35 protein-coding genes are annotated in these 47,095 nt (G+C 49.4%); 20 read left to right on the forward strand and 15 right to left on the reverse strand.

The genetic code is table 11. The annotated features are described in order from the left end of the window. Both WC184_11770 and WC184_11775 read left to right on the forward strand, forming a co-directional pair. Positions 1-438 (forward strand): hypothetical protein (locus tag WC184_11770; protein MFA7478543.1); only part of this gene is annotated, 438 nt, incomplete at its 5' end. Between the two features lie 151 nt (positions 439-589). Then, complete coding sequence (locus tag WC184_11775; GenBank protein ID MFA7478544.1) at positions 590-2,212, forward strand: hypothetical protein; 1,623 nt, start codon at positions 590-592, stop codon at positions 2,210-2,212. A 404-nt stretch (positions 2,213-2,616) separates the two neighbouring features. Here WC184_11775 and WC184_11780 read toward each other — a convergent pair whose 3' ends face one another. Continuing rightward, entirely contained in the window at positions 2,617-2,958 is a 342-nt protein-coding gene (locus WC184_11780; GenBank protein ID MFA7478545.1) for a hypothetical protein, read from the reverse strand. Positions 2,959-3,004: 46 nt separating this feature from the next. Here WC184_11780 and WC184_11785 point away from each other — a divergent pair, with 46 nt between their 5' ends. From WC184_11785 to WC184_11815, 7 genes are all read left to right on the forward strand, one after another. Continuing rightward, entirely contained in the window at positions 3,005-3,361 is a 357-nt protein-coding gene (locus tag WC184_11785) for a hypothetical protein (protein ID MFA7478546.1), read from the forward strand. 635 nt (positions 3,362-3,996) lie between these two features. Continuing rightward, on the forward strand, positions 3,997-7,434 hold the full coding sequence (locus tag WC184_11790) for an adenosylcobalamin-dependent ribonucleoside-diphosphate reductase (protein ID MFA7478547.1): 3,438 nt from the start codon (positions 3,997-3,999) through the stop codon (positions 7,432-7,434). A 622-nt stretch (positions 7,435-8,056) separates the two neighbouring features. Beyond that, a complete protein-coding gene (locus WC184_11795; protein MFA7478548.1) occupies positions 8,057-10,189 on the forward strand; it encodes a class I SAM-dependent DNA methyltransferase in 2,133 nt (710 codons plus the stop codon). 5 nt (positions 10,190-10,194) lie between these two features. Further along, positions 10,195-11,436, forward strand: coding sequence for a restriction endonuclease subunit S (locus tag WC184_11800; protein MFA7478549.1), 1,242 nt, complete (start codon positions 10,195-10,197; stop codon positions 11,434-11,436). Then, the gene (locus WC184_11805) at positions 11,433-14,441 is read left to right on the forward strand and encodes a type I restriction endonuclease (GenBank protein MFA7478550.1); all 3,009 of its coding nucleotides are present in this window, start codon (positions 11,433-11,435) and stop codon (positions 14,439-14,441) included. The genes WC184_11800 and WC184_11805 overlap by 4 nt, the downstream gene beginning before the upstream one ends. 378 nt (positions 14,442-14,819) lie before the next feature. Further along, positions 14,820-15,848 (forward strand): recombinase RecA, encoded by a 1,029-nt coding sequence (recA, locus tag WC184_11810; protein MFA7478551.1) that lies wholly within the window; start codon positions 14,820-14,822, stop codon positions 15,846-15,848. 179 nt (positions 15,849-16,027) lie between these two features. After that, entirely contained in the window at positions 16,028-17,737 is a 1,710-nt protein-coding gene (locus WC184_11815; protein ID MFA7478552.1) for a hypothetical protein, read from the forward strand. Positions 17,738-17,911: 174 nt separating this feature from the next. Here WC184_11815 and WC184_11820 read toward each other — a convergent pair whose 3' ends face one another. Together WC184_11820 and WC184_11825 are read right to left on the reverse strand one after the other, a co-directional pair. Next, positions 17,912-18,874: a 5'-3' exonuclease H3TH domain-containing protein gene (locus WC184_11820; GenBank protein ID MFA7478553.1), complete on the reverse strand. Its 963-nt coding sequence runs from the start codon at positions 18,872-18,874 to the stop codon at positions 17,912-17,914. A gap of 204 nt (positions 18,875-19,078) precedes the next feature. Beyond that, positions 19,079-19,396 carry a hypothetical protein gene (locus WC184_11825; GenBank protein MFA7478554.1) on the reverse strand — a complete coding sequence of 106 codons (318 nt, stop codon included), beginning with the start codon at positions 19,394-19,396 and terminating at the stop codon, positions 19,079-19,081. A 261-nt stretch (positions 19,397-19,657) separates the two neighbouring features. Between WC184_11825 and WC184_11830 the strand changes: the two genes are divergently transcribed. Together WC184_11830 and WC184_11835 are read left to right on the forward strand one after the other, a co-directional pair. Then, positions 19,658-21,694 (forward strand): DNA topoisomerase IV subunit B, encoded by a 2,037-nt coding sequence (locus WC184_11830; protein MFA7478555.1) that lies wholly within the window; start codon positions 19,658-19,660, stop codon positions 21,692-21,694. A gap of 346 nt (positions 21,695-22,040) precedes the next feature. Next, positions 22,041-23,135: a DUF4214 domain-containing protein gene (locus WC184_11835; protein MFA7478556.1), complete on the forward strand. Its 1,095-nt coding sequence runs from the start codon at positions 22,041-22,043 to the stop codon at positions 23,133-23,135. A gap of 91 nt (positions 23,136-23,226) precedes the next feature. Here WC184_11835 and WC184_11840 read toward each other — a convergent pair whose 3' ends face one another. Continuing rightward, a complete protein-coding gene (locus tag WC184_11840; GenBank protein MFA7478557.1) occupies positions 23,227-23,949 on the reverse strand; it encodes a DNA adenine methylase in 723 nt (240 codons plus the stop codon). 250 nt (positions 23,950-24,199) lie between these two features. Between WC184_11840 and WC184_11845 the strand changes: the two genes are divergently transcribed. After that, a complete protein-coding gene (locus WC184_11845; protein ID MFA7478558.1) occupies positions 24,200-26,593 on the forward strand; it encodes a DEAD/DEAH box helicase in 2,394 nt (797 codons plus the stop codon). Between the two features lie 74 nt (positions 26,594-26,667). Beyond that, positions 26,668-27,312 carry a hypothetical protein gene (locus WC184_11850; GenBank protein ID MFA7478559.1) on the forward strand — a complete coding sequence of 215 codons (645 nt, stop codon included), beginning with the start codon at positions 26,668-26,670 and terminating at the stop codon, positions 27,310-27,312. A 28-nt stretch (positions 27,313-27,340) separates the two neighbouring features. On the opposite strand, the gene WC184_11855 is transcribed toward WC184_11850, so the two are convergent. The 3 genes from WC184_11855 to WC184_11865 all read right to left on the reverse strand — a co-directional run bounded on the left by WC184_11855 (position 27,341) and on the right by WC184_11865 (position 29,463). Then, complete coding sequence (locus tag WC184_11855) at positions 27,341-27,769, reverse strand: hypothetical protein (protein ID MFA7478560.1); 429 nt, start codon at positions 27,767-27,769, stop codon at positions 27,341-27,343. Between the two features lie 116 nt (positions 27,770-27,885). Next, positions 27,886-28,734: a hypothetical protein gene (locus tag WC184_11860; protein MFA7478561.1), complete on the reverse strand. Its 849-nt coding sequence runs from the start codon at positions 28,732-28,734 to the stop codon at positions 27,886-27,888. A 192-nt stretch (positions 28,735-28,926) separates the two neighbouring features. Beyond that, positions 28,927-29,463 (reverse strand): hypothetical protein, encoded by a 537-nt coding sequence (locus WC184_11865; GenBank protein MFA7478562.1) that lies wholly within the window; start codon positions 29,461-29,463, stop codon positions 28,927-28,929. A 148-nt stretch (positions 29,464-29,611) separates the two neighbouring features. Here WC184_11865 and WC184_11870 point away from each other — a divergent pair, with 148 nt between their 5' ends. After that, positions 29,612-31,579 (forward strand): hypothetical protein, encoded by a 1,968-nt coding sequence (locus WC184_11870; GenBank protein MFA7478563.1) that lies wholly within the window; start codon positions 29,612-29,614, stop codon positions 31,577-31,579. Positions 31,580-31,834: 255 nt separating this feature from the next. Here the strand turns inward: WC184_11870 and WC184_11875 are convergent, their stop codons facing one another. The 3 genes from WC184_11875 to WC184_11885 all read right to left on the reverse strand — a co-directional run bounded on the left by WC184_11875 (position 31,835) and on the right by WC184_11885 (position 34,529). Continuing rightward, a complete protein-coding gene (locus WC184_11875) occupies positions 31,835-32,515 on the reverse strand; it encodes a TIGR00266 family protein (GenBank protein ID MFA7478564.1) in 681 nt (226 codons plus the stop codon). A gap of 536 nt (positions 32,516-33,051) precedes the next feature. Next, complete coding sequence (locus WC184_11880) at positions 33,052-33,759, reverse strand: hypothetical protein (protein MFA7478565.1); 708 nt, start codon at positions 33,757-33,759, stop codon at positions 33,052-33,054. Between the two features lie 305 nt (positions 33,760-34,064). Further along, positions 34,065-34,529: a hypothetical protein gene (locus tag WC184_11885; GenBank protein MFA7478566.1), complete on the reverse strand. Its 465-nt coding sequence runs from the start codon at positions 34,527-34,529 to the stop codon at positions 34,065-34,067. A 296-nt stretch (positions 34,530-34,825) separates the two neighbouring features. Between WC184_11885 and WC184_11890 the strand changes: the two genes are divergently transcribed. Beyond that, positions 34,826-35,770, forward strand: coding sequence for a hypothetical protein (locus WC184_11890; GenBank protein ID MFA7478567.1), 945 nt, complete (start codon positions 34,826-34,828; stop codon positions 35,768-35,770). A 62-nt stretch (positions 35,771-35,832) separates the two neighbouring features. Next, entirely contained in the window at positions 35,833-36,753 is a 921-nt protein-coding gene (locus tag WC184_11895) for a hypothetical protein (GenBank protein MFA7478568.1), read from the forward strand. Positions 36,754-36,815: 62 nt separating this feature from the next. On the opposite strand, the gene WC184_11900 is transcribed toward WC184_11895, so the two are convergent. Next, positions 36,816-37,433, reverse strand: coding sequence for a hypothetical protein (locus tag WC184_11900; protein MFA7478569.1), 618 nt, complete (start codon positions 37,431-37,433; stop codon positions 36,816-36,818). A 143-nt stretch (positions 37,434-37,576) separates the two neighbouring features. Here WC184_11900 and WC184_11905 point away from each other — a divergent pair, with 143 nt between their 5' ends. Continuing rightward, positions 37,577-37,876 (forward strand): hypothetical protein, encoded by a 300-nt coding sequence (locus WC184_11905; protein MFA7478570.1) that lies wholly within the window; start codon positions 37,577-37,579, stop codon positions 37,874-37,876. 164 nt (positions 37,877-38,040) lie between these two features. Then, positions 38,041-38,556 (forward strand): hypothetical protein, encoded by a 516-nt coding sequence (locus WC184_11910; GenBank protein MFA7478571.1) that lies wholly within the window; start codon positions 38,041-38,043, stop codon positions 38,554-38,556. A gap of 176 nt (positions 38,557-38,732) precedes the next feature. Here the strand turns inward: WC184_11910 and dnaB are convergent, their stop codons facing one another. The 3 genes from dnaB to WC184_11925 all read right to left on the reverse strand — a co-directional run bounded on the left by dnaB (position 38,733) and on the right by WC184_11925 (position 42,476). Beyond that, the gene (gene dnaB, locus WC184_11915; GenBank protein ID MFA7478572.1) at positions 38,733-40,112 is read right to left on the reverse strand and encodes a replicative DNA helicase; all 1,380 of its coding nucleotides are present in this window, start codon (positions 40,110-40,112) and stop codon (positions 38,733-38,735) included. Next, entirely contained in the window at positions 40,112-41,443 is a 1,332-nt protein-coding gene (locus tag WC184_11920) for a hypothetical protein (GenBank protein MFA7478573.1), read from the reverse strand. The genes dnaB and WC184_11920 overlap by 1 nt, the downstream gene beginning before the upstream one ends. A gap of 154 nt (positions 41,444-41,597) precedes the next feature. Beyond that, on the reverse strand, positions 41,598-42,476 hold the full coding sequence (locus tag WC184_11925) for a hypothetical protein (GenBank protein ID MFA7478574.1): 879 nt from the start codon (positions 42,474-42,476) through the stop codon (positions 41,598-41,600). Between the two features lie 250 nt (positions 42,477-42,726). On the opposite strand from WC184_11925, the gene WC184_11930 reads away from it, so the two are divergent. Beyond that, positions 42,727-43,956, forward strand: a complete 1,230-nt coding sequence (locus tag WC184_11930) for an RIP metalloprotease (protein ID MFA7478575.1) — start codon at positions 42,727-42,729, stop codon at positions 43,954-43,956. A 127-nt stretch (positions 43,957-44,083) separates the two neighbouring features. On the opposite strand, the gene WC184_11935 is transcribed toward WC184_11930, so the two are convergent. Continuing rightward, positions 44,084-45,007: a sigma-70 family RNA polymerase sigma factor gene (locus WC184_11935; protein MFA7478576.1), complete on the reverse strand. Its 924-nt coding sequence runs from the start codon at positions 45,005-45,007 to the stop codon at positions 44,084-44,086. Positions 45,008-45,801: 794 nt separating this feature from the next. Between WC184_11935 and WC184_11940 the strand changes: the two genes are divergently transcribed. Then, positions 45,802-47,095, forward strand: a 1,294-nt coding sequence (locus tag WC184_11940) for a hypothetical protein (GenBank protein ID MFA7478577.1), incomplete at its 3' end; no start/stop codon positions are given.

Below are 47,095 nucleotides of genomic sequence, written 5' to 3' on the forward strand. Positions count from 1 at the left end.
ACGTTACGGTTTATTGGTGAAAGTATCATAATATCCACCAGGCTTTTAGCAACACCATACCCGAATGTGGAAACAATCCTTACAGCAGAGTTCCCACTAAAGGTAGACATTCCAGTCACCCAAACCCGTGAAGCGTTAGGTCGTTTAGCGTCTATCGCTGCAGAACGGGCAGTAGTTTTAAACGTTGAAGGTAACCGTCTGAGCGTTTCAGCAACTTCCCCTGATCACGGGTCCGGGTCGGAACATATTGAACTTTCACAACCTTACAACGATTTGATGGTGGCGTTAGCACCTAAACGACTGAACGAAGCACTTGTTGCGCATCAAAGCGACACTGTAACCCTAGGGTATGTGGGCCAACTCCAGCCGGTAGCGTTTTCGTCAAACAACCGGTTCCCGATTTTGACAGTAGTGTCCCCCGTACAAACCACAACCTAAAACACACCAGTAGTTGTTGTTAGTTAAACCGGGGGCCTTTTTAGGGTTTAACAGCACCTTTCTTTAGGTTATTGAAAGCAGGGGTACCTGTCAGGGTTGGCGGGGGGTTGTGGTGTGCAGATTTTGTGGGATGCTAAACAATCTGTGATCCATGGGTGGTTTGTCAGTAGTTGATGTGCTAGTAGATATCCCTAAAACGTTTCGATCGTTGTCCTATTTCGCGGGAGACGATCCGTTACATGTTGGGGATGAGGTAGTTGTTCCTTATGGGTCCCGAGAAGCCCGTGGTTTAGTTGTTGGGGAAGGATCTCTAGACAAAGCAACCCGTCATGTTGCACAGAAACTAGGTAACAGGTTCAACGGTTTCGACGTTACAGCTTTAGCGGACATAGCCCACCAACACATGGTTGATCCCCTGTTGTTGTGGAGACGTGTAGGGCCCACCAACCGGCCCCTCACACCCACAGTATTGTCACCCACCCCACCCAAGTCGGTACGGCTACCCCAACCAGATAACGTTACCAACCCCACCGGGGGGAAACTCGGACGGTACCTGATCTGCCCACCTAACTTAGAGTTGCTCACCGAAACAGTTTTGTGGGTAGTTTCTCGTTTAGCGACCGGAGCGCCTGTCGCTGGGTGCCAGACCAGGCCCGGTTCCGTTCTTGTTTTGTGCCCAACCAAAACCTGGGTAGAAGCGTTAGTTGGTGCTAGTGGTGGGGTTATAGCGAACCATACCACCCCAGGGGTGTGGGAACATTTCACTAACGGGACCTTGCCTATAGTTGCTGGTACGAGAGCGGCAGGGTGGTGGTCACCCCCAATGTTAGCTGGCATCGTTCTTGTTGATGACAGCCATGTTGGTCACCGAGAACAACGAAACCCGTTGACACACAGCCGTCAAATAGCCGCGGCTCGCACCAAAACCAACAAGGCAACTATGGTCACGGTGACCTCTAATGTTACCGCAGCCGGAATGTTGCCAGGGTTAAAAGTAGTTCGTGTCGCTCCACGTTCTCGATGGCCACACACCAAAATTGTTGATCGGAACAATGAACCCCCCGAAACAAAAACAGTCCCTACCGTTGTACAATCACTAGTCGCAACAGCGCTCACTAAAGGTGACCGTCCTGTTGTAGTAACCCCCCACCATCAAACAGTGTTGCGCTGTACCCACTGTTACACCCCAGCTGTAGAACCCAACAAACAGTGTGCAACCTGTGGCCAGAAAAACCAGAAAAGGTTTGGAATCACCCCCGAAACGATATCGAAATGTTTCCCTGCTAAAACACGGGTTATAGACCGGGCAGGGCTGGGCCGTCTCCGAAACCCTGCCAGCTTAACAGTTCTCCTAGACATTGACCCTTACCTGTATCGCGCCACACTAACACCAGCCACAGATTTAGCAGGGCTATACAATCTAGCAGCCCAAAAAACCCAACCTGGTGGGACACTAGTGTTTGTCACAACACAACCCGAACATAACCTGTTGCAACACTTTATCGCCAGAGACCCTTTAGCAGCAGCGAAAACAATCTGGGAAGAAGCCAAAACCGCTGGGTTACCACCCTTCAAACAAAAAACAGTGCTCCATTTTCAACGCAAAACCCGCCCCAACCTTTCCGAACTCTGCGGTACCGTGTACGGCCCTAAACAAACCGGTCCGAACAGCTGGGAAGCAACTATTTTGCACGACAAAACAGATATCCTACAGACACAACCCGCCTTAGGAAACCTTATAAAACGAGGTAACGTATACCTCCAGATCGATTAACCCAGCCACCCGAAACAGGTGTTGGGCGATCAGTGTTTGTTACACATCCCACAACAGGAACGTTTAGAAAACCCAACCATAGCTAGGGTGCTTGAGTGTTGAACACAGCGGCTGTTCATAACAGACCAAGGTTGTTTACAAACAAGGCTTTAGAAAGCCTCCCAAGGTTGGGGTTTGGGGTTGTACCACTGGCGTTAACAGTAACTCTCACCTAGGTAAAAAATACTCTTACCAACTTCGGTAAGAGCATAAAACAAACGAGAGCCCCTCATACGAGGGAAAGGAGAGACTGCTATGCGCAAAGTAGTCAGCAGTTTTTTTGTAGTTGCAACAGCCATCTTATTGATGGTTGTTACCCCGCAGGTTGCGGGGGCAGCGGTGGGGGGGCCTGACGCCCCAACACCTCAGCTCCCAACCACACCAACCACACCAACCACACCAACGGCACCCCCGGCCACGGTTCCACCAACGGTACCGCCCACTACGGTGCCACCCACTACGGTGCCGCCTGCCCCGGAGCCCCCAGCGGCTCCTGTGGTGCCGGAAAATCCGGCGGGTGTTGGTGGGCCTGAAAATTCGGGGCCGTCACCGGCCCCCGCCCCGGAAGGCAGCTCAACCCCGAGCTCAACCGGGGAAGCTGCTACTACTAACAATAGTAGTAGCAGCAGTACAGGGGTTTCGGAGGGGATACCGGTAGCTGCGGGCGTGGAAGACGCCGCAGCAGATCCGGCCCCTGCGACCACCACTGCAGAGACGGGTGTTGCTCAAACGGGCAGCTCCACAAACTCTGTGGTGGGAGAAACCCCTGCAGCAGCTACACCGGCTGCGGAAACAGCTGCGCCTGTGACTTCACAGGCAGCGGTTGAAACCCCTGCAGCCACACCCGCAGCTGCAGCACCTGCTGCAGGTGGTGCGGCGATGCCGTCGTTAGCGGCATCGTTGCCCTTTGTGGGTGGTTTGATCGCAGCGCTAGCTGCTTTCAAGACCCGCAAGGGTAACAAAACCGCAGCAGCAGCGGCCACCCCTATTGGTGCTTTACCAGTAGGGGATCGCAGTACCATTGTTTTGGTGGAACAGATCCACCAAAACGTGATCGACGCTAAAAGCGTCGAGAAGAAAACTTCTGTGAAAGCAAAAGTTTTCAAATAGTGTTAACAGGCCAGCAACGTTTGTTGTTGGCCTGTTTCTTTGTGTTTACGTGGTTGTGTTCGTCACCTAGGCCTCTAAAGTGTCTGTTATTGATACAGCCTCATGGTTGTGACAAACAATTTTGTTAGGCTACCCATTATCAGGTTTCTCCGTCTTGATAGTAGGTAGCAGGGACTTATCAAACCAGTTTCGTACCGTTTATGGTGTGAACAGGGTTGGTAAGACCAGCGCCTTTTAACAGCAGTTTCCTGACAACCTGTCTTCGGGCGGGTTGTTGGTTGAGATACTTTTTAAGGTGCTTCCCTTCGATAAACGTTCTTGTGCAACAAACAACGCAGAAGTTTGTTGTGAGGAACGTTAAACCGTTCGTGAAATATTCTCCCTATTTCATGAACATACCACCAACCCAGGCATTGGTTGGTGAGAAAAACTTACACCCACCCGACATGGTTCGGGTGGGTGTTTCTGCGTTCACAACACAAACCTTGTTTCGGACCCACACAGCTGAATGCGCCACCAAAAGAGTTGGTCACAATAACACCACCTAACCACATTGGCATGGTTTCAGATGGTCTGGGCAGGCAAAACAGAAACCGCCAACACTTATCGCAACACGTTTAGGACTGATGAATCACATGTCAAGCATTTCTTCCCCCGCCCCTACCCACACCTCTGGCAGTACCAAGACCACTGCTTCTAACATCTCTGGAGAACCAACCCCACCAAACCCGGCGTCTTTTAGTAACACCAAGAGTGTTCCTGGTGGTCGTAAAGGGTTAGAGATGTGGCGGCTATACACCACTGATACCGGCTCACCGTATGATGGTCTTGTTTTTGAGAAACGGTTAGCTAAAATCCAGGATTTTAAAACCGGTGAAACAAAATTTGAACTTGAAGTCGAAGTACCTACAGAATGGGATCAAGGTGCTGTTGATGTTTTAGCGTCTAAATATTGCCGTAAAACAGGTGTACCTGTTCTAGACAACACCGGAACACCTGTCATAGGGGATGACGGTAACATTGTTACAGGGCCTGAAACGTCAGTTAAACAAGTTGTGGAACGTTTAGCAAACGCTTGGATGTTGTGGGGTAAAAACAACAACTATTTTGCTAGTGACACAGACGCCGAGATTTATCGGGATGAAATGGTGTACATGTTGGTGCGTCAAATAGGCGCTCCGAACAGCCCCCAGTTTTTCAACACCGGCCTTTTTGAAGCGTACGGTATTGTGGAAGATAGTGAAGGCAACCAGTTTTTTAATCCTGAAACAGGGGTCACTGAACTTTCAGCACACAAATATGCTCGTTCAGCGGCGTCAGCGTGTTACATCCAAGGAGTGGCTGACAACCTGGTAGGTGATGGTGGTATCATGGAGTTCATCACCAACGAGGCTCGCCTGTTTAAAGGCGGGTCAGGGTCTGGGTCTAACCTGTCACAAATCCGTGAAAAAGGGTCGCCTTTAACCGGTGGTGGTTTCTCCTCAGGTGTTATGAGTTTCGCTAGAGCTGCGGACCGTTCCGCGGGGGCGATCAAATCTGGGGGAACAACACGCCGTGCAGCAAAAATGGTGATTTTGGACGCTGACCACCCTGACATTTTAGAGTTTGTTAACTCTAAAGTTGTAGAAGAAAAAACAGCGCAAACGTTGATCGCTGCCGGATATGATTCACATTATGACACTCCTGGCGGGGCGTACGACATTGTGTCGTTCCAAAACGCTAATCATTCGGTACGTATCCCACGAGGGTTCCTAGACAAAGTTAAAAACAACGAAAAGTTGGGTTTAGTGTCAAGACGGGACGGTTCTATCGTTGATCAGATAGACGCCTCCGAGTTGTGGGAAACAATAGCGCAGGCCGCTTGGTTCGCTGCAGATCCTGGGATACAGTTCGATGGGATTATTAACGATTGGGCTACAACCCCAAACGACGGACCGATCCGCGGATCGAACCCTTGTTCTGAATATCTCCACATTGACGACACTGCTTGTAACCTTGCTAGTTTGAACCTGGCCAAGTTTTTTGTTGGGGACACCTTCGAAAACCAAACATTCAACGTTGAACAGTTCATGCACGCTGTAAGGCTTTGGACTGTAACACTGGAAATAACTGTGGCAATGTCACATTACCCAACAGCTTTGGTAGCGAAAAACAGTTGGGAACACAGAACTTTAGGTTTAGGTTTCGCTAACCTTGGGGCACTAATTATGCGTGCCGGTTGGTCTTATGACTCTCCTGAAGCACGGTCCATTATGGGTGCGGTGACGTCGTTGATGACTTCAACAGCCTATGCGACCTCCGCAGCGCTAGCAGCTGTGGTGGGCCCCTGTGATGCGTATCCACGTAACAAAGAAGCCATGTTGAAAGTGCTGCGCAACCATCGCCGCGCTGCGCATGGCAGCGAACTAAACATCGAAGTGTCAGGGGATTATGAAGGTTTAGAAGTTATCCCACAAAGCATCGACCATAACCTGCTTAAAACTACACAGTTCGGTAACCTTTCAGAACAAGTTATCCACACATCTAATATGATGGTCGATCTCGTCGAAACTCACGGCGCTCGAAATATGCAGGTAACTGTGATCGCCCCAACAGGAACGATCGGGCTTTTGATGGGTTGTGACACTACTGGCCCGGAACCAGATTTTGCGTTAGTGAAATGGAAAGCGTTGGCTGGTGGTGGCACCATGAAAATCGTTAACCAGTCTGTGCCTGTAGCGTTACGTTCACTAGGTTACGACGAAAACACGGTTGAACGGATCGTGACCTATGCGCTTGGCACACAAACCTTAGTTTCTAGCACCCCGATCAACCAGGGTTCGTTAGCCGGGGCGGGGGTTAGCTTAGAAGAGCTGCAACAAATTGAGGCTGCTATTCCAACTTCTGTTGATCTTGCAGCAGCGTTCGTCCCGCATGTCACTGGCGATGAGTTGTATCTACGCAACGGTCTTGACCCTAACGTCACCCACCCCACAGTTTTGTTACAAAAACTAGGGTTCACCCCACAAGACATTGTGGTTTCCTCCCAAACAATCTGCGGCCGGGAAACTGTAGAAGGCGCCCCCGATCTTAAAACCAGCGACCTTGGTGTGTTTGACACTGCAAACCAGTGCGGCACAGGAACCAGACATATCCCATGGAGGGGACATGTTGAAGCCTTAGGTGCTATACAACCCCATGTGTCGGGAGGTATCTCTAAAACTATCAACCTTCCAAACCACGCAACCCCCGAAGATATTTTAGAAGCCCACAACCTTGCCTACGAAAAAGGTGTGAAATGTGTAGCTGTTTATAGAGACGGGTCTAAAGGTTCCCAACCTCTAACAAGTAGCGCCACCAACGACTCGGAAACCGAAAACGAAACACACCTAGAAACCAACCAGGTTGAAACCCCACACCAAAACACTAACCCCGCTAAAATTGTGGATAGTGATGTGGAAACAAAACCTGGTGTTAGCCCCACAGCGTTTTACAACGGGAAAGTCCCGCCAAGGTTCCGACTGCCAAAGAACCGTGCCGCACGCACATTTTCTTTCGAAATTGGAAACATGGACTGCTATCTCACCACCGGGGAGTACGACGACGGTACTTTAGGTGAAATCTGGTTGAGCGTAGCTAAAGACGGTTCAACAATGCGAGGAGCGTTCTCAGCGTTTTCTATTGCTATTAGCCTTGGGCTGCAACGAGGCGTACCCCTTGAACATTTCGTAGATAAATTTACGGGCCATAACTTTGCTCCCAACGGGATCGTTATCCACCCAAACCTTAAAATGGCGTCGTCTATACCAGACGCTATTTTTAGACTGTTAGGTTGGTGGTATCTAGACCGTGACGACCTGGTACAACTACCCGAGAGGGAAAACCTTCCAATACCGGCAGCTACAACCCCCAACCCAACATCCCCACTGGCAGACAACCAACCAGATGGCACTGTGGTAGCTGTGGTTGATTTGGGGCAAACATCATCACCTTATACAGGTAGTTTATGTCCGAATTGTTCTTCGTCACATATGGTTAAAAACGGTACCTGCGAAAGGTGCTTGGCATGCGGAGAAGTCACCGGCTGCAGTTAAATCCGGGGCATGTAAGGGTGTAGACCCCAAGTCTGCAAGCTAGTAATCACAAGGAACGGCCCCGCTGCTGCAGCGGGGCCTTTCTCCGTTTTGGAGAAATCTGGAAAGCATCCAACACGACATCACGCAGTCTTACTACAGTGACTCTTCATGTGGGGCACCAATGCGCTACACAATGTTGGCGTGCATCAACCATTCAAACTCACCAACCAGGTGTGGGTCTGTCACAAAAGATGTTACCTGTGCCTACCCCACAACAAATGACGTCTTATAGACGGTGGGGATGCCTACGGTTGGGGTTGTCGCTGTACTTGTGGTTCATAACCGTTGAGACCACAACACACCACCTTGTACATGTAACGATAGAACGGTTGTTACCACCGCCTTGGACACGGACCGGTGGAAGCGGGTAGATAACTTGGGGGTGTGGTGACAGGTTGGTTGGGTCACAACACAGTTTGGGGTTGTGGCGGGGCCTGTAGAGGGGGCTGGTTGTCCAGGTTGGGGTGTGTGGTGAAATCACAGAATCGGGCACCATGGGACGCAAGGACACAGGTTTAGCTTGTCTGTTATTGAAAACAGGCTGTAAAAGTATTGTTACCGACTAAGATGCAAGAGAACTATGACATTAACAACCACCGGATCGTTTAGCGACAAAGTCAACTTTATTTGGGCGGTAGCAGACCTGCTACGAGGTACTTTTAAACAGTCTGAGTATGGCAAAGTAATACAGCCATTGGTTGTGCTTCGCAGACTTGACTGTGTTTTAGAACCCACAAAACCAGCGGTTCTGGAACGCGCCAAAAAACTAGCGGAACGTATCGACAACCCTGACGCAGCGTTGAAAGCAACCGCCGGCTACGAGTTTTACAACACGTCCCTGTTTAGTTTTGAAACTCTTACAAACGATCCGGGGAACCTTGCTGCGAACCTTCGTTCCTACATTGGTGGCTATTCACCTTCTGCTAGGGATGTGATCGACAAGTTCCGTTTCGATGACACAATTAAACGTCTCGACCAGGCCAACTTGTTGTACCAGGTTGTTGCAAAGTTCGCTGATCTAGATTTACATCCCGATAGTGTTGATAACCATGAGATGGGTTACATCTACGAGGAGTTGATCCGAAGGTTCTCTGAACAGTCTAATGAAACCGCTGGAGAACATTTCACACCCCGAGAAGTTATTCGTCTCATGGTTGATTTGTTACTAGCTGAAGACGACAAAGTTCTCAGCGAACCAGGTATTGTGAAAACCATTTTTGACCCGGCATGTGGGACCGGTGGGATGCTCGCCACAGCGCAAGACCATCTAAAAGCGTTAAACCCGTACGCCCACCTAGAAGTATTTGGTCAAGAACTTAACGACGAGTCGTACGCTATTTGCCGTTCCGACATGATGTTAAAAGGTCACAACTCGGAAAATATTGTGAACGGAAACTCGTTTTCCCAAGACGGTTTTCCAGGACGTACCTTCGACTATCTGATCGCAAATCCCCCTTTTGGGGTGGCGTGGCGCCAGATCGAAAAAATAGTTAAAGACGAAGCATCACAACTAGGGTTCCAAGGACGTTTCGGGGCTGGGCTGCCCCGTATCAACGACGGAAGTCTACTGTTTTTACAGCACATGATTTCCAAAATGAAAACCCCCGAAGAGGGAGGATCACGGGTAGCTATCGTGTTCAACGGTTCCCCCCTTTTTACTGGCGGCGCGGGGTCCGGTGAATCTGAGATTCGTCGATGGATCATCGAAAACGATTGGTTGGAAGCAGTTGTGGCTTTACCTGACCAGTTGTTTTACAACACTGGTATCTCCACCTATTTTTGGATTGTTACCAACCGAAAAAACCCGGAACGAAAAGGACTGATACAGCTAGTCGACGCTCGCAACAGTTTCGTGAAAATGCGGAAAAGCCTCGGTGAGAAACGTAAAGAAATCAGTCCAGAACAAATCAAAGAAATCGTAGAAACCTACGGGTCGTTCACAGACACCGACAACACCGACGGTGTAAAAGTAAAAATCTTGCCTAACGAATCGTTCGGGTTTTTACGGATCAACGTTGAACGACCTCTCCGGCTCAGCTGGGGTGTCACGACTGAAACTGCTGATGAGTTTAAAACAACCAAAACCTATGAACAGCTCATCACCAAAATAGCTGAGGTGGAACCAGAAGACGCTGCAGCAGCTTTCACACAAATCACTACAGCCCTTACCGGGAAAGTGTTCGATACCCCAGATAGCTTTGAAGATGCTTTCGCGGCGGAAACGATCAAAGCTTGGAAGGGGCTCGGTTGGGAATACACCGACGGGGAACCACCAGCAGGACGTAACGCTTTTGCTACAGCCTTTGAATGCACCCCTGCGATAGGGAAACGAACTATTAGTTATTTCGGTATCCGTAACCCTGACGCCCCGGTTGTGTTAGACCGTCACGGTAACCCGGAACCAGACTCAGATCTGTCCGACAACGAAAACGTGCCGCTACCAGCCATGTCCGTCACCTACGATAACGATGTTAGTGACCGGTTGGAAAGTGTTGAGTACCGCACCACAATCGAAAACTATATGGTGACCGAGGTGTTACCTTATGTGCCTGACGCTTGGGTTGATCACACCAAAACACGTGTCGGTTACGAAATCCCGTTAACACGTCATTTCTACACTTACACACCACCCCGACCTTTGGCTGAGATAGACGCAGAGATCAAACAACTAGAAACTGAGATCCAGGAGTTGCTTGGTGAGGTTACCAGGTGACTAGTGTGCTTAGTGATTTAGGAGACACTTTACCATTCGGTCGTGTTGTGAAGCGTAGACGGGTTACAAACCAACCTGATCTTGAACCGTTGAGTGTCTTCTTAGATGTAGGCGTAGTTCCTAGAGCAAGCCGCGATGACAATCACAATCGCTTAGGTTCTGACCTGTCCAAATATCTGGTGGTAGAACCAGGCGACATTGTTTTTAATAAGCTGCGGACTTGGCAAGGCGGTTTTGGTTTCAGTAAATACCACGGGATTGTCAGCCCAGCATATTTTGTATGCCAGTGTGCATCTTCGTTTGAACCCCGCTATTTACATTATCTATTCAGAAGCACACCGTATCTAGCGGAGCTAACACGAATTTCGAAATTTATGCCTCCGTCCCAGTTCGACATTAGTTGGGAGGACCTGAAACAAGTCCCCATTCAGCAGAAACCATTAGCAGAGCAACGCCTGGTAGCGGATTATTTGGACGTAGAAACAGGACGTATTGACAAACTCATAAGCACGAAACAGCAGCTAATCGAACTGCTTGAAGAGCGGCAACAAGTTCTAATTACCGGCACAGTTTTAGGAGAGACCAACTACCGAGGTTCTGCAACTCGTAACCTAAACATGAACTTTTCTACTAGAGGTGGGTGCGCATTTGATCGGGGCTGGTGGCGAGGGCAACCCCCGAATGGTTGGGCAACTGCCCGGTTGAAAGATCTTGTAAAACTTACAAACGGATGGGCGTTCGACTCTGGACGCTTTGGTGACACTGGAGTCCCATTAATTCGGATTCGAGATCTTGGTAAAGCAGATACAGAGACGAAGTATGACGGGCCCGTGCCGCAGGAGGTCCTCGTTGAAAGGGGTGACCTGCTTGTCGGGATGGACGGTGATTTTAATTCAGCAGTCTGGAAGGGGCCACCCGCAGCACTGAACCAGCGCTTATGTAGACTTCGTGCCGTTGGTGAATTGGATCAACGCTACCTAATGTACATGATTGATCTGCCCCTTAGACACATCAACCTATTGACTTACGCTACAACCGTCAAACATCTCAGTTCGGTTGATCTTCTCGACCAGCGAGTTCCGCTCCCCCCACGTCACGAGCAGCAAGCAATTGTAGATTTTCTTGACACCGAAACTGCCCGCATAAGTGAAATAGTTCAAAAGATGCGACGTCAGATCGGTCTGTTACGAGAACATCGACAGGCGTTGATCACAGCAGCGGTGACGGGCGAGTTGGAGATCACATGACCGTAAAATCTAAAGAAATCCATTTCGAAGACGACGTTGTTTCAGGGCTAGTTAACCACGGCTGGAAACTTGGGGCAGCTTCCAACATCGACCTGAAAACCGGTTTAGATACCAACGAACTACTCGATTTTATAGAAACCACCCAACCCGACGCTTGGAACCAACTAACAACCAACTTTGGTAGCGACCCCCAAAAAACAGGGTCCGAGTTTATTAAACGACTCACATCCGAAATTGACAGGCGTGGCACTATAGATGTGTTACGTAAAGGTATCCAAGGTTGGGGGCAACGGTTCGTGTTGTGTTACCCGAAACCATCCTCCACAAAAAACCCGGTATTAACTGACCTGTATCAAGCAAACCGGTTGGTTGTAACCCGCCAGCAACGCTACACATCAGACCAGAAAAACACGTTAGATGTGGTGCTATGGGTAAACGGGTTACCAGTAGTAACTGTTGAACTGAAAAACCTGTTGACCGGTCAAAGTGTTGAAGATGCTAAACAACAATACCGGGAAAACCGTGACCCTAAAAACTTGTTTCTCTCGAAACGAGCGGTAGCCCACTTCGCTGTTGACCCGCATCTAGTGTTTATGACAACACGTCTCAAAGGCCGTGAAACAACATTTTTACCATTCAACCAAGGCTATGACGGGCACAAAGGCAACCCGCCATCCACAACAGGTCACCGAAGCTCCTATTTGTGGGAACAGGTTTGGGAACGACACGCGTTCTTAGACCTTATCCACCGGTTTATACACACCGAAATCGGTGATGACGGGAAACCAACCGGCACCATAATATTTCCCCGTTACCACCAATGGGACGCTGTACGGGCCGCTGAAACCCATGCTTATACACATGGCGTGGGCCACAAATATTTGTTTCAACATTCTGCTGGTTCAGGGAAATCAAACACGATCGCTTGGACCGCTCACCGTTTATCGGTGTTACACGACGAGCTCGACAACCCGGTGTTTGAAAAAGTGATTGTGATCACCGACCGGCGGGTGTTAGATGACCAGCTGTCAAAAACGGTTGCCCAGTTTGATCATACCCCTGGAGTAGTTCGCAGGATCGATGATGCTACATCGTCGAAATCAAAAAAACTTTCAGAAGCGTTAGCAACAACCACGGCCCGAATCATTATTTGTACTTTACAAACGTTTTCGTTTGTAGATAAACACCTTGGGGTAGGCCAAAAAAACTATGCGGTGATTGTTGATGAGGCACACTCCTCACAAACCGGTGCCGCTGCGTCCGATTTGAAAAGTGTGTTAGGTAAAAAATCGGAAGAAGCCCGTTTAACACAAGCCGAAAAACAAGAAGCTGGGGAACCCCTGTCGGGTGAAGATAAACTTGTTGAAGTTTTAGCAGCTCGGGGCAACCAAAAAAACCTGTCGTTTTTTGCTTTCACAGCTACACCCAAAGCTAAAACTGTGGCCCTGTTCGGTACCCCCGGCTCGGACGGTAAACCCCAGCCGTTTCACACCTATCCGATGCGTCAAGCAATAGAAGAAGGTTTCATTCTTGACGTGTTAAAACAATACACAACATTCGAGGTGTATTGGCGGGTGAAACAAACCAGTGATAACGACCCTGAAGTTGAAAAACACAAAGCGTCCAGCGCTATAGGTAAAACAATCCAACTCCACCCCCACAACCTGGGGATGCGTGCCAAAGTAATCGTTGACCATTACCGTCAACATGTACGCAACGAAATCGGTGGCCACGCCAAAGCAATGGTAGTGACCTCATCACGTTTACATGCTGTGCGCATGAAACAAGCAATCGACCGGTACCTGTCTGACCATCACATATCCGACACTAAAGCACTAGTAGCCTTCTCAGGGGTTGTGGTAGACCCTGACGACCCATCCAACAGTTTCACTGAAGCTGCGATGAACAAACATCCAGAATCAGAAACCGCTGCCCGGTTCAAAGGCGACCTGCCTTTTAACCCCAACGACTATCAAGTAATGATCGTCGCAGAAAAATATCAGACCGGGTTTGATGTGCCACTGCTACTTGCTATGTATGTCGATAAAAAACTAGAAGGTGTTAACGCTGTACAAACCCTGGCCCGGCTAAACCGGATCCACCCCGGCAAACCAACCCCGTTCGTACTAGATTTTCGTAACACCGCCACCTCCATCGCGGATTCGTTCCGCCCCTGGTTCGATACCACCATTGTAGAACCTGTTGATGCTAACACCCTTTACACCTACCAAAACGACTTGTATTCCCACCAGGTGTTCAACAACACAGAAGTAGACCACTACTGGGACGTGTTTTACCAAACAGCGGTAAATGAACACAAAACCAATGCTGCTCTCTACAAAGCGTTAGAAACACCACTCACCCGGTTCGTAGCACTCAACAAAACCAGCCAAGAACAGTTCCGCTCCGACGCTGACACGTTTATCCGGGCCTACGGGTTCCTCACCCAGATAGCTACCTGGACCGACCAAGACCTAGAAAAGCTTTACGTTTTTATAAAATCGTTCGTAACAAACCTGCCCCGCCCCGACGGGGACGGAGCGTTAGACCTCGGATCCGAAGTAGAACTAACCCATCTCCGTATCGAAAAACAAGGCGATTTTGATGTGTCACTCATCACCAACAACGATGAAGTTGACCCTCTGATCGTTTACCCAGGAAACGGGGCGACCAGCACCACCGACCCCGAACTAGACCGTCTTTCCGTGATCATAAACCGTTTGAACGAAAAGTTCGGGATGAACCTGTCCCTAACAGATGTGCTCCTTTTTGAACAGTTCAAAAGAGACTGGGAAAACGACCCTGAGATACAAGCCGCTGCTAAAGCAAACAGCTTCGAAAGTTTCATGGTTGTTTTCACCAAAAAATTTATGAACATAGTCCTCACACGGATGGACACCAACGCCGATATTTTTAAAGCGATCCTAGATGAAGAAACATTCGCGAAAGACCTGGAAAGTTCTTACGGCAAAGACGTCTATGAAACGTTAACCAACAAAAACTAGGACTTACCGGCTCAACAAACACAAAACCCCAAACCAGCCCAGACACCAAATGAACCAGCATTAGTGTCAGAAACAGGTACTTCCCACATCAAACTCTAGAGTTGTGGGAAGGCAACAACTAACACACGGGACAGGTTGTTACAGTAGTTTTGGTACAGAACACCAACCCGGATAACTAGCTGTTGTTGTCTACCAGATGTGGGTGGTGGGCAGCCTCTCAACATTTTTGTTCCAACGTGTGGCGCTTCTCAAACATTGGGCACTATAGAGCTGTATCAAAGAAAGACTGTGTGTAACTAAACCGGTCTTTCACCCCGCCCATACACATGACGTGCAGCTATCCAAGGTGTGATAGTTGTTTCTACCAAAGCAGGTTTGATGGATAAAGAAAAAGCATTAGCTGCAGCGATGACCCAAATCGAAAAACAACACGGCAAAGGTGCCGTAATGAAAATGGGAGACAAAACATCGATGCACATCGAATCTGTTCCCACCGGGTCAATAGCGCTAGACATAGCCTTAGGTGTAGGCGGGTTGCCACGTGGACGGGTAACCGAAATTTTCGGTCCAGAATCCTCTGGAAAATCAACGTTAGCTATGCATGTTGTTGCCGAAGCCCAAAAACTAGGCGGGGTATGTGCCTACATTGACGCAGAGCACGCTATGGACCCCGTATACGCCGCTAAAATCGGGGTAGATATCGACGAGTTGTTAATCTCACAACCCGACTCTGGGGAACAAGCCCTAGAAATAGCGGACATGCTGGTACGTTCCGGCGCTATAGACGTTGTAGTAGTCGACTCGGTCGCAGCGCTCACCCCGAAAGTAGAAATCGAAGGCGAAATGGGGCAATCCCATGTCGGGCTACAAGCCCGGCTAATGTCCCAAGCGTTACGCAAACTCACCGCTAACCTCAACAAAACCCAAACCGTCTGTATCTTTATCAACCAGTTACGCGAAAAAATTGGGGTCATGTTCGGCAACCCAGAAACAACGCCTGGCGGCCGGGCACTCAAATTTTATTCGTCAGTACGTATCGACATTCGACGAGTAGAAGCCATCAAAGATGGGGTAGAGATCGTCGGGAACCGTACCCGAACCAAAATCGTGAAAAACAAAGTAGCGCCACCGTTCAGACAAGCCGAGTTTGACATCATGTACGGTCTAGGTATCAGCAAAGAAGGCTCGTTGCTTGATGTTGGGGTAGATTTAGGTATCATCAACAAAGCCGGTTCCTGGTACACCTATCAAGGGGAACAACTCGGCCAAGGCCGCGAAAACGCTAAACTGTTTTTACAAGACAACCCCACAGTGTTAAACGAAATAGCAGCACAAGTCACAGCAGCAACACGACCCACAGCCCCTCTAGCGGCTGAGAGTGACATAGAGTTACCCCAAACCGGCTAACACCTGTTGCATAACAAATCTGGTGTAGCGGCATATTGTTTACTCCTTTCCAACATGCCGCTACACCACCCACACCTAAACATGACCGAAGCTGCCAAAGAGATCACCCAACAAACCCCTGCTGGACCCTCCAGCCGGTTCCTAGTTATTTGAGAGGGGTGGGGGGACAATAAACCCCCATGTCACCATCCACCCCAAAATCCACCAACCCGACCAATGTTTATGTTAGTAGGGGTTTAACTCTTGTAGAGATCATATTGGGGTTGGTTGTTGGGGCCCTTCTGGTGTTTTCAGCGTTTGTGTCGTTTCAGCATGTGTTTGTTAAAACCCGTGAACATGCAGAACTCGCCGCACTCAAATCGGTGGTGCGTGAAGCTCAAGCTTTGCTAGCCATATCGGGGGCAGAGCGTTGGGACACCCAAGCTGGGCTAGACGCTGTGCTGGGCGCGTTAGAAGACTGGCCACCAGCCCAAGCTGCTGGGGTTGTTGGAGTTTTCGCTGATAATAGTGGAATAGCGGTTATAGAGGTCGATGCTTGGCCTGAGGTCTCCGAGCTCACCTTTTCCCGTTCTCTCAACACTTTATTGATGGTTGTGCCGTTAGACGACGGAGCATGTGTAGTAACAGCACCCCCACACACGGGAACCATACAAGGCGGCTGTGTCACCAACCTAGACGGTATCGGTGAAAACACTCCGGCTGAGGCTGTAACCAACCAACAAATATCAGGTATCAGCATCGAGAGTCACAACATCACTGAGCCGGAACCACCAGCAACAACAGAACCCGAATCTTCTACAACTACTACTGAACCGGAACCTGAGCCAGAACCTGATCTGGGGTTTTGGGCACAAATCGCTGTAGGCATTGCTCACTCATGTGCGCTCACCACAGATGGTGACGCGTACTGCTGGGGCAATGGTAGTAGCGGCCAGTTAGGGAGCACAAACAACAACAAGAGCACACCGACCACAGTGTCGGGCAACCACAGCTTTGTTGGCCTGGCCGCTGGCACTACCCACTCGTGTGGGATAACCACAGACGGTGACACATACTGCTGGGGCAACGGTACTAGTGGTCAGTTGGGGAACGGGAACATCACCAACCAGACCACACCAGTGAAAGTGTCAGGTAACCACAAATTCCAATCTGTCACCGCAGGTGCTTCCCACTCGTGTGCGCTAACCGCAACTGGCGATGCTTACTGCTGGGGATTCAATGGTAGTGGTCAGCTAGGGAACGGGAACACCACCCGACAGACCACACCAGTCAAAGTGTCAGGTAACCACAGTTTTAAGGAAATCGCCGCAGGTAATTATCATTCATGTGCGCTCACCATTGATGGTGACACATACTGCTGGGGCCAAAACGACAATGGTCAGCTAGGGAACAGAAACACCACCAACCAGACCACACCAGTCAAAGTGTCAGGTAACCACAGTTTTGTGTCCATCAGTGCTGGCGCCCATCACTCTTGTGCGCTCACCACAGATGGTGACACATACTGCTGGGGCCAAAACGACAATGGTCAGCTAGGGAACGGGAACACCACCCGACGGATCAGCCCGACCAAAGTGATAGGTAACCACAGTTTTAAGGAAATCGCCGCAGGTGATTATCATTCATGTGCGCTAACCGCAACTGGCGATGCTTACTGCTGGGGTGCTGGTAGTAACGGTCGGTTAGGGAACGGGAACACCACCCAGCAAACTACACCAGTGAAAGTCTCTGGTAACCACAAATTCCGATCTGTCAGCGCTGACAATAGCCACTCGTGTGCTCTAACCGCAACTGGCGATGCCTACTGCTGGGGCGATGGTAGTAACGGTCGGTTAGGGAACGGGAACACCGCCGAGCAGCTTACACCAGTGAAAGTGGTCGAACCGTAACATAATAGGACCCATATAGGGGGGGTACTGCTGCGACTTGTTTCTGTGGTGCCCCTCCTACAGGTGCGGGTGTACCTGTATAGGGTAGGTTGTGTGGGTGTTGTGGTGTTGTTCTTGATGACACTGTTTTAGAGCAGGGCCAGGTTGTGTTGTTGCTGGTTGGGGGGTCTGTGGTTAGAACGAGTCGTAGTATGCTAAATCGTTGTTCCGGTAGTGTGTAGGTTGGGTGGTGGAGAATGTTTCTGCTCCACGGCTTGCAAGGGTGGGTAGTTCCCAACGGTTAAACACTTCAACTATTTCGTTACCGGTTTTAGTGGGTGACGTGTTTTCTAGCTGACAGTCGAGGCTGGTGTGGATTTGCATCAAGTCAAGGTTGAGCTCTACACGTCCGGTTTGTTTCTTGAACAGTTTTGTTTGTTTAACTGTTAATATTTCGGATACTATTTCGGGGTGTTTCACAGCGTCGAACACTGAGAGATGGTTTACTACTTTCGAAGCGGTTTTTGGGCCGATCCCGTCTACTCCTGGCAGGTTGTCGGACACGTCTCCTCGTAACGCAGCGTATTCGACATAGCGGGACGGGGTTACCCCTGTTTCTTTTGTGATGGTGTCAGGGTCCATGAACGTGGCGTTAGCTAAACCGGACCCTAACCGGAGTAACCGGGTGTTGGTATCTACCAGTTGGTAGGCGTCCCGATCGGAAGTAGCGACAATGCTACGCCAGCCATGTGTTTTGGCTTGTGTGCTTGCTGAACCAACCACATCGTCAGCTTCCCAACCGTCCAGCATCACAACATGCAATCCAAGGTCACGTCCTAACTGTTGGATCGCTTCTAGTTGTGAAACAAGATCTGCCGGTTTGGGGGGTCGTTGTCCTTTATAGTCTGGGTGGATGGTTTTACGACGGTTAAAACCAGGATCGTCGAAACCTAACAAAATCCGGTCGGGTTGTACTTTGTTACAAATCCCTACAAGTAACGCCCAAAACCCATAGACAGCCCACAACGGGTCTCCTTGTTCAGATTTAAACCATTCCCCAATCCGTTGTTTATAGGCGTGGTATGCCCGGTGGGCTAAAGAGTTACCATCAACCGCTAGAAGCATTGGTTGTGTCCCATCAATCGTGTCACGTACCATACTTGTAACTGTGTCTGTTGCCATCTAAAAACCACAGCCCAACACCTGACGTTTAATGGTTTCTCCGGTTGGTTACACAACACCACACAACCCTGTCGTGTGTGTCTCTTAGGGTTGTTGTGTGGTTGTTACAGAGAGGTAAAACAAAAGTTGGGAAACTATGGCACACCTTGACGTGTGAAACATAGTTTCCCAACAAACACATTAGACAGTTTCTGTAATATTCATCATATTAGAAACGTCCCGAAATACGGTGGCGCTCAAAGGCGCCTCCGCATGTTCCGCAACATGTGTTGCGATACGTCCCCCAACTACGGGGCCGAGGTCGATCAGGGCCTCAGCAATGTGGTTGGAGTTTTGGACTAGCACCATAGCCCCTTCTACAGTGCTCGCCAATCGTTTTAGACCTGAGACGAGGTAATTGAGTGCTTCACCGCATTCAACATCACCCCTCTGCAGGTCTACAGCGGTTTGGGCCGCTACCGTCAATAGTTGTTGTAGTAGCACATCTTCAATCCCCATAAGAGGGTCTCCTTTGTTTGTTTTTAATAGTGGGGGAGACCTTTGATGCTGGTGGGGAGGTAACAACGTTCAGGTTGTGTGTCTCGTCTTGGTTTTAGAACCGGTTGGTATATGCGACCAACTTCTTAAAGAAGCGTTTCTTTTGTGTGGTTACAACCTCGGGGCGCGCAGGGGTAGCGGTGGGGTTGTGTTTGGGGTGGGGTGTTGTTCCGATGATGCGGGTATTGCAGGCAAGTGTGTTACATACCAGGAAAACAGTTGATGGGCGAAGATTACACGGCACAAGATTTACAGGTTTTAGAAGGTTTAGACGCTGTTCGTAAACGTCCTGGGATGTATATTGGTTCCACCGATTCTAAAGGGTTAACCCATTGTGTGTGGGAACTTGTTGATAACGCTGTTGATGAGGCGCTAGCTGGTTTTGGGGACAAAATCCAGGTAACGTTACATGCTGATAACTCTATTGAAATATCTGATCAGGGTCGTGGTATCCCGGTCGATATTGAACCTACAACAGGTCTGTCCGGGGTGGTACTTGTGTTAACCAGGTTGCATGCTGGCGCAAAATTTGGGGGTGCCGGCTACCGAATCTCTGGGGGGTTACATGGGGTAGGTTTAGCTGTTGTCAACGCTCTAGCACAACGGCTAGATGTTACCGTTACCCGAGATGGTAAAGAAACTAAAATCAGTTTCAAACACGGTGAACCTGGCATCTACAAAAACAACAAGTTTGTGCCGACCACCAAACCTGTCACCAAAAAAGCAGCGGCAACCAAAAAAACAGGGACTACTATCCGGTTTTGGCCTGACCCGAAACTATTCACCCCTGAGGCTGTTATAAACCCTGAAACTATCGGGTCCCGGTTACAACAAACCAGCTATCTGATACCAGGACTCACCCTTATCTTAGAAAACCGGCACACTGGTCAAACCCCACCAACACAAACCAAGTTTGTCTCTACCGGTGGTCTCATCGACATGGTTGCTACACAAGCTGGGAACACCACCCTATCAAAACCGATAGAGATCAGTGGTGATACCACATTCAAAGAAATAGTACCGCACACTGACCCTGACACTGGTGAAACAGAAACCGTTGAGCTAGAACGACCGTTACATATAAACATAGCGTTAGTTTGGAACAACAGCTATGAACCTAACATACAAGGCTTCGTGAACGTTGTAGCCACCCCCAAAGGCGGTACCCACATACAAGGCTTTGAACGGGGCGTGACCCGAGGAGTCCAGAAAAGTTTAACACAACTAAAATTGTTGAAAACAGGGGAAGAAACCCCAACCAAAGACGACATCTTTGAAGGGTTACACGCCGCTGTTAGTGTTGTGCTCCCAGAACCACAGTTCGAAGGCCAAACTAAAGAAACGCTTGGCACACCACAGATCACAAACCTGGTAGCAACTCTAGTAGAACAGTTCCTGATCGACTGGGCCACAAAACCAAAAAACCAGCGGCAAATAAAAACCAGCTACCAAAAAATTGTTACAGCGGCTCGAAACCGAAGAGACCTTCGTAACAAACGAGACCTACTCCGACGCAAAACAGCGTTACAAACAGCAAGTCTGCCCACCAAACTAAAAGACTGCCGGGATGTAGGCACCCCAGAAGCAGAACTTTTAATAGTAGAAGGTGACTCTGCAATGGGAACCGGGCTAGCAGCCAGAAACTCGCAACACCAAGCCCTCCTACCCTTACGAGGCAAAATTTTGAATGTTCTACGCTCCACCGAAAAAGCCATGCTAGACAACGCAGAATGTGCCGCTGTGATATCCGCAATCGGTGCCGGGGTAGGTACGAACTTCAACCTCGCAGACCTTCGTTACAACAAAATCATTATCCTCTGCGACGCTGACGTAGACGGATCCCACATACGTAGCCTTCTTTTAACACTGTTCTGGAAATATCTAAGACCCCTAATAGAACACGGGCACATCTACGCTGCGGTACCACCCCTATACAGACTACAAACCCAAAAAACTAAAGAAAACATTTACTGTTTCACAGACCAAGACCGCACAGAAAAAGAACAACAACTGAAAACCGCAGGCATAAAACTCTCAGACAACGTCCAACGTTTCAAAGGCCTTGGAGAGATGAACGCCGACCAGTTAGCAGAAACAACACTAGACCCCTCAACAAGGATGCTACGCCGCATAACTTTAAAAGACGCCGAAAAAACAGCGCAACTATTTGAAGACCTCATGGGCAACAACCCCAAAACCCGACGAGACTACATCTCCGAAAATTCTAACCTTTTTGACCACAAAAAACTAGATATTTAAAACAACCCGTCTTTCTACCCCCCTTCTAAGTTGTTGTTTTGAATCCAGCACCTATGTGTTAGACATGCAAACGACAACTACACAAAAAAGAACTCGGACATCCCGAGAAAAAGGACATCCCAGCAACGCTGGCATGTACCTTCTAGTTGTTGTGTTGTTTGCAATGTTAGTGGGGATACAACTCAAAGCAGGTGTAACCCTCACACAAATATGGCACGAACCAGCTCTACTAATCCAAAACCTAACTAGTTAACGGTTTTCCATTAACGAGCCCCTTGGCGCCAACAGCAACACCCTGGAGTATCAAAGCACTTCAGGTATCAACCAACAAACAAAAAGGGATAATATGAACCCAAACCTCCGCAAAACACTCGCGGGTATAACCGCCGCCGCTGCGATCTTTGCAGCACCCATCACAACGATGGGAACAGCCTACGCTGATGAACCAGACCCGGACCCCATCGAGTGCGAGGAATCACCACCAGAGGAACCCTGCGACGATGAAGGTACCGGCGACGAGGGTACTGGCGACGAGGGTACTGGCGACGAAGGTACTGGCGACGAAGGTACCGGTGACGAAGGTACCGGTGACGAAGGTACTGGCGATGAGGGTACTGGCGATGAGGGTACTGGCGACGAGGGTACTGGCGACGAGGGTACTGGCGACGAGGGTACTGGCGATGAAGGTACCGGCGATGAGGGTACTGGCGATGAAGGTACCGGTGATGAAGGTACCGGTGACGAGGGTACCGGTGACGAGGGTACCGGTGACGAGGGTACCGGTGACGAGGGTACTGGCGATGAAGGTACTGGCGATGAAGGTACTGGCGATGAAGGTACTGGCGATGAAGGTACCGGTGACGAAGGTACCGGTGACGAAGGTACCGGTGACGAAGGTACCGGTGACGAAGGTACCGGTGACGAGGGTACTGGCGACGAGGGTACCGGTGACGAGGGTACCGGTGACGAAGGTACCGGTGACGAAGGTACCGGCGATGAAGGTACTGGCGACGACGATAGTGTAGAAGAGGACACTACTGAAACCCAGGCAACTCCTATCGAAAAAGCCCTACAAAAATGGGTTAGCGCCCCACAAACCGCTGCGGAAAACACCCCAACAGGGTTCTTGACCAGGCTCTACCTAGGACTATTTTCCAGGGTAGGAGACCAAGCAGGTATGGCATACTGGCAAAACCAGAACCTTACCCCCCAAGAAACTGTCCAAGGGTTCCTCAGCTCCATGGAAGGACGTGCTGCCCTGGGAGAACTCTCCACAGCGGAACTACTCACCTTCCTATACAACAACGTTCTAGCCCGTCAAGCAGACACGGCAGGCTACAACTACTGGCTAGCAGCTATTAACCAAGGCAACATGAGTCGTCAAAGCGTCATTGCTTTCTTCATCAACTCCGCCGAACTACACAACCTGCTAACCAAATAAACACACCCCTATAATATTATAAGGGCCAAAAAGGGACAGAAACTAGCTGAAAGTTTCTGTCCCTTTTTCATGATCCCAACCAGCTAAACACCTAGACCACCCAACCCAACTTTCGCCCAATCAACAACTCACGGTCTCTAACATTACGATTACCACGCATAACAACCTCCCGCCACACCAAACCGTGACGTTGCACAAGTTGTTTCACCTCCACACTGTTGTCATATGTCATCAAAAAATCTCCCCGGCAACCACCGAGACGTAAAAACAACTCGTCATGGTCTAACTCGTGATACCGGTACAGTCGCCTACCAGCTTTTTTCCCGCCGACACTGTACGGAGGATCAACAAAAAACAACACATCCGCCACATCGTTTAACGCTGGCAGCACTTCAAAAGCGTCAGTTTCTAAAAAACAGACCCGATCCCGGTAACTGCCAATCTCACGAACCCGTTTCGCTAAAGTATCGGGATACCAACGAGAAGATAAACCCCTACCGTTCTCACCCGAACCAATCCGACCAGCGCCAGGAGCTAACACCCCACCATAGTTAACCCGGTTTTTGATAATCGTACGAAACGCCAACCCAAACCTATCCCCAGGATCTGAACCTAACACCGTATCAACAGTGTTAACACTCAGCTTGAACCGTTCAATCTCACAAGCAAACCGTTCAAAATCCCCATAAATAATTGTGTGCCACACCGCTGCCACTTCAGGGTCTTTCTCCACCAACAATACACGTTGAGCGAGACGTTGCTCTGCTACTAACAACGCTACAGACCCCCCACCACCAAACAAATCAACAAACACTGATGGCGGGCCACCAAAAGACCCAACCCATTGGGTTATCTGCGGTGCTAACCAACTTTTCCCACCCGGATATCGAAACGGGGACCGTATTTTACTTTTGTGTACATTAACACCGTCAACATTTGGTGACACCATAAAAACAACAGTGTCTAACCAGCCCAACCCAGCCCTCAACACTCCTAGACAGCGGGGCGACGCTACCTAAAACCCCTCACACAACCCTCACACCAACACAACAACAGGACTTTGGATGGTACAAGGGCAGCTACCCCTCGATTTTGAAACATCAATATCTGTACGGACCCGTAAAGCCCAACAAAGCCTTAACGAACAACAAACAGAACTGTTCGCTGCGCCGCCAAACATTGACATCGACATATATCTACGTTCACCCTATGAAGCAATAGCGGTCCTAGGTGGAAACACAGAACGCACACTGCACTGGTTAACAACCATCATAGGTCCCCCAACACAAACAAGGGGACGTAAAACAATCTTCCCAACAAGCCACCTAGCAAAACTGTTAACAGTACGACCCCCCGCCAAAATCACATTAGATGCCGCCACCCTCGCCGTGGCTCGCACCCAATGGGCCCACACCCTAGGACTACCCCCACTCCACGTATACAAAAAATCACGGAGACTTTTAGCAGCATCAAAAAAATGGCCCCACCACCTACAAGTCAGAGACGCCCCCTGGACAGCAGTCACCGCGATCATTGCCCTAAAAATACCGATAAATATCGACCCTGACGCACGACACCTAGTAACACAAAAACTAGACACCGCCAACACCAAATTTGCGGTAGCCGGACTAGCAGGCACAGCTATCCAAATACAAACCACCCAACCCGACCTTCTAGAAAACCTAGGACTCCCAGCCCTTGCCTACGCAGGAGAACCCGGCACCGGAAAATATCGGATGCCGCTACTAGCCGGCCACCACCTAACCACCCAAACAGGAATCGACCTATCACCACAGTTACAAAAGAAAATAAGGCAACTACAACAAAAACCAGCAGCCGTAAAAACACCGCCCAACTGGCCCTGGACCCTCTACCCGTTCCAAGCCAAAGACGCCTCCCGAGGACTCCAAATCTTAGAAACAAGCGGCGGAGTGCTCCTAGCAGGAGACATGGGATCTGGTAAAACAACCGTTAGCCTCGCACTAGTAGAACACCTAAAAATCTGGCCACTACTTGTCGTAGCGCCCCTAGCAGCATTCTCAACGTGGGACCACCAACTAAAAGAAATAGGTCAAACCTATTATTTAGCGTCAGACCCCCCAAAAACAGCGTGGGAAACTATAGCGTCCCAACAACACAACGCCATCATCATTTCCTATGACCGTCTCCACGCCTTCACCGAGCTACTAGAAACAATACCTTTTAGTGGGCTAATAGCAGACGAAATACAAAGAATCGCGTCACCAAACTCGCGACGCTCAAGAGCGTTACGACAACTTGCTGCATCAATACCCCAACGAATAGGACTATCAGGAACCCCCCTCCAAAACAAAGTAGAAGACCTCCTACCCATCGGGGCATTCCTAAACCCAGGAGAATGGAAACCACGTGCAACCCGCAAAGACCTAGCCGACATCTACCCCGGAGACCCGCTCGAAGCAGTAGCAGAACACCTAGCGACCATGATGGTACGCAGAAAAATAGGTGACACCGGTGTGAAACTACCCGGCAAAACAGTAAGACGGGTCCTGGTCCCACTCACCCCCAACCAACGCCAAGCCCTCGAAGCGTTACAAAACGAAGCCCAAGAAGAACTCGACAACAACGAAACAACCCGGATCCATATCTTCGCGAAACTCATGAAAATGAGACAAATCGTTTCCTGCCCATCCGCAGCAGGTGTCCCAGGCCCAAACCCCAAAGTAGAAACCGCTATCGACCTAGCAGCCGAGTTCGCTCAAATGGGCCGCAAAACAGTCCTATTCACCGCCAACCGGCAAACCTGGAAAGAACTCCAACAACAAGCACAAACCGCTGGGCTAGGAACCGTTGGCATTTGGGGCTCATCAACCGTAGCGGAACGACTAGACGCAGAAAAACAGTTCCACACAAACCCCAAAGTTGACGTGTTCATCGGCACCTTACAATCCTGTGCCGAGTCGTTAACACTTTCCCCCACAGGCACCGCCTGGATCACCTGCGACTACCTGTACAACCCAGCTGCGCTCGCCCAAGCCGAAGCCCGAGTATACCGGCTAAACCAAACCAACAATGTTGATATCATCTACCTTCACGCCACCAGCACCAACGGCACAATAGATGACCGCTACGCTGAAATCCTAGCCGAAAAAACACAACTAATCTCACAAATAGTTGACCGGGAACAACACATAGACACAACCCAAATACACCCCTCGTTCGGTGACCTAGTGTTCCTTTTAACCGGCCAACGAAACACCCAAATCGACCAAATCGAAAAAGACCGGAAAAACGAAACCGCCCGAGCTAAACAACTCAAAACCCACGCCAAAAACACAGCCCACCGCCACCAAAACCGCAACAAAAACACCGACATTGAAGACGACTGCATGTATCTCCTAGACACCGAAACCCCCGACGCTCACACCCAATGTGACATCACAACCCCAGAAGAACACTTCACCGACTTCGAACCCTAAAAACCAACAAAACCCTGGACACACACCAAAGACAGCTAGTTGCGAAACTTGCAACACAACACACCTTTGGCGATATGGACCAACACCCAAACCAACCCGAAATACCAGCCTACATTTGGATAGCGTTGCTAGCTATCACCACCAGCATCGCAGCAATGTTTGTATGGGCCACACTCAACCCCAAAACCCATATAGAAACCGACCCGGTTTGGGACAACGCAGGGACCACCCTCCAAAAACAGACAGCGACACAAATCTCGCTGCATGTCTGGGACGGTGACAAACTAGCTCTAGTAGAACAAGGCGACATCAACCCCACAAAATGTGACGGCACATTTAAGCGTTACGCCAACAACGACCCGGTACCAACCACTAAAATCGAATTTGACAAACAAAACCCGCAATCCTGGATTGTCGTTGAAGTGTTAGCCGACCACAACCTGTGTAACTTCCTAAACAAACTAGCTGTCACAACCCAAAACACAACAGCCACACCAAAGGGCTACACCTCTAACATTAACATAGAAAAAGTGTTGGAACACCGAGACCCTACACGGGTATATGACCCGGAAGCTATCAAAACAATCGTTACCGGGATCAAAGAAACACAACTAGAACTAGATGACCACAACCGGCCCGTCACAGTAAGGTTCGTGTCTTCGGAACCAGATGAGCGTCCAATAATCGAACTCACCCTAACATACGACCCACAGCCCTAACCCGAAACCAAAAAGCTGCCAAACCACGTCAAGAAAAAGGTATGCTTTGAGGGTCGCATAACACCTCGGCCCCTAAACGTTCAACCGGGCCAACAACACCATGTTCTACCACAACGTTTTGGCCGAAACACACCCCCGACTCAGATAGCATCACTAAACCCAACCGGCCCTGTTCCCCAAAAAACATGCCTACTGTGTCAGGCTCAACGACAGGCCCCATCACCAAACCGACCCCTTCAACAGCCCCAAAGTTAGTTGGTTCTGTTACAAAACTACCTGTCTCCCCAAAGTTGTTTATCTGAGCGACCGCCACCGCAGACAACACCGACACAACACGGGACTGTTCAGCTTGGGAAAGCGACCTTTGATTAGCGACCATCAAAGACACCGCAACAATGCTTAGGACACCCAACACCACCACAATCTCAACAAACATTAACCCACGGAAACGTCTCATAACGACCTATCGTGTAGGAAACCGTTGAAATAACCCTAAACAGGCCCGCAACAAAAAAAGTTGTGCCAACATGTTCACCCTCAAAAGAGGTGATATTCATGTTGACACAACCAAAACTACAACTTTTTACGAGAAACTTCGGTTTGAGCGTTCGCTAACGTAACAACAGCTGCCCGCCGGACAACACCCCAAAAACCAGGGTTGTCACTATCACGGGCCGCTAAACGATGCGACCACCAAAGAGTTCCAGCTACCAACAAAGCAACAATAAACATTGCTGTTGACGCCAACCCAAACATTTGAGCACCCCAAGCCGGGCGACCCAAAAAGTTCAGATTCGAAGCTACCAAAACAGACCCTGTGGTAGAGGCTTTCCACGCTAAAAATCCGCCTAATAACCCAAGTAAAGCTATCTGGGTTACAGCCCCATAAACAACCGCTGTTGCGCTAAACACAAGCAGCACCCCAGGCGCTGGTAAATCCGGCAAACACAACAACAACACGCCACTAGCTAAAGCAGGCAACACATAAAACCACTGTTGTGTGCTGAACCCAACCGCTACACCCACCACAAGCCCCACAACAGTAACTAACACCGGAAACCCAGAAGTTACCGGCACAGGACTTTCCACCGTCCAAACATGAGACCCTTCAGCGAAACTTGTTTGCGCGGCGACCAACCCTGGCGAAACTAAAGGAACAGCGTTCAACCCGAAACCGGAAACTGAACCGCTGACAGTAACCTGCTGTGCCGCTGTGTTAGGGGCGTCTAAACCTACGATCTGTGAGTTAACAGAAACCCAAGGCAAAATAAACGAACCTGTCCCAAACAACAACACAACAACCGTAGCACCCACACACCTACGCAACACCCAAACCAACTGTTCAACGTCACCAGCTTTAAAAGCGGGCCAATCAAACCCGCCAAATAAACGGTCAGTGCTAAACCACACCTTTAAACCCATAGAAAACTCCTCGTTTGTCAATATCACAAGCGTTGCTGCGATACCGACACCCTTAGAGGAAAAACGTCACAACCCAACCCGCCGCTACACCAACCTACAGGGAACAAGACTTTAAGATGTGTGCCACAAAAATGTTGGGTACTAAAACTGTTTAACACCAGCTAACACCCAACAGGCCCGGTCTGTGACCAGCTAGGACGGGTTAGCTTCAGTATCTTCCCAAGAAATATCACCGTCTGATTTCGCTGCCCAATCTTTCGCTGTGGTTAACGCTAAACGTTCATCAGCCTCACCACAATGCTCCCCAACTAAACCGATCTGGGCACCCAAAACATTGTCATCAACGCTACTATCAAAATTGAGGTAACGGGCCTCGAACAAACTGTTCAACTTTTCAATTGTTGCCACACATTCTGGGCTCGCAAAAACATCTGCGACACCTGCGGGTTCGTCACCATCCTCAAAACCAGAAGTAGGTGCAACGACACTAGATGCGGTTTTAGTGGGGTTATCTGGTGTAGGTAACAAACTAGTATCGCTAATAACACTATTATCGTTCAGACCGGTCCCTGGATCGGTGGGGGACGGGCGGGCCACGATCCACATAATAAGTCCCAACACAACCACAACCCCCACCAACATTGTCGCGATCACACCCCGCAAAAACGTGTTAAGCGATACCCGCCCTGTTGGTTTGGTAGATGTGGATGGGCCAGTTGTAGAAGTCATTGACCAGCATTGTTACAACACCTCTGATTTATTCTCACAACCAGCTAAACAACAAACCACCACCATAAATAACTACTTGTTTTTGTGTCTAAGCCAAGGACAGTAGCTACCTATACAACATGTTGCAACGCTTGTGAAAGTCAGGTTTGTGAGAAACGTTTTCCCCCCTCAAACAACCAAGGGTGACAAAAAACGGGTACGTGTTTCGCGTCCCCAGGCAACAACCACCCCAAAAACAGGTCTCACCATTCTAGATATCGTGTTATCCCTAGTGGTCGTAGCAGTCCTGGTATCCACATCGGTAGTGGTTTACAGTATCGTTGTTGAACGGTCCCGTGACCGTCTCGCTGAACAATCGATCAGGGCTGTTTTACGAGAAGCGCAAGCACTTGCAGCTTTCACTAAAAGCGATCTCACCTTAGAACACATTGAAAACGCTTTCAACGACCTAGTAATAAGTGCTACCTACCCGAGCGGGCCCAGCGCCGCTACAAGCCAATGGGTAGTGTTAGACGCCACACCACCGGTCACACCTGCTACACAAAAACAAGCCGGAACTGAAAACGGGGTTTCCTATGCTGTTGCTTCTATAGACAGCGCAGGTTTCGCGTCGATCGCCGCAGTGTTCAATGACCGGTGCGCCCAAACAATAGGGGATGCCACAACAACCTATGCGTCCTGGGTGACTCGCGACTGGCAAGACAACTGTGGGTCATACACACTCCTAGAAGGACCAAAAGACACACAAAACGATCCTCGCCCACCCCAAATCATCACCCCCACCGTCACACATAGCATAATCGATGACACTATCCATCTTGACTGGAGCGCAGCTTCAGGCGAAAAGTTTGATGGCTACAAAATTTTACGTGACAACATAGAAGTAGCGTCACTCTCACCAGAAACCTACCAATGGTTCGACAATAACACCGAAGCCGCGAAAACCTACACCTACCAGGTAGTAGCGCACGGACCGACCATGACTTTACCGTCAGAATTAGTGACAGCAGCGACACCATTCAACACTATCTTCGACGATTTTAACCGCACCGCCCCAACCCTAGGAACAACCAGCACAGGTTCGCTACCATGGCAAGTATTAAACGGTAGTTGGGCAACCAACGGCCAAAACGCTAACGGCGGCGATACCAACACTAACCCGGCCGCTGTTGTACAAACCTGGATTGAAAACGTCACGCTAAGCGCTGAGGTCGCCCCCGGCGACGCTCTAATCGTCAGAGCCGAAAACAAAAACAACTATGTACAAGCCCGTACCCAAACAACAACCACACCAATAGTTACCTACAGCCCGTGGTCAGCTTGGTCTGCATGGTCAAACATTGCGTCCTGTGTAGCAGAAGCACAAGGAGCTACCAACACCACAGCCCGACAATGCCAACAAGTGTATGTGCCTTCTGGGTATTGGACAGGCTGGTCACAAACCAGTTCATGTACCCCCATAGCCGGCTACCGGGAATGCAACTCGTACTACACGATCGTGGGTTACAACGTAGGCGCCTGGATCAGCCAAGGTACCGGTCCTGGGATGTCCAACCATTGCACCGACTTTTCTAAAGTTGGTGAAACAGATTTTGTGGGACCCTACGCAACCCAAAGACGACAGTACGCTTACATGACCGCCGCTCAAGCCGCGCAAGTTGGGCGCCCAATGAACTACTGCGCCACCATTGGATACCCCAACCACTCGTTTGTGTATTTCACCCAAAGAGATAACCGATCCGTCACCCCAATCTATGGGTACGAATACCAAACCCGTACCTATGTGAATACTTCCTACTACCAAACACAGCAACGCACCTCAACCAGAACAGTAACAAACTCTACTGTTACCGACTATGACCTTGTGTTAGAACAAATGGTAGAAGGTACCCTGACACAACTAGAAACAGTAGCTACCACCAACCAACCCACCAGCCTGTCAGTTACTGTAGTAGGGGATAACTACCTGGTTACTTCCAACGGAGGACCAGAAACTATCACCCGACAAATAGCCAACACTGGCGGACGAACATTACACGGTATTGGTCGGGGTAGCGGTGGAACACCGCCTCAAAGTGGGGCTTTAGACAACTTCCAAATAGTTGAAGCTTCCTAAACCCACCCAAACCTAAAAAACGTTCAACCAAACATGAAGGCCCCCTGTAATAACACAGTGGGCCTTCATGTTGTTGACACTTTGTTGGGCTGGGGTTTTATGGCTGCCGTCGAGCAACAAAACAAGCGTTTAGGTAAAACCAACGTTACACAGTTCAAAGAAGTATGGTTAGGTAGGCTACCTACCTTACATAAACACAGACCCTATAGCTGAACCCTCTCCCGGATAGGGTGTGGTGGTATGGGGTTGGGGGTGTTAGTTGGTGCGTTGTGCTCTATGGGGTGCAAGCCATGAGCGTAGCTCTTGTTCAGCTCTGGTTTGTACAAACACTGTACCAGGACCACTTAGGCGTGCTACTAAACCTTCCCCGGTTAACACTGAAGTTTTAACTCCAGATAAAGGCTCGACCCGTAACCCTACAGTGTCAGACAACCCGACCAGGTGGCCTGTATCTACTGTTAAACGGTCTTCACCACCCAGATCGAAACGTTGCAAACCACCAAAAGAACTTACCAATATTTGGCCGGTACCGGAAAGGCGTAGCATCGTTGCCCCTTCACGTAACACTATGCTACGCACCCCAGCATACTTCACATCAAAATCAATATTTTCGGACACAGCCAACAAAGAACCTTGTTGCACATGGAACGTTTCTTGCTGTAAATCTATTGACGCTATATCCCCTGGATAAGGGGGTGCTGCTGCTACCCAAGCTCCTTGATGGGTGGCGCTGTAACGCCCCATCATAAAGTTCTGCCCACCAAATATTTTACGGACCGCGGCGCTACTAATCCCGCCAGGACCAACCCCACCAGCCACTTCTAAACCTTCAGACATCATCACCATCGCACCAGACTCAACATAAACGGTTTCACCTAAAGCTAAATAGCAGTAGGCCAAAGTGTACGACGGTGAACATTCAAGCTGCATCTGCATAGCCACAGCATCGCCACCACCTGGCGATCTGGACAACTATTTTTTGTGTTGTTTCTGGTTTGTGTCCCTATAAAACAATCTACGCAAAGGTGTGCTGGTTTTTTGCCAAACCCGGTACAACATAACCCCAGGGCCACCCACAACTAGTGGTATCAGCCCGAGTAGTGTCGCAGCGAAAACAATTTGGGAAACATGTTCGAAAGTGGTGTTTCGCCCACCAACAACCGACCAAACTACACTAGCCAACCCGAACAACAGCCCGAACGCAACGCTAATGGCTGCTGTTGCGCTCCACCCACCCACTTTGGGGGAGGACCACAGCCACCCCCAAAACACACCTAAAGCTAGGCCAGAGATAATCATCCCTAACACCAGGTTAGCGGGCCAGCTTTCAATATCGTGTGACACCCACATCACACCGGTGACACTTGCTAAGATAATCGCTATAGAAACAGAAACTTTGGTAGTTGCCCCCATTTCTCTAACGTCCGTCAAAGTTGTTGGGGAGCGTACAACACTAGTTTGGCACACATGTTTCAGATCGCAGACGCTGTGTTTTCTAACAGGTTGTTAACAATTGTTGGGGTTAGCACACCAACCCTGGTCGGCAGAAAATAGGCTTGCGACCATACCCCAACCTGGTAGGGGTCATACAGGAATCTGCCCAGCTCGGCTTTAGTGATCGTGTTTTTAGAAGTTGCCATCCAATGCTCAACCTGTAAAGCATGCACACCGTGTGTCACAATATTGTTGTTAAGGTGTGTTATCCGTTTGCTTAGCTGTTTGGTGCTAGCAAACTCGGAATATGCTTGGATCTGGTTGATAACGCTCGGTAACACTTTAGCGGCGTTGTCACCCCAAACTTCTAAACTGGAAAGAGAACTTTCCGCAACAATCGAATCCCAAGCTTTTAACGACGTTCGGAGTTGTTGCGCTAAAAACCGGTACGCCCCATATAGTTTAGAAGGACAAAGGCCAGGTACTTGTTCCAACAAATTTGTTGTGGAAAGACCGCAACGCATCCCGTTTAGAACCGCGGTGATTTCGCTTCTGGAAGGTTCCTGGGTAGTGTTTTCCGCGATTTTTCGTAGCTGGCGAACAAAAATGGTTTCTTCGTTCGCGGTCAATGGCCAACCACGACCTTCGAAATACTGCCAAATATAGGTTCGTTGGGTGACCGTTGGGTGAACACCATCCAAAAACATGTCACCCATAACCAGCTCAGGGCGACCAAGAGCATCCAAACTAACAAAAATATTTGGGTGTTTTTTATCTGTATCCCTATAGATTTTAGAGATCTGGGCTACAGTGGAGATACCTCCATTAGACATTAACAAACAAAACTTTCTACAAAATGTACGGGGGTTTTGGCCAACCCGCACCGTAACGAACACGACATGGTTCTAGATAAGGCCAACGATCTAGACATATAAAACCGCTCGATGAGCAGCAAACGTTAAACGTTTTTAACGAGTTTGTGTCCCCCACAACACGGTGGGTGATGGGTTTTGTTTGTACAGTAGATTTGGTTGTAAGAACGTGTTTGGTGTTAAGCGCCCGTTAGATGGGCACGTACTACAGTGTCTGGAAAATGGGTAGCTAAACGGTCTGGGACACCTAACGCTAAAAGAATATCGTCAAAAACTTTCGTTGCGGTCAACTGTTCATTAGGTGCTAAATCAGGGTAGGAAACAAGCAACAATCCCATAAAAGCTTGCCTCCAAGCTTCGAGCGAAACCCGCACATCGCTAGGGCCCGCTGCGAGAGGTTTGCGGACCAACCCCACCGAACGTATCTCAGCTAAACTATGGGCATACAAACCGCTAGTCGCTTCGGTCACAATGGGCGCTGGGAATGCTCGGGGTTCAGTACGACCGGGAATGTTCAACAAATCTAGAAGATCGCGTATATACAACGACGCAAAAAACATTTCCTCTTCGCTCAACATAAAAGCAGCGTCCAAACTACCCACAATGGTGTTTAGCCAGGTATGTCGACCAACTTCGGGGACCATGTTTGTTAGTCTCGCCCCCACCTAAACTGACACGTCCCAACCAACCTACTAGCCGGTTCTAATAACAGGTCGCTAAGGTCCGAGGTGTTTAGATAGTTAAACTATCATGCGTTAAAGACGCTGTTTCGGATGTGATATTAGCAACAACCGTCCCGCATGTAGAAGCTGGTAACCTCTTGGCGTTAACCCCCAACCAGTGGCCCACTAACAACGAAATCGGTTTTGTGGTCACCCCTGAAATATTGGTCCTCACAGCAACAACCAACAACGGGTGGTGTGTGGTTAGCATACCAACTATGGGCCCAACCCCAGGCGGGTGTGTAACCGAACCGGAAACGGTAGGACTCACCATCCTAGAAACGATAAACGCTGCTTTGGAGGAAGGTGTCGCCCCGATTCTAGACCTGAGTGTCCCAGAACCCCCAGAAGGGCACTGGGCCGAAAGAGCTTTAGGGGCGGGGCATGGCTGTGGACGTATCAACAACGGTGACCTTTGGTGTTGGGGTTATAACAACTATTGGCAACTTGGAAACCCGCTAAACAACGCCACCACCACCCCCAAAATACAAACAGTGAAAGTAAACCAACCAGCGCCTTTGAAAAATGTTACGGCCGGGGCGTATCACAGCTGCGCACAAGATTTTGACAACAACACCTGGTGTTGGGGTTGGAATATTCACGGACAGCTAGGTCACAACATAAACACCCAAACCTCAAACCCTAACCCTGTCCCCACCAAAGTTGTCACCAACCAAACATTCACACAAATCAGTGCCGGCTGGTTACATACCTGTGCTGTTTCCACCGATCAAGATGTGTGGTGTTGGGGACAAAACTTTCATGGGCAGCTGGGCGACACCCCCAATTTCGAAGACAGTGTAGCTAGCCAACCAACCCCAACTTTAGTGTCAGGGAACCACAAATTTCGTACGGTTTCAGTGGGTTGGGTATCAAGTTGTGGGGTAAGTACTACCAACACTATTTGGTGTTGGGGGGCTAACAGCTACGGGCAGCTAGGTACCAACATGGCTTTAGAAACCCGAACAACAACCCCAATAAAACTGTCAAGCACACTCACACCACAAACAGTGAAATCAGGTGCCTACTTCACATGCCAACTAAACACCAACAACCAGCTGTACTGCAACGGGCAAAACCAATACGGGCAACTAGCTAACCCAAACATTGAAACCCACACGGCCCACCCCACAGAAATACTGGTACCTACCAACCAACCCTAAAACCGTTACAGTTAGTGGGCACCTAGTGTTGAACTGTTTGGAAACACTGCACAGTTAAGGCTATGCAAACCCCAACACCCCACCCACAATCGACAAGCCTGGTTGATTACACGACTGTGCTAGATAACAAAACATGGGAACAAATAAAAAACACGGCAGCTTTTCTTCCCAGCACAGCATTGATCGTTATCGAAGGTCACGACCCTAACCTAAACCAGTGGGTAGCCAACCAGTTAGCGCACAACAGCCCTGAGGGGGTCTACAGCTATCATCAACCCACCGACACCAGATGGAAGGTTGAAGAGCTCAACACAATCCTAGAAACCACCACAAAATATGTGAACACCCAACACCAAATCGTGGTAGTCGCCAACCCGGAACGTACCGAACCAAGAACCCTAGACAGGTTTTTGAAACAACTCGAACAGCCACTAACACCAGCGACCTACATTTTTACAACCACCGACCGTGCTCTTCTCCCACCAGCGTTACAAAGCCGTGCCGGGAACACGGTTACAGTCACAACACAAGATGTGTCCAACTGGCTTGGAAACCTTTTGGGGACCGCCAACCCTATCTTAGACCCACACCAGATACAGACTGTAACCAGGTTTTGGGGTTCGCTGGTATCCGTGTTTCTTGAGTCTGACAACCTCGACGAACTGGCACGGTTAACAACCGAGTTGGTTGAGTTATTTCCTACCAGCACCCCAGCAGCCCACACCGAAGCTACAGTTGCGTTGTTCAACCAGTTAGCGACCCTCACCAACCTTCCCACAATCGAAATAGCTTTGGCATGGTTTAAACACATCGAAAACGAAGCGGTGTTATCGTTTAGCGAAAAGTTAAACCCTGAAATTCATCTGTGGGCCACCAACACGTTACAAACAGTTAACACAAGCCGGGTTGGGATGTCACGGTACCTTCCAATAGCCACAGTTGTGTTAGACACTTACATCAAAACCGTTCGAAACCTGAAATAAAAGTTTCACAGCGACCTCCCTAATATGTGCCAACACCGGTGGCTTGTTTGGTGGTTGTTGGTTTATGACTGTTGTTCATAATGTTTTTGCGCTGCGCTACGCACATATTGTTCTAACGACAACCAGTTAGTGACACGATCCCCGTCTAAATGCTGGTTGTAAGGCTGGTCAAACACGACAGCGTTAATCCCACTAGCACGAAGGTTAGTTATGTTATGTGGTGCGTCATCCACATAGAGATGCCCACCCACATCAGGTTTTTCGGCTACGAAACACAAATCACGATAGGGAACCATTGGACGTCCCCCAACATCTTGTTGCAACCATCCTACGGTGTCTGAAACGACTTGGGCATGAGACCCTTTGATTAACAGCCGGTGGGTGACAACCCGAATCCAAATATCGTCATCAGAAAGTCTCCACAACACCTCGGACACGTTCTCGATAGGTTCCATCGAAGCAAACATGCCTTCTTCCACAGCACGCGCATGTAACTCTAAATATTCGTCCCGACCCGAGATAGGCCACCCTGACAACGCGAAATCCCAGTTAGTTGCTTCTGGTAGCTGTGCCGGATCCAAATTTTTGTAGCGGGCTACATAACCACGAAACGCTTCATGGTACTTACCAACAACACCATCAAGATCTACACAAAAAACAAATGGAGAGTTGTTATCCATACCACCAATGTGCCCACCCCAACCACAAACGCAAACAAACACCTGCTAAACCACCAAAACGTGACAACTCCCACCACCGTCTTGTAAATACTGTTGGGGGATACTTGATTGCTTGGTGGTGTTATTACCAAACGGTGCCCGATATGGAAACACCTCTAGGACAACCGTTCAACACTTTCACAGATGCGCTTACCAGCATTGTTAACAGTTTTGGTGTGGCCCCCATTGAACAACGAGACCTCACCGAACAAACACTTAACACAATATTTGACCGGCTTGGTATCACAGCAACTCTGACAAGTTTCCAATGGGGGACACTGACAATCACCACCCCAACACAACAACACGCTGCTCTGCTGGTGTTACATTCCGATGAGCTTTTATATGAACTGCAACAACACAGCACCAACCAGGTAAAACACCTTAAAGTACGGGTCCGTTAACCACATTAGAATCCAGGTTCGTGCCGTAACAATATTGGCTGGTCATTTGTGGTAACGCTACGTTCAACATAGCTGCAAAACAAGTTGGTTTAGTCGGCGCCGCTTTAAAAGTTATGGGAGTTATCCAACCTTTGGGTAACCCGTAGCGAAACGAAAGCAGTGTAATGACTGAAAGCTACCGTAGCGCTGACCACACAACTACGTGGCAGCTTGGCGAACGACACAAAATTTCCCGCACGCTTTATGTGAGGTTAACTAAAGAAACCAAATCAGGTTTGTACAGGTTAACAGCGGAACGTCAAAAACGAAAAGAACTTGTGGCTCGTAGCGACACGATTTTACCGGACAGGCTGTATGAACAGCTGTCGCGGTCGTGGTTAGAAGGAAGAGCCCGAGTTCCCTACACACGGATAAAAACGTTGTCCTTCAGGGTGCGTTACATGGGGTCAGATCAATGGCGGATACATGCTGTTGGTGTGCCCAACCATGAACCTGCTAGTTCGATACCAGTAGCAGCAGCTAACAAGGATAACACGAACACCGGATATCTTGTAGGTAACGATCCTGCACAATGGGCAACTATTTTGGATGCGTTGTGGGTTTTAGCCCAACTAGAAATCGGTAAAGAACCTAGAACAGTCCGCAAAATGGAAATCCTGCTAAAAGCAGTAACAAACTAACTTTCACGAAACATATTTTTCTTCTCCCAAAACCACCCTTGACCGTATCTTTTGTATAAAAAGACCGGTTTTGTAGGGGGTGGTTTTGGGCAACATACAACACACCACATTCTCTTGGCGGACGCTAACCCAGCTGACAGCCACCCACAACCACTTAAAACAAGTTCGGTTCGTGTTTAGAACACCGGAGCTAAAGATCTAGCACTGTGGGTACGCGCAACACTTCGAGCTTGGGCTATCTGAGGGGACACATCACAAAAACTGGTGGTACCCCCATCCCAATCCAAATGTACAGTGCCAGTAGGACCAGACCGCTGTTTCGCGACAATAAGCTCAGCGGCTCGTTCATCTGCTGAAGGGTCATACACAACAGGACGGTAAGCAAACAAAACGGTAGAAGCGTCTTGTTCTAAGGCCCCTGAGTCTCGCAGATCGCTAAGTTGGGGACGTTTATCGTTTCGTTGTTCCAAACCACGAGAAAGTTGTGATAACGCAACCACAGGGATATCAAGTTCGCTAGCTAAACGTTTAAACCCTCTAGAAATAGTGGAAACTTCTTCGTTACGGTTCGCGCCGGACCATCTACGTTCCCCTTCCATTAACTGGATGTAATCTACCACCAACCCACCCAGCTCTCTTCGCCGCGCTAAACGTCTTATAGCAGCCCTAACCCCACTGATTGATGCTGGAGGGTTGTCGTCAATCATCAAAGACAACCCAGACAAACGTTCAACAGCTAACTGTAAATCCCGATCTATCCCAGCGGGGAGCACCCCAGACCGTAAAGAAGCTAAATCGTATTGCACTTCAGCGCTGATCAGTCGCGACATGAGTTCATTCGTACTCATTTCGTAAGACAAAAAGGGTATTGTTTTTCCTGAATGTATTGCCATAGCTTTAGCGATCTGTAACGCAATCGCAGATTTACCCATACCAGGACGCCCAGCGATCAAAACAAGCTGTCCGCTTTGAAAACCAGCGGTAATACGATCCAAATCTTCAAACCCGGTTGAAACCCCCACAAGTTTAGAGTTTCTCATAGCGGTAAGTTCTAACAAAGCCGCAGGTGCCGCTTCTGCTATCGATACCATTGAGGACCCCGAACGGGTTTCCCCAACCGCAAAAACAGCGGTCTCAGCTTGTTCTAAAACCGTGTCGGCTTCAGCGTCAACCGCTAGCGCAGCTCGTGCGACTTGTTGACCAACAACAATAAGTTCTCGAAGTTTTGCTTTGTCAGCTACAAGCTGGGCGTGCGCTGCGACATCTTCTACATATACAGCGTTTTCGACAAGGCTTTCCAAAAACTCTGGGCCCCCAGATTTTTTAAGCAGCCGGGCTTTACGAAGCTGATCAGCGACCATAATTTGGTTTACTGGAAGGTCTTGTGCTTCACATTCTAAGACCGCTAAATAAATGTTTTGGTGGGCCCGCACCGAAAACACTTCCGGGGTTAACACATCCAAAACTTCATCTAAAGCATCGGGGGCGGTTAATACAGCAGCCAACACAGCCCGTTCAGCATCAACATCAGCTGGTATGTAACGTTCATCACCCATCAGAGACCGCCCGTAACGTTCCCTAGTATCCCAGAAACAGAAACCAAAGCAGCTAGAGGCCATCCCAACACTAAATAAGGCACGAAAGCAAACGGAGTGTTACGAGCTACCCGACCCATCAACACCAGCGGTACTCGCCAGAGGGAAGCGGTCATCGCCGCGGCGAACAAAACAAGAACTGAAATCATAGGGTCGTTAAACACGATCGCTGGTATCGGCGCACAAAAAGCGATAACGATAGGATCACCAGCACCAACGGTTTCTACACCTAAAACCAGTTCCCCAAGTTTCCCTGCGACCCACAAGAACCCGGCGACACCCAATGCTACTAGCACACTAAACATAACCTCTATGGTTTGGTTTGCTACCACCCCGGCAATACCTGCCACGACAAGGGGTAGCCCGACAAACATCAACAGCGGCATATCTACCAGCAGCGTGTCATGATCGACAAACGCTAATGTTAAACCAATACCGGTAAGAGCTGCTAAAACCAGCACACTTACCCAACCAAACCAGCCGTCTCCCACCACAAAACCAGCAAACCCCATAAACAAGGTACCTACCAATACCCCCAACGCAACACGTCCACGACTGTATTTAACATGGCGTTGCAACGGGCTGGTTTCGTTTCCTGTTTCCGTTGGGGGGCACGCACCACCATAAACGTTACGTGCTGAAGCGACCATGTTCAAAGCATCCACAGCTGCTTCTATATCATGTTCAAAACTATCTGGGTCAGGTTCGTTTTTGAGAGGAACGACGAAACCTAACACCGTCGCGACTGTTGCGACCCCCACACCTAAATATAGGAACCCGAACCCTATTAGCCCTAACAAAAGCAGCAGCCCTACAGTGAGTGACACAGCAACAACATGGGAACGGCCAACAACTATAGGGTGGTCTTCTACACCCAACCCGTCGCCTGACACATCTATCTCTTCAGAGCTAGAGGGGCTGTCTAGTGTGGTGGGCAACTCCGTATTTTGAGGTTCTACCCCCAACACCGTCCTTGTGGTAGCCGTCTCTTCTGTTGCGTTATCAGAACCTTCTGCAGGTTCTAGAGCGGTATCACCAAAGGTTGGCAGGTCACCTAAATCTTGAAGAATTTCCCGGTATTTAGGGGAAACTACAGCGTCAGAGGAAAGTTTGTTTATATAAGGTTTGGGGTTGTTGTGTTCAACTAGCTGACGGATCAGAGCTTCTTCAACTTTAGGTTCGTAATACAAATATTGGGCTTTGGTCCGCGCAGGCGCGATTTTGGCAGCTAAAAAACCGGTAGCGGCACCAATCAAAGGGGCTACTACCGGCAACAAGGTAGAAGAAAACATAGCTAGTAACGTGCTTGGAACACAGGTTTTGGCAACCCAGCACAAACCGGGTCAGAAAACAAAAACGTGGCACGAACCTAGAAAGATTCTGTGCCACGTTGAACTGCAACATTTTATTGAGCCACACCAACCAACCAGTGTGTGAGTAGTGGTTTTATGCACTGCTACTCGTGGTTAGTTTCAGTGTTGTTACAACATGTTCAGCATATTTGGTTTTCACCTCGTTAGATAACCGGCGTGCGGTTTCACGTCCCAAATTCAAGATTTGGCCGACGGTAACTTGGCTTTGCGGTTCGCTACCAGCGAACCCTGTTTCAGCTAAGAAACAAAACAGTGCTGCGGGGCGGCAACTGTCCGCTATTTCTGCGAGCATATCCCAAGAAAAAGCGTAGTTGTCTTCCCCGTCAGAAGTTTCAGAAACTGCTTCCAGAATGCTTCCAATCGTAAAGTTGGGGTCGCTACTGGACGAAGTTTCTAAAGTCACCGGTTTAGCTATTAGCAGCCGTTTAACTTGGGGAAGAGTAACTTCACCGTCACAAAAATCGACGATCTCTTCCGGGGTAGGTTCAGGAATGTTCCCGGTAGGGTTCGCTAGTTGATACTGGTGTTTCAACTGTTGCACCGCACGAGACACTTTAGGCGCTGCTGTGTAGTCAGGTAACGACAGCTCAGGACGTTCAGCTCTACGAGCAGAACGATGCACAGCGCCTCTAACCTCACCTCGTGCCCAAGTTGATAGGGTGCCACGTGCAGGGTCCCAAGTTAGAAACCGGTTCCACAACGCTAAAGCAGCGTCTTGTGCATAGTCAGCTTCGTTTTGGGGAAACATTTGGGAATAGCGACGCGCCTCAGAAAGGGTAAAAGCCTGATTCGCTACGAGAAAGTCGTTCTCTAGCCGTTTCAGTTTACTTTGTGTCCTATTAATGAGGCGTTGGTCTTGGTTTGTTACAGCTGTTTCTAAAACCTGTAACAACTGGAGATGTTTAGCTTTAAACATCTCGTTCCGGTCTCTGTAATCTTTTGTTCTGTCCATGGCAGGCACTCTTAGAGCCACCTACATATCCCCAACAGAACCTGTTTGTAACCCAAACCGCTAACTCCCAACGTTCTCACAGCCACATCCACAACGGCTCAGAAACCCCTAATAGTGCTGTGAAACACCAGATACGCTATCTAGCGAGCCTCGTGTCTTTAACAAAGGTTGGTGGCTGCTAACACAAAGAGGTGTGTCACATGGTGGTGTAACAACCCGCCTATGACCCGAGGTGTTTAAACCGGCTCACATGATGTTGCAAGGTGGGGTCATCGTGGCGGTTCTTAAAACGTTTTGGACGGTACAACAAATGCCGCACACCACAAACCGGGCTAAAAACAAAAACAGCACATCTAAACCAACAGTCCCCGACACCAACAATACATCAAAGGTTGAAACACTGGGGAACAAATATTCGTGGCACACCCCATCAGCGGTGCTCCTAGGAGTGTTGGTAGCAGCAGGGACATGGTTCGGGGGGCTGGTACCGTTCCTAGGTGTGTTTGTTGTTGGGCTAGTCGGTCTAATCGTTATACACGAACTAGCTCACCTGTGGGTGGGTCGGGCTGCGGGGATGAAACCAACCGAGTTCCAAGTAGGGTTCGGTAAACAAGTTTTTGCGGTGACACGACCCAACGGATTTACCTGGTCACTTCGAGCGATCCCTGCTGGGGGTGCCGTAAAGTTTCGGGGGATGACACCACGAGAAAACGTTCCTGCGGATGAGGAAGCGGGAACCTATCGTGCAGCGTCACATTTTGGGCGTATCGCGACCGTGTTCGCAGGTCCAGCATCGAACCTTTTAATGGCGATTCTTCTTTTTAGTGTTGGTTTCGGTGTGGTTGGGGTACCGACCCAACATTATTTAGTAACCGAAATAGCATCTGGCACACAGGCAGCTGTTGAACTTGAAGTAGGGGACCGTCTCACAAACAACCAGGTTGAGCAGATCAACACCTATGGCCAGGAGTGGGGTGTTACTGGAACCCAAACAATCCATTCCTCGACACGAGTTGGTCTTGTTGAAAGTGCCAAACTATCAGTCGAAGTTATTTCTGAGGTTTCTACAGCAACCCTCTCGGCTTTTAAAACAGTGGTTAGCGCCCCACACAAGTTAGCTTTGAACGCTACTAACCCAACAGAACTCGACCCGGACACCCCACGGTTCTTGTCACCAGTTGGGCTTGTAACAGTAGCGAGCCACGCCGCAGATTCAGGGCTGTTCGAAATTGTGATGCTGATTGGTCTGATTTCTGTTGCTTTAGGGGTTGTAAACCTGTTACCCCTACCTCCATTTGATGGGGGTCATATTGTGGTGGCTGCTAGTGAATGGGTAGCACAACGTATCACTCGCCGCCCCGTAGTTTTTGATGCTAACAAACTCGCCCCGGTAGCAGTTATCACGCTCGCTCTTTTCGGGTTGTTGAGCCTTTCAGCGTTATGGCTAGATGTTGTAGCACCCCTACCAAACCCGTTCTAAACAACAAACACAACACCTAAACACACATACACACCTGTTTGGTGGGTTGTGTTCCACGGTACCCAAGGAAACCTCGTAGCAAGGTGCCTTGTGTGGTGTTAAAGGGTATCTAAACCATGGGGAGGGGTTAGTCACGTCCGTGACGGTAAATACGACGCAACACTACTGGGTGGCGTAGCTTAGCTTTGGCTTTGTTTTCAGATTGACGGATCGCTTCACGGGACATGTTCAACGCCCGACCAATTTGTTCCAGTTTTTCAGGTGGTTCCCCGTCTAACCCGTAACGGCGAGCTAAAACAAACCATTCTCGGGCGGTTAAAACCGGCAGACCATAATCTTCAATAGCAGTCAAAGTCATGGTTGTCAGGACCAAATCTTCTGTGGAGTCATCCATGTTGGAAACCAGATCGCCAAGCTCTGTGTCCTGATCGGTTCCAACCGGAGAATGCCAGCTTGTAAGTTTCGGGGCTTCTAAAATTCGGCGGACTTGGCGGATACGTACTCCCGACTCGGCTGCGATCTCGTCAAAAGTTGGGTTGTACCCGTGAATACCTGATGCTTCGGCCGCTAAACGTAACGCTTCTTGTGCGACCAGCACCGCTTTACGGTTCTCGAAATCGGATTGGGAAATAGTTTGAAAATCAGCGTCATGCACTGCCCGCAAAACTTCTCTCAAGATCGGCATGTACGCCCAAGACCCGAAACGTGATCTTGTCAAATCAAAATCGGTGATTGCTTTCATTAACCCAATAACACCCGAAGCATGAAAATCCGCGGCGTCTTGTTCGCTAGCGTTCGCAGTAAACCGGCTAGCCACATGGGTAACAAGTGGCATGTTAAGTTCCATGATTTGCCCAGTTACCCGGTCTAGTTTCAAACGATACCGGTTGAGCAGCTTTGTTTGAGCAGCGGAAAGCTCCTCACAGGATTCTAGCTGACGAATCTGCGCTGTTATAGCGTCACGTTGACGAAACAACTGGATATTTTCGTCGCGATAGTCGATCTCGTTAGCAGAAACCGGGGTTTGAGGGGCAAGCTGTTTGGTGGCCATGGAAACTCCTGGAAAGAAACCGAAAAAGGTAGGTCATGGCACACTGTCACGAAACACCATTGGTCCGCATTGGCCAAACGAGTGCATTGTGATAGTTGTCCGCCTCACACAAAAACTAGACGAACGTCCAAACCTATTCTCGGTTCTCCACCAACAACTGGCTTGCAAACAACGAGGGTTGCTACACGGTAGCAACAGGCAACAAAACTAGGTTGTTGCGATACACAACGTGTCACAAATTGGTGTAACACCACACACTTAACAACAAAACAGTTAACACGTTGCTAAGCAGAACCTGCCAGTATCGCCCCAAAACCGCTAACTAGCGACCGTGTAGTAGCAGTTGTGATTTGGAACTGTTACAACCCACTAATACTGTGTTTTCACAGGATGTGTTGTTAGCAGTAGCAGTAGCTATTAGGTAGAAGCTACGGGTTACACACGACCAACGCTTGGTGTAGATAACATTTCACTAACTAGAGCTGTCAGAGTATCACACAAGATGTGAACCACCCCGAATCTGCACAGACCACATTCGACGTGCGTAACATCAGCACACATCCCTCCCTTTGGGGGTCTGCCCCGTTTGAAAATCTTGCAAACCGTTTCCCCAACCACCCACACCTATACCTAGAAACACAACAACGCTGCGGGGTGTCAGGCACAACTGGTGTTGGTAACCGTCACTAGAAGGTTTCTCAGCAAAAACAAACATTGGCGGGCACACAACATAACACGGTGACCACAAATCGGGCTCCTAGTTATTTGTGAGGGTGATAGGACAATAAACCCGCATGTCACCATCCACACCAAAACCCGCTAACCCTTCCTTTGTTCGTAGGGGTTTAACTCTTGTAGAAATCATTTTGGGTTTAGTGGTGGGTGCGCTTCTGGTGTTCGCAGCGTTCGTGTCATTCCAAAACGTGTTTAACAAAACCCGAGAACAAGCAGAACTCGCAGCACTCAAATCTCTAGCACGTGAAGCCCAAGCTTTGCTAGCTATATCGGGGGCGGATCGTTGGGACACCCAGGCTGGTCTCGATGCTGTGATGGGAGCGTTAGAAGATTGGCCACCCTCCCAAGCTATGAGCGTTGGGGTTGTTGCTGATGACAGTGATCTAGTGGTCACGGAGGCTGATGTTTGGCCTGAGATGGCTGAGCTCACCTTTTCCCGCTCTCCTAACACCTTGTTAATGGTTGTGGCGTTAGATGACGGGGCATGCGTGGTGACAGCCCCGCCTCACAGTGGCACAATACAAGGTGGATGTGTCTCGAACCTTACTGATATTGGTGAAACTTCTCCGGCTGAGGCTGTGACCAACAAGCAAATACCCGGTATCAACAACACCACCGTCCAACCAGAACAACCAACCTCGACAACAACCACAACCGAACCAGAACCTGAACCGGACCCAGGGTTTTGGGCACAAACTGCCGCAGGTGCCGCTCACTCGTGTGGGATTACCACGGCTGGTGACGCCTACTGTTGGGGATCTGGTACTAGTGGTCAGTTGGGGAACGGGAACTACACCGACCAGACGGCACCGGCCAAAGTGGTAGGTAATCACAGTTTTAAAGAAATTGCTGCAGGTTACAACTCCCACTCGTGTGGGGTAACCACCGACGGTGACGCTTACTGCTGGGGCCTAGGTGGTAACGGGGAGTTAGGGAACGGGAACTCCTCTGTTCAAAACACACCTGTGAAAGTGTCTGGTGGTCACAGTTTTGTGTCTATCGCTGCTGCGGCGAACCACTCGTGTGCGGTAACCACCGACGGTGACGCATATTGCTGGGGCTGGAACAACCATGGTCAGCTAGGGAACGGGAACACCACCAATCAGCTTGCACCAGTCAAAGTGGTAGGTAATCACAGCTTTGTGTCTATCGCAGGTGGTTACCAACATTCATGTGGGATAACCACATCCGGTGACGCGTACTGCTGGGGCTACAATGGGCAAGGTCAGCTAGGGAACGGGAACACCACCAATCAGTACACACCTGTGAAAGTGTCTGGTGGTCACAGTTTTGTGTCTATCGCTGCTGGCAACCACACTTGCGGAGTGACCACAGGGGGCGACGCATACTGCT

The sequence above is a fragment of the Acidimicrobiia bacterium genome, assembly GCA_041676705.1.
Taxonomy (GTDB): domain Bacteria; phylum Actinomycetota; class Acidimicrobiia; order Acidimicrobiales; family SKKL01; genus Actinomarinicola.

What these genes read in the sequence shown, in the direction of transcription:
- WC184_11825 (MFA7478554.1), bottom strand. Translation starts at nt 19,396, where the DNA reads ATGGGGATTGAAGATGTGCTACTACAACAACTATTGACGGTAGCGGCC.
- WC184_11905 (MFA7478570.1), top strand. Translation starts at nt 37,577, where the DNA reads ATGGAAACACCTCTAGGACAACCGTTCAACACTTTCACAGATGCGCTT.
- WC184_11890 (MFA7478567.1), top strand. Translation starts at nt 34,826, where the DNA reads ATGGGCCCAACCCCAGGCGGGTGTGTAACCGAACCGGAAACGGTAGGA.
- WC184_11775 (MFA7478544.1), top strand. Translation starts at nt 590, where the DNA reads ATGGGTGGTTTGTCAGTAGTTGATGTGCTAGTAGATATCCCTAAAACG.
- dnaB (MFA7478572.1), bottom strand. Translation starts at nt 40,112, where the DNA reads ATGGGTGATGAACGTTACATACCAGCTGATGTTGATGCTGAACGGGCT.
- WC184_11920 (MFA7478573.1), bottom strand. Translation starts at nt 41,443, where the DNA reads ATGTTTTCTTCTACCTTGTTGCCGGTAGTAGCCCCTTTGATTGGTGCC.
- recA (MFA7478551.1), top strand. Translation starts at nt 14,820, where the DNA reads ATGGATAAAGAAAAAGCATTAGCTGCAGCGATGACCCAAATCGAAAAA.
- WC184_11835 (MFA7478556.1), top strand. Translation starts at nt 22,041, where the DNA reads ATGAACCCAAACCTCCGCAAAACACTCGCGGGTATAACCGCCGCCGCT.
- WC184_11860 (MFA7478561.1), bottom strand. Translation starts at nt 28,734, where the DNA reads ATGGGTTTAAAGGTGTGGTTTAGCACTGACCGTTTATTTGGCGGGTTT.
- WC184_11900 (MFA7478569.1), bottom strand. Translation starts at nt 37,433, where the DNA reads ATGGATAACAACTCTCCATTTGTTTTTTGTGTAGATCTTGATGGTGTT.
- WC184_11805 (MFA7478550.1), top strand. Translation starts at nt 11,433, where the DNA reads ATGACCGTAAAATCTAAAGAAATCCATTTCGAAGACGACGTTGTTTCA.
- WC184_11930 (MFA7478575.1), top strand. Translation starts at nt 42,727, where the DNA reads ATGATGTTGCAAGGTGGGGTCATCGTGGCGGTTCTTAAAACGTTTTGG.
- WC184_11815 (MFA7478552.1), top strand. Translation starts at nt 16,028, where the DNA reads ATGTCACCATCCACCCCAAAATCCACCAACCCGACCAATGTTTATGTT.
- WC184_11925 (MFA7478574.1), bottom strand. Translation starts at nt 42,476, where the DNA reads ATGGACAGAACAAAAGATTACAGAGACCGGAACGAGATGTTTAAAGCT.
- WC184_11845 (MFA7478558.1), top strand. Translation starts at nt 24,200, where the DNA reads ATGGTACAAGGGCAGCTACCCCTCGATTTTGAAACATCAATATCTGTA.
- WC184_11790 (MFA7478547.1), top strand. Translation starts at nt 3,997, where the DNA reads ATGTCAAGCATTTCTTCCCCCGCCCCTACCCACACCTCTGGCAGTACC.
- WC184_11895 (MFA7478568.1), top strand. Translation starts at nt 35,833, where the DNA reads ATGCAAACCCCAACACCCCACCCACAATCGACAAGCCTGGTTGATTAC.
- WC184_11820 (MFA7478553.1), bottom strand. Translation starts at nt 18,874, where the DNA reads ATGGTACGTGACACGATTGATGGGACACAACCAATGCTTCTAGCGGTT.
- WC184_11795 (MFA7478548.1), top strand. Translation starts at nt 8,057, where the DNA reads ATGACATTAACAACCACCGGATCGTTTAGCGACAAAGTCAACTTTATT.
- WC184_11855 (MFA7478560.1), bottom strand. Translation starts at nt 27,769, where the DNA reads ATGAGACGTTTCCGTGGGTTAATGTTTGTTGAGATTGTGGTGGTGTTG.
- WC184_11830 (MFA7478555.1), top strand. Translation starts at nt 19,658, where the DNA reads ATGGGCGAAGATTACACGGCACAAGATTTACAGGTTTTAGAAGGTTTA.
- WC184_11865 (MFA7478562.1), bottom strand. Translation starts at nt 29,463, where the DNA reads ATGACTTCTACAACTGGCCCATCCACATCTACCAAACCAACAGGGCGG.
- WC184_11875 (MFA7478564.1), bottom strand. Translation starts at nt 32,515, where the DNA reads ATGCAGATGCAGCTTGAATGTTCACCGTCGTACACTTTGGCCTACTGC.
- WC184_11885 (MFA7478566.1), bottom strand. Translation starts at nt 34,529, where the DNA reads ATGGTCCCCGAAGTTGGTCGACATACCTGGCTAAACACCATTGTGGGT.
- WC184_11850 (MFA7478559.1), top strand. Translation starts at nt 26,668, where the DNA reads ATGGACCAACACCCAAACCAACCCGAAATACCAGCCTACATTTGGATA.
- WC184_11935 (MFA7478576.1), bottom strand. Translation starts at nt 45,007, where the DNA reads ATGGCCACCAAACAGCTTGCCCCTCAAACCCCGGTTTCTGCTAACGAG.
- WC184_11910 (MFA7478571.1), top strand. Translation starts at nt 38,041, where the DNA reads ATGACTGAAAGCTACCGTAGCGCTGACCACACAACTACGTGGCAGCTT.